52 protein-coding genes and 1 pseudogene (2 of these 53 only partly in view) are annotated in these 57671 nt (G+C 63.6%); 20 read left to right on the plus strand and 33 right to left on the minus strand.

Translation table 11 applies throughout. The features are described from left to right. A protein-coding gene (locus OCH7691_RS16680; protein WP_176245118.1) for a class I adenylate-forming enzyme family protein crosses the window boundary here: on the minus strand, positions 1-488 show its beginning. The gene continues 994 nt to the left of window position 1, outside the view; the window shows 488 of its 1482 coding nt (coding positions 1-488); the start codon lies at positions 486-488; its stop codon lies beyond the left edge, outside the window. A 184-nt stretch (positions 489-672) separates the two neighbouring features. Between OCH7691_RS16680 and OCH7691_RS16685 the strand changes: the two genes are divergently transcribed. The 3 genes from OCH7691_RS16685 to OCH7691_RS16695 are packed head-to-tail and all read left to right on the plus strand — an operon-like array spanning position 673 to position 4855. Next, a complete protein-coding gene (locus OCH7691_RS16685; RefSeq protein ID WP_176245119.1) occupies positions 673-1623 on the plus strand; it encodes a TAXI family TRAP transporter solute-binding subunit in 951 nt (316 codons plus the stop codon). Between the two features lie 58 nt (positions 1624-1681). After that, positions 1682-3991 (plus strand): TRAP transporter permease, encoded by a 2310-nt coding sequence (locus tag OCH7691_RS16690; protein ID WP_176245120.1) that lies wholly within the window; start codon positions 1682-1684, stop codon positions 3989-3991. 12 nt (positions 3992-4003) lie between these two features. After that, positions 4004-4855: an alpha/beta fold hydrolase gene (locus tag OCH7691_RS16695; protein WP_085884722.1), complete on the plus strand. Its 852-nt coding sequence runs from the start codon at positions 4004-4006 to the stop codon at positions 4853-4855. A 58-nt stretch (positions 4856-4913) separates the two neighbouring features. Here OCH7691_RS16695 and OCH7691_RS16700 read toward each other — a convergent pair whose 3' ends face one another. The 6 genes from OCH7691_RS16700 to OCH7691_RS23660 all read right to left on the minus strand — a co-directional run bounded on the left by OCH7691_RS16700 (position 4914) and on the right by OCH7691_RS23660 (position 12431). Continuing rightward, entirely contained in the window at positions 4914-5777 is an 864-nt protein-coding gene (locus OCH7691_RS16700) for an amidohydrolase family protein (RefSeq protein ID WP_085884723.1), read from the minus strand. 18 nt (positions 5778-5795) lie between these two features. Continuing rightward, on the minus strand, positions 5796-6941 hold the full coding sequence (locus OCH7691_RS16705; RefSeq protein ID WP_176245121.1) for an acyl-CoA dehydrogenase family protein: 1146 nt from the start codon (positions 6939-6941) through the stop codon (positions 5796-5798). A 219-nt stretch (positions 6942-7160) separates the two neighbouring features. Continuing rightward, on the minus strand, positions 7161-8030 hold the full coding sequence (locus OCH7691_RS16710; protein ID WP_085884725.1) for an isocitrate lyase/PEP mutase family protein: 870 nt from the start codon (positions 8028-8030) through the stop codon (positions 7161-7163). Beyond that, on the minus strand, positions 8027-8647 hold the full coding sequence (locus OCH7691_RS16715; protein ID WP_085884726.1) for a cysteine hydrolase family protein: 621 nt from the start codon (positions 8645-8647) through the stop codon (positions 8027-8029). The genes OCH7691_RS16710 and OCH7691_RS16715 overlap by 4 nt, the downstream gene beginning before the upstream one ends. A gap of 2 nt (positions 8648-8649) precedes the next feature. Further along, entirely contained in the window at positions 8650-10749 is a 2100-nt protein-coding gene (locus OCH7691_RS16720; protein ID WP_085884727.1) for a hydantoinase/oxoprolinase family protein, read from the minus strand. Beyond that, positions 10728-12431, minus strand: coding sequence for a hydantoinase B/oxoprolinase family protein (locus OCH7691_RS23660; RefSeq protein ID WP_085884728.1), 1704 nt, complete (start codon positions 12429-12431; stop codon positions 10728-10730). Before OCH7691_RS23660 ends, OCH7691_RS16720 begins: the two co-directional genes overlap by 22 nt. 245 nt (positions 12432-12676) lie before the next feature. On the opposite strand from OCH7691_RS23660, the gene OCH7691_RS16730 reads away from it, so the two are divergent. The 3 genes from OCH7691_RS16730 to leuD are packed head-to-tail and all read left to right on the plus strand — an operon-like array spanning position 12677 to position 15511. Further along, on the plus strand, positions 12677-13483 hold the full coding sequence (locus tag OCH7691_RS16730) for a GntR family transcriptional regulator (protein ID WP_139839754.1): 807 nt from the start codon (positions 12677-12679) through the stop codon (positions 13481-13483). Beyond that, the gene (leuC, locus tag OCH7691_RS16735) at positions 13480-14895 is read left to right on the plus strand and encodes a 3-isopropylmalate dehydratase large subunit (RefSeq protein WP_085884730.1); all 1416 of its coding nucleotides are present in this window, start codon (positions 13480-13482) and stop codon (positions 14893-14895) included. The genes OCH7691_RS16730 and leuC overlap by 4 nt, the downstream gene beginning before the upstream one ends. A gap of 1 nt (position 14896) precedes the next feature. Continuing rightward, entirely contained in the window at positions 14897-15511 is a 615-nt protein-coding gene (leuD, locus tag OCH7691_RS16740) for a 3-isopropylmalate dehydratase small subunit (RefSeq protein ID WP_085884731.1), read from the plus strand. A gap of 29 nt (positions 15512-15540) precedes the next feature. Here leuD and OCH7691_RS16745 read toward each other — a convergent pair whose 3' ends face one another. The 14 genes from OCH7691_RS16745 to OCH7691_RS16805 all read right to left on the minus strand — a co-directional run bounded on the left by OCH7691_RS16745 (position 15541) and on the right by OCH7691_RS16805 (position 30883). Then, entirely contained in the window at positions 15541-16335 is a 795-nt protein-coding gene (locus OCH7691_RS16745) for a GntR family transcriptional regulator (protein WP_176245122.1), read from the minus strand. Between the two features lie 214 nt (positions 16336-16549). Next, a complete protein-coding gene (locus tag OCH7691_RS16750) occupies positions 16550-17251 on the minus strand; it encodes an ABC transporter ATP-binding protein (protein ID WP_085884733.1) in 702 nt (233 codons plus the stop codon). Beyond that, positions 17244-17987, minus strand: coding sequence for an ABC transporter ATP-binding protein (locus tag OCH7691_RS16755; protein ID WP_085884734.1), 744 nt, complete (start codon positions 17985-17987; stop codon positions 17244-17246). The genes OCH7691_RS16750 and OCH7691_RS16755 overlap by 8 nt, the downstream gene beginning before the upstream one ends. Continuing rightward, on the minus strand, positions 17980-18975 hold the full coding sequence (locus OCH7691_RS16760) for a branched-chain amino acid ABC transporter permease (RefSeq protein ID WP_085884735.1): 996 nt from the start codon (positions 18973-18975) through the stop codon (positions 17980-17982). The genes OCH7691_RS16755 and OCH7691_RS16760 overlap by 8 nt, the downstream gene beginning before the upstream one ends. Then, positions 18972-19871: a branched-chain amino acid ABC transporter permease gene (locus OCH7691_RS16765; protein WP_085884736.1), complete on the minus strand. Its 900-nt coding sequence runs from the start codon at positions 19869-19871 to the stop codon at positions 18972-18974. The genes OCH7691_RS16760 and OCH7691_RS16765 overlap by 4 nt, the downstream gene beginning before the upstream one ends. A 79-nt stretch (positions 19872-19950) precedes the next feature. Then, on the minus strand, positions 19951-21177 hold the full coding sequence (locus OCH7691_RS16770; protein WP_085884737.1) for an ABC transporter substrate-binding protein: 1227 nt from the start codon (positions 21175-21177) through the stop codon (positions 19951-19953). Positions 21178-21919: 742 nt separating this feature from the next. After that, on the minus strand, positions 21920-22987 hold the full coding sequence (locus OCH7691_RS16775; RefSeq protein ID WP_085884738.1) for an SDR family oxidoreductase: 1068 nt from the start codon (positions 22985-22987) through the stop codon (positions 21920-21922). Further along, positions 22974-24632 (minus strand): AMP-binding protein, encoded by a 1659-nt coding sequence (locus tag OCH7691_RS16780; protein WP_085884739.1) that lies wholly within the window; start codon positions 24630-24632, stop codon positions 22974-22976. Before OCH7691_RS16780 ends, OCH7691_RS16775 begins: the two co-directional genes overlap by 14 nt. After that, the gene (locus OCH7691_RS22990) at positions 24632-25051 is read right to left on the minus strand and encodes a Zn-ribbon domain-containing OB-fold protein (RefSeq protein WP_139839755.1); all 420 of its coding nucleotides are present in this window, start codon (positions 25049-25051) and stop codon (positions 24632-24634) included. Before OCH7691_RS22990 ends, OCH7691_RS16780 begins: the two co-directional genes overlap by 1 nt. A gap of 5 nt (positions 25052-25056) precedes the next feature. Then, on the minus strand, positions 25057-26127 hold the full coding sequence (locus tag OCH7691_RS22995) for a thiolase family protein (RefSeq protein WP_176245124.1): 1071 nt from the start codon (positions 26125-26127) through the stop codon (positions 25057-25059). A 137-nt stretch (positions 26128-26264) separates the two neighbouring features. Next, positions 26265-27332: a TRAP transporter substrate-binding protein DctP gene (dctP, locus tag OCH7691_RS16790; RefSeq protein ID WP_176245125.1), complete on the minus strand. Its 1068-nt coding sequence runs from the start codon at positions 27330-27332 to the stop codon at positions 26265-26267. 86 nt (positions 27333-27418) lie between these two features. Continuing rightward, positions 27419-28720, minus strand: a complete 1302-nt coding sequence (locus OCH7691_RS16795; protein WP_085884742.1) for a TRAP transporter large permease — start codon at positions 28718-28720, stop codon at positions 27419-27421. A gap of 4 nt (positions 28721-28724) precedes the next feature. Then, complete coding sequence (locus OCH7691_RS16800) at positions 28725-29225, minus strand: TRAP transporter small permease (protein ID WP_085884743.1); 501 nt, start codon at positions 29223-29225, stop codon at positions 28725-28727. Beyond that, positions 29225-30883, minus strand: coding sequence for an AMP-binding protein (locus OCH7691_RS16805; protein WP_085884744.1), 1659 nt, complete (start codon positions 30881-30883; stop codon positions 29225-29227). The genes OCH7691_RS16800 and OCH7691_RS16805 overlap by 1 nt, the downstream gene beginning before the upstream one ends. A 156-nt stretch (positions 30884-31039) precedes the next feature. Between OCH7691_RS16805 and OCH7691_RS16810 the strand changes: the two genes are divergently transcribed. Then, positions 31040-31795: an SDR family NAD(P)-dependent oxidoreductase gene (locus OCH7691_RS16810; protein ID WP_085885144.1), complete on the plus strand. Its 756-nt coding sequence runs from the start codon at positions 31040-31042 to the stop codon at positions 31793-31795. 11 nt (positions 31796-31806) lie between these two features. On the opposite strand, the gene OCH7691_RS16815 is transcribed toward OCH7691_RS16810, so the two are convergent. After that, positions 31807-32568, minus strand: coding sequence for an SDR family NAD(P)-dependent oxidoreductase (locus OCH7691_RS16815; protein WP_085884745.1), 762 nt, complete (start codon positions 32566-32568; stop codon positions 31807-31809). A 107-nt stretch (positions 32569-32675) separates the two neighbouring features. Between OCH7691_RS16815 and OCH7691_RS16820 the strand changes: the two genes are divergently transcribed. Then, positions 32676-33290 carry a TetR/AcrR family transcriptional regulator gene (locus OCH7691_RS16820; RefSeq protein WP_085884746.1) on the plus strand — a complete coding sequence of 205 codons (615 nt, stop codon included), beginning with the start codon at positions 32676-32678 and terminating at the stop codon, positions 33288-33290. A gap of 48 nt (positions 33291-33338) precedes the next feature. Continuing rightward, positions 33339-34457 carry an alkene reductase gene (locus tag OCH7691_RS16825; protein WP_085884747.1) on the plus strand — a complete coding sequence of 373 codons (1119 nt, stop codon included), beginning with the start codon at positions 33339-33341 and terminating at the stop codon, positions 34455-34457. Between the two features lie 780 nt (positions 34458-35237). Here the strand turns inward: OCH7691_RS16825 and OCH7691_RS16830 are convergent. From OCH7691_RS16830 to OCH7691_RS16845, 4 genes are all read right to left on the minus strand, one after another. Then, a complete protein-coding gene (locus tag OCH7691_RS16830) occupies positions 35238-36182 on the minus strand; it encodes an aminotransferase class III-fold pyridoxal phosphate-dependent enzyme (RefSeq protein ID WP_085884748.1) in 945 nt (314 codons plus the stop codon). Between the two features lie 159 nt (positions 36183-36341). Further along, the gene (locus OCH7691_RS16835; protein ID WP_085884749.1) at positions 36342-38174 is read right to left on the minus strand and encodes an ABC transporter permease subunit; all 1833 of its coding nucleotides are present in this window, start codon (positions 38172-38174) and stop codon (positions 36342-36344) included. Further along, positions 38164-39303 (minus strand): ABC transporter ATP-binding protein, encoded by a 1140-nt coding sequence (locus tag OCH7691_RS16840; protein WP_085884750.1) that lies wholly within the window; start codon positions 39301-39303, stop codon positions 38164-38166. Before OCH7691_RS16840 ends, OCH7691_RS16835 begins: the two co-directional genes overlap by 11 nt. An 86-nt stretch (positions 39304-39389) precedes the next feature. Continuing rightward, positions 39390-40460, minus strand: coding sequence for an ABC transporter substrate-binding protein (locus tag OCH7691_RS16845; protein ID WP_085884751.1), 1071 nt, complete (start codon positions 40458-40460; stop codon positions 39390-39392). A gap of 130 nt (positions 40461-40590) precedes the next feature. On the opposite strand from OCH7691_RS16845, the gene OCH7691_RS16850 reads away from it, so the two are divergent. Both OCH7691_RS16850 and OCH7691_RS16855 read left to right on the plus strand, forming a co-directional pair. After that, positions 40591-41610 carry a 2-hydroxyacid dehydrogenase gene (locus tag OCH7691_RS16850; protein WP_085884752.1) on the plus strand — a complete coding sequence of 340 codons (1020 nt, stop codon included), beginning with the start codon at positions 40591-40593 and terminating at the stop codon, positions 41608-41610. 156 nt (positions 41611-41766) lie between these two features. After that, complete coding sequence (locus tag OCH7691_RS16855) at positions 41767-42537, plus strand: IclR family transcriptional regulator (RefSeq protein WP_176245126.1); 771 nt, start codon at positions 41767-41769, stop codon at positions 42535-42537. 35 nt (positions 42538-42572) lie between these two features. Here OCH7691_RS16855 and OCH7691_RS16860 read toward each other — a convergent pair whose 3' ends face one another. Further along, the gene (locus OCH7691_RS16860) at positions 42573-44201 is read right to left on the minus strand and encodes a class I adenylate-forming enzyme family protein (protein WP_176245127.1); all 1629 of its coding nucleotides are present in this window, start codon (positions 44199-44201) and stop codon (positions 42573-42575) included. 30 nt (positions 44202-44231) lie between these two features. Beyond that, the gene (locus tag OCH7691_RS16865) at positions 44232-45296 is read right to left on the minus strand and encodes a hypothetical protein (protein ID WP_139839757.1); all 1065 of its coding nucleotides are present in this window, start codon (positions 45294-45296) and stop codon (positions 44232-44234) included. 585 nt (positions 45297-45881) lie between these two features. On the opposite strand from OCH7691_RS16865, the pseudogene OCH7691_RS23780 reads away from it, so the two are divergent. From OCH7691_RS23780 to OCH7691_RS16895, 7 genes and pseudogenes are all read left to right on the plus strand, one after another. Further along, a pseudogene (locus OCH7691_RS23780) lies at positions 45882-46046 on the plus strand (recombinase family protein); the annotation flags it as partial. A 6-nt stretch (positions 46047-46052) separates the two neighbouring features. After that, entirely contained in the window at positions 46053-46565 is a 513-nt protein-coding gene (locus tag OCH7691_RS16870; protein ID WP_370853124.1) for a recombinase family protein, read from the plus strand. Further along, entirely contained in the window at positions 46562-47455 is an 894-nt protein-coding gene (locus OCH7691_RS16875) for a hypothetical protein (protein WP_085884757.1), read from the plus strand. The genes OCH7691_RS16870 and OCH7691_RS16875 overlap by 4 nt, the downstream gene beginning before the upstream one ends. 805 nt (positions 47456-48260) lie before the next feature. Then, positions 48261-49007, plus strand: a complete 747-nt coding sequence (locus OCH7691_RS16880; RefSeq protein ID WP_085884758.1) for an SDR family NAD(P)-dependent oxidoreductase — start codon at positions 48261-48263, stop codon at positions 49005-49007. Between the two features lie 44 nt (positions 49008-49051). Continuing rightward, a complete protein-coding gene (locus OCH7691_RS16885) occupies positions 49052-49258 on the plus strand; it encodes a ferredoxin (protein WP_085884759.1) in 207 nt (68 codons plus the stop codon). Next, positions 49255-50439: an NAD(P)/FAD-dependent oxidoreductase gene (locus tag OCH7691_RS16890; protein ID WP_085884760.1), complete on the plus strand. Its 1185-nt coding sequence runs from the start codon at positions 49255-49257 to the stop codon at positions 50437-50439. Before OCH7691_RS16885 ends, OCH7691_RS16890 begins: the two co-directional genes overlap by 4 nt. Positions 50440-50444: 5 nt before the next feature. Next, complete coding sequence (locus OCH7691_RS16895; RefSeq protein ID WP_085884761.1) at positions 50445-51263, plus strand: IclR family transcriptional regulator; 819 nt, start codon at positions 50445-50447, stop codon at positions 51261-51263. Here OCH7691_RS16895 and OCH7691_RS16900 read toward each other — a convergent pair. Then, positions 51214-52104, minus strand: coding sequence for a fumarylacetoacetate hydrolase family protein (locus OCH7691_RS16900; protein WP_176245129.1), 891 nt, complete (start codon positions 52102-52104; stop codon positions 51214-51216). The two genes, OCH7691_RS16895 and OCH7691_RS16900, sit on opposite strands and share 50 nt — an antisense overlap. A gap of 57 nt (positions 52105-52161) precedes the next feature. Continuing rightward, complete coding sequence (locus tag OCH7691_RS16905) at positions 52162-53031, minus strand: cupin domain-containing protein (RefSeq protein ID WP_085884763.1); 870 nt, start codon at positions 53029-53031, stop codon at positions 52162-52164. Between the two features lie 135 nt (positions 53032-53166). On the opposite strand from OCH7691_RS16905, the gene OCH7691_RS16910 reads away from it, so the two are divergent. Continuing rightward, the gene (locus OCH7691_RS16910; protein WP_085884764.1) at positions 53167-54204 is read left to right on the plus strand and encodes an AbrB family transcriptional regulator; all 1038 of its coding nucleotides are present in this window, start codon (positions 53167-53169) and stop codon (positions 54202-54204) included. Here OCH7691_RS16910 and OCH7691_RS16915 read toward each other — a convergent pair. Next, positions 54180-55403, minus strand: a complete 1224-nt coding sequence (locus OCH7691_RS16915) for a cytochrome P450 (RefSeq protein WP_085884765.1) — start codon at positions 55401-55403, stop codon at positions 54180-54182. The two genes, OCH7691_RS16910 and OCH7691_RS16915, sit on opposite strands and share 25 nt — an antisense overlap. Before the next feature lie 178 nt (positions 55404-55581). Next, entirely contained in the window at positions 55582-56472 is an 891-nt protein-coding gene (locus tag OCH7691_RS16920) for an NAD(P)-dependent oxidoreductase (RefSeq protein ID WP_176245130.1), read from the minus strand. A gap of 43 nt (positions 56473-56515) precedes the next feature. Here OCH7691_RS16920 and OCH7691_RS16925 point away from each other — a divergent pair, with 43 nt between their 5' ends. Continuing rightward, on the plus strand, positions 56516-57649 hold the full coding sequence (locus OCH7691_RS16925; protein WP_085884767.1) for an NADH:flavin oxidoreductase: 1134 nt from the start codon (positions 56516-56518) through the stop codon (positions 57647-57649). 11 nt (positions 57650-57660) lie between these two features. Here the strand turns inward: OCH7691_RS16925 and OCH7691_RS16930 are convergent, their stop codons facing one another. After that, positions 57661-57671, minus strand: the end of a protein-coding gene (locus OCH7691_RS16930) for an EthD domain-containing protein (RefSeq protein WP_085884768.1). It continues 697 nt past the right edge of the window; only the last 11 of its 708 coding nucleotides appear in the window; its start codon lies off the right edge, out of view; the stop codon is at positions 57661-57663.

The following is a 57671-nucleotide window of genomic DNA, read 5'->3' on the forward strand; positions in this document are numbered from 1 at the left end:
GGTCCGGTCGGCCGGCCGGTGGTACCCGACGACAGCGAAACGATCATGTCGGTATCGGTGCCCCGTACAATCGGCGCATCGTTCGCCGCGGTCTGCAGACGCCTTTTCCAGTCGCTGTCGACGACGACGACGGGGCACTCGACGATCTCCGCTACCGGTTCGTCGCTGAGTAGAATACGGGGCTTGAAGAAAGCGACCATGCGGCGCTTCTCGTCAGCCTGCCAGCGGGCATCGACGGGCAGCGTGATCGCGCCGATTCGCGCCAGCGCGAACATGAGCGCGACATACTCGACCGAATCCCTCATGCCGAGGCCGACGAGATCCCCTTTCTGAACGCCGTCCTCGATCAGGATATTCGACGCGCGCCGGACCAGCGCGGCAAAGTCAGCGTGGGTAAGGCTTTCACCGCCGTGAATCAGCGCCGGATGGTTGCCGCGGGAGACGGCGGCCTGGTCCAGGGTCTCGGCGTAATTGAATCCGGAGCTCATCTGCTCATCCTCTGCCATCGATCGCAGCGGCACGCCGCGAAAATCCGGGTTTTCCCAATTGTCTTATTGACATAATCTTCATCTGTCCGATTATTCAAACACAAAATTGGACTTATCTGTCCTCCGAATGACTTCGCATGGGGGCTGTAACCAGAGGGACCAGGACATGGGAAAGACACGCTTCATGATTGCGGCCATCGCGGCGGTGCTGTGCACCAGTGGCGTGGCAAGCGCAGAGACATTCATCCGCATCGGATCGGGGCTTGCCGGTACCTACCCGATCGTCGGCGCGAAGATGGCCGAGATCATCAACGAGAATGTTGAAGGGGTCACCGCGACCACCGTCGCCGGCGGCACCGAGGCCAACTTTGCCCTGATGTCGCAGGGCGAGATCGAGATCGTTCTGACCTATGGCTTCCTGACGCCGCGCGTCCAGGCAGGCAAGGGGTCGCTTGGCGTCGCCACGCCGCAGGCGCGTCACCTGATGACGCTTTACGGGGCGTATTTTCAGCCCGCCGCCTCCAAGGACAGCGGCCTGACGGCCCTGGCCGATCTGGAAAAGGGCAGCTACCGCATCTGGGGCGCCAATGCGACGTCGATCTTCTACCCGATGATCGCTTCGGCGCTGGAAGCCAACGGCACGAGCTTCGACAAGGTCAAGGCCGCCGGCGGCACCGTGGACGAGATCGGATACTCCGACACCGCGGGCGCGATGCAGGACGGGCGCCTCGACGTGGCGTTCTTCGCCGGCCCGGCGCCCTACAGCCTTCTGATGCAGATCGAGAACAAGCCCGGTTTCACCCTGCTTGGCTTCGACGAGGCGGCCGGCAAGGCCTACAGGGCCGCTCTTGCCGGCACGCGGATGCGTGAGCTTCCGGCCGGCACCTACGAGGGGCAGACCGAAGCTGTCATGCTGCCCTACCTGATGAACGAGGCGGTTATCTCGGCCGACGTGCCCGAAGACATCGCCTACAAGATCACCAAGGCGCTCGTCGAGAACGTCGACAAGTTCCATGAGCTCTTCAAGGGCGCGGAGGAAATCCAGCCGGCGACGATGCGCTCGCTGGCCTCGGTGGAAACGCACCCGGGTGCCGTCAAGTATTACGAAGAAGCGGGCATCAAGGCCGACGATTGATCCTGGCCGACAGAAGGGAGCGGCGGTGCCGCTCCCTTTCGTTTTTCGAAAGTACGACATGTCTTCCTCCCAGCCGAAAAACGCCCTGACGAGCCTGCTCAGGGGGAACGCCGCCGCTAGGATCAACGGCTTTCTCATCCTGTTCATGGCGGTGTTCTTCACGCTGATGCATCTCTACGCGGCAATCTACGGCGCGCCGCCGACGATGCTGTTTCGGCCGCTGCATCTTTCGCTGGCACTGGTCCTTCTGCTCCTCATCCACCCGCTCGGACGGCGCTGGTCCGACCCGTTCAACCGCTGGTCGATCATTGACGGGGCGCTGTTTGTCGGGGCGGTGTGGCTGATCTGGTACTACGTATCGACGTCGCAGGGCTGGGCACTGCGACAGGTCATCATGTCGAACGTCGATGTCTTCGCCGCGCTGCTGACACTGTTCCTGATCGCCGAGGGCGTGCGGCGCACGCTGGGGCCGATCCTGCTGATCGTCGCCGGGTCGTTCGTCGTTCATGCGCTTTTCGCCAATTACGCGCCGGGCATCCTGTACGGCCCGCCGGTAAAGCCGCTGACGCTGCTCCGGGCGCTGGTTCTGGGCGATTCCGGTATCTTCGGTACGCCGCTCGGCGTCATGGCCCAGTATGTCGTGATGTTCATTCTCTTCGGCAATCTCCTCGCGGTTGTCGGTGTGGGAAACTTCTTTCTGCGCCTGTCATTCTCGCTCTTCGGCCATCGGACGGGCGGACCGGCGAAAGCCGCCGTCGTTTCATCGGCGATGATGGGCACGCTTTCAGGCAGTGCCATCGGCAACGTCCTGACCACGGGCGCCTTCACCATCCCGCTGATGCGCCAGCTCGGCTATCGGCCCGCATTCGCCGGCGGAGCGGAGGCCGCGGCCTCGACTGGCGGGATGATCATGCCGCCAGTGATGGGGGCGATCGCTTTCATCATGGCCGAGTTTCTCGGAAGGCCCTATTCCGAGATCATCCTGGCCGCCCTGATCCCGGCGCTGCTCTATTTCCTGGTGATCTTCGTTGCCGTTCACTTCGAGGCACTCCGCACGGGCCTCCGAACCCTGCCGAAAGATGCGCTGCCGCGCACATGGGAAGTCCTGCGGAAGCAGAGCTACCTGCTTCTCCCGATAGGGCTGATCATCGGCGGCCTGATGGCGGGTTACTCGATCGTCCTCGTCGCGGTTATCGCCGTGTTCGGGACGATCCTCATCGGCTTCGTGAACCGAAGCACCTGGCCGACGCCCTTGCGGCTCGCGGAGGCGATCGAACAGACCTCGCGTTCGACGGTCGCGCTTTCGGTGACCGCGGCCGCGGCAGGTGTCATCATCGGCGCGATTTTCTCCACCGGCCTGAGCTTCCAGATCACCCAGGGTGCCCTGCAGATCGCCGGCGAGCGGCTCTGGCTGTTGCTGATCATGAGCGGCATCGTTGCCATTGTCCTCGGCATGGGGATGACGGCCTCGGCGGTCTATATCACCATGGTCGCCACCGTCGTCCCGATTCTGCGGGCGATGAACGTGGATGAGCTCGCCGCGCACATGTTCGCGTTCTACTTCGGAATCGTTTCCAACATCACGCCCCCCGTTGCGCTTGCCGCGTTCGCTGCCGCGCCGCTTGCCAACGCGAACCCCATGGCAACCTCGGTGGCGGCGGCAAGGCTCGGGATCGCCGCCTTCATCATCCCGGTCATGTTCGTCTATCAACCCGCCCTGCTGATGATCGGAAGCTGGAGCGTGATCCTACAGGCCTCGGTCACGGCAGCCTTCGGCCTCAGCGCCCTGTCGATTGCCTTTGTCGGCTATTTCTCGGCCCCGATCATTCTGCCGCTGCGCCTTGTCATGATCTTCGGCGCGGGGATGATGATCATTCCCGAATGGCGGACCGATCTGGGCGGAACCGCGATCGTGTTGCTCACGCTGCTTGCCAGCCGCTTCGTCAAGGCACGACAGGGCAAGAGCGAGGAACGCGCGAGCGGCTCGCGGAAAAGCGCGATCCGCATGGCTGTGGAACGACTGATCGCCAAACGGGTTGCCAAGGCGGCGTTGGGCGAAGGAGACGGCGAGGCGAGCGGCCTCGAGGGGCCTCGCAAGCTGGCCGATCTGACGCGCGCGCAGGAAGCGTACGGCGGCATCGCGGCGCATACCAGGTTTGCCCTCTGGTTCGGCTGGGCCGTCTTCGCGCTGCTGGCCGTCGGGATGCATGTCATGGGCACCTCGCTCATCCAGGCCCGCGACCCGCAGACATGGGTCTGGCAGATGGCGGCGCTCAGCCTCTTTCTGACGGCCGGCCTCGCTGTCACCTTCTGGCGGTCGGCGCTCACCACCCTTGCTGCGGGCGAACGCGATGGCGAGCCAGCGTAGAAAGGACCGGCGATGACACGGGAGGATGTGTCGCGACAAGCGGTGATCCGGCGCGGGTTCGTGGACGTGACGGACGGCCAGATCCATTACCGCGAGGCAGGATCGCGAGCGGCACCCGCCCTTGTGCTCGTCCACGCCTCGCCCGGGTCCGCCAGGGGGTTCGAACCCCTGATGGCTGCGCTGGCGAAGGAACGCTGGGTGATCGCGCCCGACACGATGGGAAACGGCGATTCCGCCGGCGCGATGCCCGAGCAGCCCGAGATCCCGTTCTTCGCGGGGCGCCTGCGTGAGGCACTCGACGGCCTTTCGATAGAGAATTGCGATCTTTACGGCGCCCACACCGGCGGTTCAATCGCGGCACAGCTAGCCATCGATGCTCCGCATTTCGTGCGGAAGCTGGCGCTCGACGGAATCGGCCTCTATCCGGAATCGCTCCAGGCGGAAATCCTCGAACGCTATGCGCCGGAGCTGCAGGCCGATCTGCATGGTTCGCACCTGAACTGGATCTGGCATTTCGTGCGCGATACCTACATGTTCTGGCCGTGGTACGCGACCGACGCGGCCCATGCCCGCAAGGTGGGTCTGCCCGCACCGGAAACATTGCATGACAAGGTGGTCGACGTGGCCAAGGCCTACCGCACCTACCACCTCTCCTATCGCGCGGCCTTTCGCTTCGACAAGCGTCGGGAGTTCGCCCGGATTGCCGTGCCCACTCTCGCGGCCTGTGCGGAAGGCGACATGCTCGCCCAATGGCACGACGAATATGCCGCCCTCATTCCCGGCTCGGTCAAGGCGACGATCCCCTCGGTCTACGCGAGCCCCGGAGCCGCGGCGGAGGCGTTGCTGGCATTCTTCCGGTCATGAGGCGCAACTGAAAAAGGCCCCGGGTGAAACCGGGGCCTTTCGGGTGACAAGGACGATGTCAGTCGTCCAGGCCATACAGCCTGATCGCGTTGTCGCGGAGGAATTTCCGCTTCGCGCCGTCGGGAATGCCCAGGTCTTCGACCTCTCTCCGGGTGCGCTCGAAATCGAGCACGGGAAAATCCGTCCCGAAGAGAACCTTGTCCTGTCCGAATGACTTGATGTAATGGACCATCGAGTCGGGCCAGTATTTCGGCGAATGGGCATCCAGCCCGATAAAGACATTCTTGTGCTTCCAGGCCATCGCGATCATCTCGTCGGTCCACGGAATGCCCACATGAATGCCGATCAGCTTCAGTTCCGGGAAATCGCAGGCCACGTCGTCCAGCGTGATCGGGCGGCCGACGCTCCGGCGCGGGTAGGTCGGATCGTAGATCATCGACTGCCCGACCTGGAGCTGGATCGGAACATCCAGCTCGACGCACTTGGCATAGAATGGATAGTAGCGGGCGTGGTTCGGCGCCAGCTCGAACCAGTGCGGATAGGAATGCGCGCCGATGAAGCCGAGTTCCTTCACCGCATATTCCAGCTCGCGCACGCCGGCCATGCCCTCGGTCGGGTCAACGCCCGCAAGTCCGTAGAAGCGGTCGGGATGGGCCTCGACCGCGCGGGCGACCATTTCCAGCGGGATCCGATAGCAGGCGGCCGGGCCGACAGGGCCGTTCTTGGCGGCGATCAGGAAGGACTTCTCGATACCCGCCGCGTCCATCCGGCGCAGCATTTCTTCCAGCGATACGCCCGCCATGGTGTCATCGCTGACCTTCATCTTGCCCTGATAGAACTGCTTGCGGCTGGCCGGGCGCAGCGCCTCCACCTCGTCGGTGAACAGGTTCACCACGGTATCGATTGCCTTGACGTCATTCATGACGATTCTCCTGAACTGTCAGAGCCCCAGCTCTTTTGCGATGATATCTCGTTGAATTTCGTTCGATCCCTCGCCGAAGGAATACAGGCGGGCATCGCGCCAGTAGCGCTGCATCGCGCTTTCGGCGGCGTACCCGGCGCTGGCGAGAATCTGCATGCCATGCTCCGTGACGAACTGCAGGCTTTCGGTCGCCTGGACCTTCGCCTGGGAGGCAAGGCGCCTGGTATCGCGATCCTGCGAGATCAGCCACGCGAGATTGCGGACCACGAGTCTGGTCGCATCGACCCGCATCTGCATATCCGCGATCCGGTGACGGATGACCTGGAACTTGCCGATCGGCCGTCCGAACTGCTGGCGCTCGCGGGCATGGGAAATGGCCAGGTCGACGGCCGCCTGCGCGCAGCCCGTTACCGTGGCCGCCATGCTGGCGCGGGAATAATGCAGGGTGGACATGAGATGCCCGAACCCGCGGCCCTCCTCGCCCATCAGCGCGCTGTCGGGCACGAATACGCCATCCAGGGCGATTTCCCAGCTTGGCATGCAGTTATTGCCGACCTTGGGTATCGGCGTCATCGCGATGCCGTCCTGGCCGCGCGGCACCAGCAGCATCGAGATACCCTTGGGCCCTTCGCTTCCCGGATCGGTGCGCGCGGCGATCAGCAGGTAGTCGGCTCCGTCCGCGTCGCTGATCCAGGTTTTCGAGCCGTCGATCACCCAGCCGCCATCGGTGCGGACGGCACGGGTGCGGATAGCCCCCGCATCGCTACCGGCCTGGCTTTCCGTCAATGCCAGGGCAATGAGACATCTGCCTTCGACGATACGGGGAAGCAGATCGGCCTTCTGCGCGTCCGAGCCGTAGCGCAACAGCGACATCGCGCCAAAGCCGACAACCCGGTTGAAGATCGAGCCCACGGCATAGGCGTGGTAGGCGAGGCGTTCCTGAACGAGCGAGACCGTGTACCAGTCGAGCGCGGTACCGCCGTAGGCCTCCGGGATGGGCAGACCGAAAAATCCTGCCTCGCCCATCAATGGCAGCAGGTCGTAAGGGGGAACATGACCTTCGTCGCGACGGCGCGCCTCCTCGGGCGGCATGTGCCGGGCCATGAACTTGTCCACGGTATCGAGGATCAGCGTCTGCCTTTCGTCCGTGTCGAACTGCTGCATGATGGTTCGTCCCATTCATCGATCTGCCTGATCTCGCCCGGAAATCAGGATCCCGCGTCGCTGTCGTCAGACCACGAGACCGGTACCTTCTCGTGCGGCGCCATGGCGGCATGAAGCACGTGTCCAATTACCGTCAGCAGGATGCCGATCGCGACTTGCTGGCCGGGTGACGGAATCGCGCCGACTGGGAGCCGGTTGCCGGACAGCCCGCGCAACCTGTCATTCCGAGTTCTGCCCGTCGTAGCGCTGCCCGAGAGCGAGCATGCCAGGGGTGCCGATCCGTTGGTTGAGGCCATCGAAATCAAACATTCGCGCCTTGAACGGGGTGTTTGAGCCGTTGGCGCGCAGGCTGGCGTAATAGTCTTCCGCCGTGCGGGCCAACGCCCGGACGATCCCGCCCGGAAAGATCACGATGCTGAAGCCGAGATCCTGCAGGTCGCTCGCCGTCCGGATCGGCGTGGCGCCGCCTTCGACCATATTCGCAAGCAGCGGAATGCGGCCCTTGAACGTGGCGGCAACGCGCGTGAGTTCGTCGCTGGAGCGCGGCGCTTCGATGAACAGGATGTCCGCGCCCGCACTGACATAGGCTTCGGCCCGCTCGAGGGCGGCGGCGAAACCTTCCACCTGAATGGCGTCCGTGCGTGCGATTATCAGGGTGTCATCGCTATTCCGCGCGTCGGCCATGGCGGCGATCTTGCCCGCCATCTCCGACGCGGGGATCAGGGACTTGTCCGCCAGATGCCCGCAGCGCTTGGGATAGGACTGGTCTTCGAGCTGCACGGCGGAAGCCCCGGCACGTTCGTAGAGCCGGATGGTACGCTGGGCGTTCAGGGCGTTGCCGAAGCCGGTGTCCGCATCGATTATGACCGGCAGTTTCACCCGATCCCTTACCAGGGCCATCGTTTCGGCCATCTCGGTGACCGAGGTGAGCCCGATATCCGGGCGACCGAGCCGCGTGTAGGCGACCGCCGCACCGGAGAGATAGAGCGCCTCGAACCCGGCCTGCTCCGCCAAGGTTGCCGTAAGGCCGTCATAAACGCCGGGCGCGATGAGGATCTCGGAAGACTTGAGGCGGGTGCGCAGGTTCATGCCGAGCCCCCCAGCAGCGCGATTGTTTCCGCGCATGTCATGACATTCGTGACCGAATCGAGCGAGACCAGCGTGGCCTCGTGCGTTTCCTGCTTGAAGGCCGCGCAACCGTCCGAAAGCAGGATCGTCTCGATGTTGCGCAGGTGGGCGTCGCGCATCGTGCTGGCAACACCGCCGTTGGTCACAATTCCGCCCACGATCAGCATATCGATACCCAGTGCGCGCAGGATGTATTCCAGTCTTGTCTGGTAAAAGGCGGAATAGGCCACTTTCTCGACCGTGTAATCCGCCGGCGCCAACGTCGCCACCAGCGAGTGCCCGAAGCTGCCGGGTGCGAAATCGCCGGTCGTCAGAAAGGGACGGAGCTCCCTGAGATGCGGCGCGATGAGCGGCACCCCGCCCGGCCCCGGCACGAGGGTGAACTGGGCCGAGATATAGATCCCCCCTTTGGCGCGGAGCGCGTCACGCACCGGGGCGATCCGCTCGGGAAGCGCCCCGATGGCCGGGGCGGATTGTCCGGCGCGTCCATAGGCGCCCTCAGGGTGAAGGAAATCGTTCTGAAGATCGATGGTCAGAAGCGCGGCGCGCCTGGGGTCGATCGAGATGCGGTGCCCCATGTTCAAGCCCCCTGTCGCGTGATGATCGTGTTGCCGAAGCGGTCAACGGTGCCGGTCAGGCCCGGATCGATCAACACGGTGGTGTCAGGTTGCTCGAGTATGGCGGGGCCGTGAATCGCCGCGCCAACCGGCAGATCGAGACGGTTGTAGATCGCCGTCTCGTGCCAGTTGTCGCCGAAATACACCTTTCGCGTGGCCTTGCGAGCGCCTTCGACCGTTCCTGTCGTTTCCGGCGCGAGCGTGCTCAGGTCGAATTTCGGCCTGCGCCCGGTGACCGCGCTGCGCAGGTTCATGACCCGGCGCACGCCGTTCGGCAGCACCCGCCCGTATGCGGCGCGATAGGCCTTGTCGAACGCATCCGCGACTTCCGCGCGGGTCGGCGGAACCACCTTGCCGTTCTCGACAGACACGTCGAGAGGGACCGCAACGGTATGCGTCTGGCCGACATAGGACATGTCGAGCTCGAAGGTGGTGCCGCGAGACAGGAACCGCGTATGGGCGGCGTCCAGCATCTCGTGACCGTCCTCCATGTGGCGTTGCATGAAACCCGCCAGCGCCGCCTCGTCGAGATCGGCGACGAACGCGTTTATCGTTTGCACGAAGTCCTGCCGCATGTCGGCGATGACGCAGCCCATGGCAGAAGTCACGCCCGGGTAGCGCGGCACGATGGCGCGCCCAAGACCGACCTCGTCAAGCAACGCACCGGAATGCAGCGCGCCACCGCCGCCGAACGGCATGAAAGCGAACCGTTTCGGGTCGAACCCGCGCTCGATGCTGACGAGTCGAATGGCGCCGGCCATGCGGCTGTTGGCAACCTTCAGGATCGCCGCCGCCGCCTGCAGGGTGGAAAGGCCCAGAGGCCGGCCGACATGCTCGTCGATCGCCCGGGCCGCGGCATCCACATCGAGGCGCTCGAGCTTGCCGCCGATAGGGTTATCCGGATCTATTCTGCCGAGAACGACATTCGCATCCGTGACAGTGGGCCGGGTGTTGCCCATTCCGTAGGCGACCGGACCAGGGTCCGATCCGGCACTTTCGGGCCCGATCATCAGCATCCCGCCCTTGTCGACCCACGCGATCGAGCCGCCCCCCGCGCCGATCGTGGTGATCTCGATCATTGGCAAGCGCACGACCATGCCGAAGTCGACCGACGTCTCCGGCGTGAGCATCGACTCGCCGTTCGCAATGAGCGAGACGTCGAAACTCGTGCCGCCCATGTCGCCGGTAATCACATCGGGAAAGCCCGCGGTCTGCGCGATATAGGCAGCCGCGATCACCCCTGCCGCGGGACCGGAAAGCGCCGTCCGCACGGGCAGGCGACAGGCATTCTCGACCGTCATGACCCCGCCGTTCGATTGAACGATCAGGAACTCGCCGTCGAAGCCGCCCCCTTCCAGCGCCGATTCAAGCCGGTCGAGGTAGCCCGATACCTCGGGTTGCAAATAGGCGTTCAGAGCCGTTGTCGAGAAGCGTTCGAACTCGCGAATCTCGGGCAGGATCTCGTGCGAGGCCGAAACGTGCGGGTTCGGCCAGATCTCGCGAACGGCCGCCGCGGCGGCCCGCTCGTTCTCCGGGTTCGCATAACTGTTGGCAAAGGTCACGGCCACTGCCAAGCAGCCCTCGGCAACCAGTTTGCGCGCGGCATCCCGTACCGCCTGCAGATCGACAGGGGTCCGGATCGTTCCGTCCGCAAGCGTGCGCTCCGGCACCTCCAGTCGCAGGTTGCGGGGCACGACGGGCTTGAAATCGCCACGCAGCCCCCAGGTGGCGGGGCGATCCCTGCGGCGCATTTCCAGGACATCGCGCAGGCCCTCGGTCGTGATCAGGCCTATCCGCGCGCCCTTGCGCTCGAGCAACGCGTTGGTCCCCGCCGTCGTGCCATGAACGACCACGGAAACCGTGGAAAGGGCGGATACCTGTCGGCCGATGCCCTCGAGGAAGCCCGCCGATTGATCCGGCCGCGTGGTGGGAACCTTGGCGACAGTGGCCGTGCCGGTCATTTCGTCGAGCACGAAAATGTCCGTGAAGGTACCGCCCACGTCGACGCCGATCATCCGGCCGGCCTGTGTTTCGTGGTTACTCATCCTCGCGGCCCTCTCCATGCACTGCCGTACTGCGTGTCGGCTTCCTCGGCGCTCAGAAGCCCGAACGCGACATCTTGCGCCACGGCCTCCGCCGCGCGTTCCCCGGCCCGACCATAGCCGCCGCCGCCCGGTGTCTCGAGCCGGACGACCTGTCCCTGTCGCAGCCTGATGCCGTGCATCTTGGAAGTGAGCGGCGGCGTGTGCCAACCGTCATCCTGCTCGTAAGTGAAGACGTTGAGCGCAGCCTCGCCGCCGCCCGTCACGCCCTTGGGCGCAAAGCGACCGCGTTCACCGAAGAGAAAGACCTCCGCGCCATTCTCCTCCAGTATCTCGATCTCGTAGATCGCCCCCATGCCGCCACGGTTCTTGCCGGCTCCCGCGCTGCCGGGCCGCAGGGCCCATTGGCGGAAAAGCACCGGATAGGCGGCCTCGAGGATTTCCATGGGCGGGATCGTGGCGGTCGAGATCGGCGCATTGCCGTGGCTCAACCCATCCCCTTCCGGCGAGCCGCCATGGCCGCCGCCATAGAAACTGAACATGACCCAGGGCTTCCCGTTGCTGCGCCGCCCGGCGATCGAGAGCGCATTGATCGTGCCATAGGCGTTGGCAACGATCCGGTCCGGAGCAACCCCTGAAGCGGCGGAGAAAATGACGTCGATCATCCGGAGGATGGTTTCCGTATAGCCCCCGACAGGCGCCGGAAAGTCAGCCGCGAGGAGTGAGCCTTCGGGAATGCGAACGTCGATCGGACGCATCACGCCCGCGTTGGCGGGCAGGTTCGGAAAGATATGCTTGATCGCCACATAGGCCGTGGCGACGGCGGTCGGAAACGCGATATTGACCGGCCCCGCACAACGCGGCGCGGTGCCCTCGAAATCGAGCACCATCGTGTCGCCGCTGATCTCGAGCGCGACCTTGATCGGCAGGGCGCTGTCGCTCACCCCGTCGTTGTCGAGGTAGTCGACGGCTTCCCATCGCCCATCGGGCAACGCGGAAAGCTCGGCGCGCATCAAGGTTTCCGCCCTGTCGCCAAGCGCCTCCAGCGCGGCGCTCACGGTTCCCGCGCCGTATTCCCCCAGCAATTCATCCATCCGGCGAACACCGAGGTCGAGCGCGCCGAGTTGCCCGTTCAGATCCCCTTCCGCAGATTGCGGAAGCCGGGTATTGCGCATCAGGATGTCGATGATGTCGGTATTGACCTCACCGGCCCGCGCAAGACGGACAGGCGGCAGTATGAAGGCCTCCTGGAACGCGTCCGTCGCGGACGGATTGTAGTTTCCGGGTACCGCGCCGCCCAGATCGTGCCAGTGGCCGACGGAGGCGAGGAAACAGAACAGTTCACCCTCGTAGAAATAGGGGCGGACGAGCCGCATATCGGACAGGTGGGTGCCTCCGATATGGGCGTCGTTGAAGATGAAGATGTCGCCATCGTTCAGTTCGCCGAGTTCCGCCGCCTTGTCGATCACGGCCTTCACGGCGAATGACATGACGCCTACGAAGATCGGCAGTCCGGATTTTCCCTGCACCAGCGTATTGCCGCTTTGCGCGTGGTAGAGCCCATGCGAGGCGTCATGTGCTTCGGCGATGATCGGGTTGAAGGCGGCCCGGAACAGCGTCGCATCCATCTCGTCCGCGATCTGCTCCATCCGGCCGGACAGGACGGCAAGGGTGATCGGGTCGATGTCCGCACTCTTTTTCATGTCGCAGCCTTTGCTTCAGCAGATTTCCCGCCCATCGGAACGCAGCGCGGCGTCCGGATATTTCATCGGACGAATCGCAGGGCCTTGCCAACGTTGTATTGTCATTAATACAAATAAAGGACTATGAAAAGGGCAATCCTGCGTCTCTGGAAACGTTCGAAACTTGTGCATGAGCGATGCCTTGCTATCCTGCGCCAACTGGATGCGCCGTTTGCGTTCCGATGCGAGAAGAGGAGTGCGATAGAATGAGCGGTGGCGCCAACCTTCCGGAAGGAGGCAAAGCCCGAAGGGTCTACCTGCTGCTGCGTGATGCATTGCAGAACGGCGCCTATGTTGCCGGAGCAAGTCTGCCCGGAGAGCAACGCCTGGCGGAGACCTATAGCGTCTCGCGAGCGACGGTGCGCCGTGCGCTCGACGCGCTCGCTGCTGACGGGATGGTCGACAAGCGCACCGGCAGCGGCAGCACGGTCCGCGCTCCGGCAAACGCCGCTTCCACGGTCTCGGCGGATTTTTCCACCCTGATTCCGCAACTGACGCTGATGGGCCAATCGACGACCGCGCGCCTCCTGTCCTTTGCGTATGGACCGGCCCCGGAAGGGGTGGCCTCCGCGATGGGACTGCCCGGGGGCGAACGGGTTCAAACCGCGGTCCGTGTCCGCCTCTTCGACGGCAAGCCGCTCTCATATCTGACGACCTACGTGCCGGAAAGTATCGCCCGGAACTACACCGAGGCAGATCTTGCGACCACGCCGCTTTATCGGCTCCTGGAGCGGTCCGGTGTCAAGGTGGACACCGCGCATCAATCCGTTACGGCCACCCTCGCCTCGCCCGACGTGGCGGAGGCACTGGACGTATCGGCCGGCTCTCCCCTGCTGTCGCTGCGCCGCGTCGTGCGCGACAAGGATGGCCGCGGCGTCGAGTATCTGTGGGCGCTTTACCTCGCCGACGTGTTTCGCCTGGAAATGAACCTGAGCCGGGTCGCACAGGGAAGCGAGCGGCATTGGGCTCCGGTGATCGGCGGCCGCGCGAACGGGGAGACGACGATCCAATGACCTCTGTCCCGACAACGCCGCGCACGCTCTTCGCGAAGCTCTGGGATGCGCATGAAATCCTGCAACGCGATGACGGCGCGTCCCTGCTATGGGTCGACCGGCATCTGGTCCACGAGGGGTCGCACCATGCCTTCGCCAAGCTGGCGGAGCGTGGCCTGCCTGTCGCCGAGCCCGCACTGACCACCGGTGTTGTGGATCACTATGCGCCGACGCGCCGCCGAAGCGATATCACGAACCCCGATATCGCCCGCATGATCCGCACGCTGGAGGCGAACACGGCAAGGCATGGCATCCGCTGTTTCAACTTGCGCGATCCGCGGCAGGGGATCGTCCATGTTTGCGGGCCGGAACAGGGCCTGACACTCCCGGGCCTGCTTATCAATTGCGGGGACAGCCACACGTCGACGCACGGCGCCTTCGGCGCACTGGCCTTCGGCATTGGCGCGACCGAAGTGGCGCACGTACTGGCCACACAGACGATCTGGCAGAAGCGCCCGCGGACGATGCGGATTGAAGTCACGGGCCGGCTTGGCCCCGGTGTGTCGGCGAAGGACGTTGCGCTGTCGTGGATCAGCAAACTCGGCGCCGACGGCGCACGTGGCCATGCCATCGAATATGCCGGACCGGTGGTCGAGGCGCTCTCGATGGAAGGGCGGATGACGCTCTGCAATCTCTCCATCGAGGGTGGTGCGCGCTGCGGCATGGTGGCTCCGGATGCGGTCACCTTCGACTACCTCAAGGGCCGCCCCTATGCGCCCGAAGGCGCGGATTGGGATCGCGCCGTGGAAGACTGGAGAGCGTTTGCCAGTGATGGGGACGCGGAGTTCGATCGCACCGAGAGTCTCGATGGCAGCCAGATCGCGCCGACCCTGACCTGGGGCACCAGCCCGGAAGAGGCATTGCCGATCACCGAGGCCGTACCGGATCCGTCGCGCCTGCAAGGTCTCCGCGCCGATCAGGTCAGAGCCGCCCTGGATTACATGGGGCTGACGCCGGGGCGCCCCCTCGCCGGCACGCCGATCGACCAGGTGTTCATCGGCTCCTGCACCAACGGAAGAATCGAGGATCTACGCCTTGCGGCCGCCGTTCTCGCAGGGCGGAAGGCGAAGGTACCGGGCATCGTTTCCCCCGGTTCCACCCTGATCAGGCTTCAGGCCGAGCAAGAGGGGCTGGACCGGATTTTCACCGACGCGGGCCTCGAATGGGTCGAGTCCGGCTGTTCGATGTGCGTCGGGATGAATGGCGATCTCGTCGCCCCGGGGAAGCGCTGCGCCTCATCGACGAACCGGAACTTCAAGGGGCGACAGGGGCGCGGCGCCCGGACCCACCTGATGAGTCCGGCGATGGTCGCCGCGGCGGCCGTGGCCGGCGAACTGACGGACGTACGGCCGATGCTGGAAGGGCGGACCTGAGATGGCGGGCTGGAGCAGACTTGACGGGCTGGCCGTGGCGCTGGCGCAGGACAATATCGACACCGATCAACTGATCCCCGCGCGTTTCATGTCGGTCCCTCGCAAGGATGGCTACGGGGACTATCTGCTGCATGACCAGCGCTTCGATGCCGACGGTACGCCACGGGCCGACATGCCGCTCAACCGGCATCCGAAGGCCGAAATCCTGGTCACGCGGCGGAACTTCGGCACGGGCTCGTCGCGCGAGGCCGCGGTCTACGCCCTGGTCGACTTCGGCATCCGCGCCGTGCTGGCGCCAAGTTTCGGAGACATCTTCGCCTCGAATGCCGTCAACAACGGCCTCCTGCCGGCGCGCGTACCGGAACAGATCATCGACGCACTGATTTCGCGGATCGGCGCCGATACGGCGACGCTGTCGATCGATCTGGAAAACTGTGACATCCGGACGCCCGACTCGCGGATTTCCTTCGAACTCGATCCGGTGTGGCGCCTGAAACTCATGAACGGCTGGGATGACATCGATCTGACGTCCCGGCATCGCGACGCGATTGCCGCGTTTCGCGCGCGCCGCGAGGAAAAGACGCCTTACGTGATGCTGCGCGACGATCATGCCTGAGAGCCCGCGGATCGACCCCTGACGGTCTTCTAGCTCCGCTCTTCCACGACCGGCTGCCAGATGACGTTCTTCGTTCGATCGCCGCGGGTGAGCTCCTGGGAATACTCATACATGTCGGGTCTGTAGAGCGCCTCCAGATATTCGACGGGGGCCCCTGAAACGTCCCGCACAAGCCGTTTCACGCAAAGCAGCGCCGAGCCCAGATTGACATCGAGAAGTTGCGCCGTTCGATGATCGGCAAGCCGCGCGGAAATCGCCTGTGATGCCCGGTCGATCTTCCGCCCCTGCTCTTCCAGCAGCATCAGGAGGGGTTTCTCCTCCAACTCGGCGGAACTGAAATTGCTGCCGATCTCCTTCGGCACGAAGGTCGTGAGGTGCGAGAAAGGAACGTTCTTGTAAGAGCGAACCCGCAGCGCTCTCTGAACCTTCTCGCCCTCGGGTAGTTCCAGCAGCTGCCGGATGTCGTCAGGCGGCAGGATGTAGGAGAACTCGATCAATCGCGCTTTCGTGCGCAGGCCCATCGCGACGAGATTGTCGAAAATGCCATTGAGACCGGAATGCAGCGCCTTGGTGGACTTGGGTTTGTTGAGCGGAAACGTACCGCGCCCGCGGGAGCGGGTAATCAGTCCTTCGCTTTGCAGGCGGTCGAGTGCCCGGCGAACGGTAATGCGCGAGACCCCGAACATCTCCGTGAAGTCGGGCTCGGACGGCATGGGTTGATTTACCGGATACTCGCCATCCTCGATGTGCTGCCGGAGAATCAGATAAACCTGGTGGTGAAGAGGCGTGATTTCATCCTGATCCAGCTTCGTTCGTCTCGGCACTGAAAATTCCCTCTCCAGATCAGGCGCACTCCGGGCACACCTCGTCATATGTCACGCACAAGTTACAACGGTCGGCGGAGCAGTTTAAGCACCGAAAGCCGCGCGCTTTCCTGTCAATCGTCACTGGCCACCGGGCTCGATGGATCGTCCGCGTGACCGGGCCTCGTTCTCCATGCCTGGCCGACCCCTTCGGCCGCGAGTAGCGGCAGCAGGTTCAAAGCCCCAGGTAGGACCGCTTGAGGTCAGGATTGTCGAGCAGTTCGTCGGCTGGTCCGCTCAGCGTAATAAGCCCATTCTCGATGACGTAGGCGCGATTGGCCAGCGCCAGCGACTCCATAACGTTCTGCTCGACGAGCAGGATCGAAAGGCCTTCCTCGTGCAACCGGCGGATCAGCCCGAACATCTCCTCGACCAGCAACGGGGATAGGCCAAGTGACGGCTCGTCGAGGATCAACAGCCGCGGCTCTGCCATCATCGCGCGGCCAATGGCCAGCATCTGCTGCTCGCCGCCGGACAGGGTGCCGGCGTGCTGGGTGAAGCGCTCGCCGAGGCGGGGGAAGACCGCGACCACGCCATCGAGGTTACGCTTCCGGTTGGCGCGCCCGCGGCGGTAGCCGCCGAGCAACAGGTTGTCCCGCACGGTCATGTTGGGAAAGACCCGCCGCCCTTCAGGCACCTGGATCACGCCCCGTTCGACAATGCGTTCGCTCGGCGCGCCGCAGATGTCCTCGCCGTCGAAACGGATGGCGCCGCCGAAAGGCGGAAACAGGCCCGAGATAGTGTTGTTGAGTGTCGACTTGCCGGCACCGTTGGAGCCGAGGATCGCGACGATCTCGTCGTCACCGACGTCGAGGTCAACCCCGTGCAACACCTCGACGGCACCATATCCGGCTCGCAGATCGCGCACCTCAAGCACGCTTTCCTCCCGCAGCGAGCCGCTCGCTGGCGCCGTGCCCGAGGTAGGCTTCGATAACGCGCGGATCCTCGGCCATCGCCCGCGGCGGGCCGTCGGCAATGATTGCACCGTTGTTGAGGACATAGGTGTGATCGGACAGGCTCATCACCGCCTGCATGACGTGCTCAATCAGCAAGATGGTGACGCCCGATTCCCGGATGCCCCGCACGACGCGAACGATGTCCTCAACTTCGGTGGCGTTGAGGCCGGCCATGACCTCGTCGAGCAGAAGCAGGCTCGGTCCGGTCGCGAGCGCCCGGGCCAGCTCGAGCCGCTTGCGCCCGGCGACCGTCAGGTCCGCTGCCGGCTGGTCGATCTGACGCATCATGCCGACACGCTCGGCAACCTCGGCTGCACGATCAAGCGCCTGGCGGCGGCTGGCAAGCCGGGCGTGGGCGCCCACCGCGATGTTCTCGCGGACGGTCAGGTTGGCGAACGGCTGAACGACCTGGAAGGTGCGGACCAGACCGCGCCGGCAGATCGCATGCGGCGCCAGCGCGGTGATATCGCTGCCCTTGAACATGACGCTGCCGCCATCGGGCTTGAGAAAGCCGGCGATCGTGGCAAACAGCGTCGTCTTGCCGGCGCCGTTCGGGCCGATCAGCGAGACGATGCGCCCCTCGGGCACCGTCAAGCCGGCCCCGTTCACGGCGGTAAGACCGCCAAAGCGCTTGGTGATGCCGCGCACCTCAAGCATGTTCGGCGCTCCGCGCGGGCCTGGCGCGCCGGCGCAGCAGGCCCATCAGGCCGCTCGGCAGAAACGCCAGCATCAAGACCAGCAGGATGCCGTAGATCACGAGGTCGAGCCCGGGATGGTCGATCCCGGCTGCCGCCGTCAGGGCCTTGGTCAATTCGCCGACGCCGTGCAGCACGATCGAGCCGAGCAACGGGCCGAATATCGTGCCCATGCCGCCGATGATCGGCGCGACCAGCGCCTCGACCGACTTGCCGGGCCCGAAGGCAATGAAGGGGTCCATGAGCAGGAACTTCTGGACATAGAACACGCCGGCGCTGGCGGTCAGCGCGGCGGAGATGCAGATCGCCCGCATCTTGACGGCGAAGGCATCGATACCCAGCGCCTCGGCCGCGTCCTCGTTCTCGCGCACCGCCATCAGTTGGGCTCCGAAGCGCGAATGTTCGATCCACCAGGCAACGAGCAGCGCGACGACGGTTAGCGCGAGAATCATGTAGTAGTAGCCGACGCCGCTCGCGAACTGCAGCATCGTGATCGCCTGATCGGGATCGCGATTGAGCCTGAGGTAGATGCCCTGGCCGCCTTCGGTGATCTCTATCGAGGTCGCCAGCACCCGGAAGGCCTCGGCGAAGGCAAGCGTGATCAGCGCGAAATAGGAGCCGCGCAGGCCGTAGCGAAAGCTCAGATAGCCGATGAAGGCGCCGACCAGGACGCCCGCGAGAACGGCTGGCGTGATCGCCAGCCACGGGTTCCAGCCGTACTGGGTCTGCAGGATCGCCTGCACGTAGGCGCCGGTGCCGAAGAACACCGCGTGGCCAAACGACAATTGCCCGCCATAGCCGCCGAGGATGTTCCATCCCTGACCGAGGACCCCGACGAACAGGGTCAGGATCAGGAAGTCCATCCAGAAGCCGGAGGTCACGACCAGCGGCATCGCCAGCATCGCGGCGAGCGCGCCGAGCGCGACGGCGGTGCGTTGGCCGGCCCTCATCGCAGCTTTTCCCCGAACAGGCCGCTCGGCCGCAGTAGCAGGATCAGGATGAAGATCAACGAGATGGTGATCTGCCCCAGGCTCTCGCCGAGGAACAATCCGCCGACCGACTCGGCGATTCCGATGATGAAACCGCCGACCAGCGCGCCGACGAAACTGCCCATGCCGCCCAGGACAACGACGGTAAAGGCGATCAGCACGAAGGTGTAGCCGATCCGCGGCGAGATCGCGAAACGCGGCGCCAACAGGGCCGCCGCGGCGCCGACGCAGGCCGTGCCGATGCCGAAGCTCAGCGCGAAGATGTGCTCGACATTGATGCCCACGAGGCGCGCGCCCTGGCGCTCTTTCGCGACCGCGCGGATCGCCCGGCCGGTGTCGCTGGCCGACATGAACATCCACAGCGTCGCGGTGATCAACAGCGCCGCGCCGAACGCGGCCATCTGCGTGACGAGAAGGTACGTCACGCCCAGGTCGATACCGGCCAGTTCGTAGGGAACGCGGATATTGCGTTCATTCGCGGTAAAGAAGAACAGCGCCAGATTCTCGATGACGATCGAGACGCCGAGCGTGACCAGCAGGGTGATCTCGTCGCGGCCGTGACTGGTCTTGCCGATGACATAGCGCTGCAGCCCGTAACCGAACAGGAAAGCCGCCACCAGGATGACCGGCATTGCCATGTAGGGGTCGACGCCGACAATCTGGTTCAGGAAGAAGACGCCGTACATGGCCAGCATGAGCAGCGTGCCATGGGCGAAATTGATGATATGCAGGACGCCGTAGATGAGCGTGAGACCGAGCGCAACGAGCGCATAGACGGCCCCCGTCATGGTGCCGTTGATGATCGACGCGAGAATGATCCCGCAGCCGTGCCCGGTCAGATTGGCGCAGGCATCCATGGTCAGTTCATGTGCTGGCGGCCGGGGCGCGGCGGAAGCGGCACCGCGCCGCCTCCGCCGCCATGCGTCGTTGCGCGTCTCACGCCGGGCGCGGGAAGACCGCCTTGGACGTCGCGTAATCGGCTGGCGCGATGACCTCGATCTCCTGGCCCTGATACTGCAGGTTCAGGGGCTGCGCGCCCTGATTCTGGCCATTGACGAACTTTGTCGGGCCATAGGGCATGATGTGATCGCTCCAGTTGCTGGCGGCCAGCGCATCGATGATCTTCTTGCGGTCGGCGGATGCGGCCTGCTCCATCGCGTCGGCCACCAGCTTGACCGCGCTGTAGGCAAGGAAGACCTCGTAGGTGAAGTGCACGCCGGCGGCCTCGCTGATCTTGCGAAGCGCCATGGCCCCCGCGCTCTTCGGATTATACCAGTGATTGCAGTCCATGATGTACTGGCAGGCCTCCGGGTACTCCGCGAGGAACTTGTAGGACGAGCCGCTGCCGCCGAGCACCGAGTAGATGCCCTTCGGTTGTACGCGCTGCTGCTGCATGGTGCGCACCAGAAGCTCGTACTCGTTCGGATAGCTGGACGGGATCACGACATCCGGATTGGCCGACTTGATCTGCAGCACGATGTTGCTGAAGTCGCGATGCGGTGTCGGATGCCCCACCTTCGTTACCGAGAAGCCGGCCGCGGTCAGGCCCTCCTCGAGCAAGGCAGCCGTGCCGCCGCCGAACGGCGTCGAATCCTCATGCACGATCATGATCGATTTGACCGGCTTGCCCGCAGCATCGTTCATGGCGATGAAGCGCTCGACGCCGACCTTGGTGATGACGCCGTAGCCCGGCCCGAAGCGGAACACGTTGTCGAGCCCGCGTTCCACGATCTTGTCGGTGACGCCGACGTCGACGACGTGCGGGATGCCGTATTTCGCCGCGACCTGCGTCGTCGACATGCTGATGCCGCTGGCATAGGCGCCGACGATGCACGACACGCCGGCTTCATTGAACTTCTCGACCTCGGACGCGCCGATTTCCGGTTTCGACTGTGCGTCGCCGAGCACCGCTTCGAGCTGTGCCCCACCGAGCGACTTGATGCCGCCGGAGGCGTTGATCTCCTTGATCGCCTCCACGGCACCGAACCGGCACTGCGTACCGTTGAACTGCAAGAATCCTGTCACCGGATGTACCAGGCCGATCTTTACCGGCGCGGCCTGTGCCCGCAGAACGCCGGGGAAACCGACGATACCCGCCGCCGCTGCCGAGCCGGCCACGAACCCCCGTCGCGTAATCTGGTACGTCTTTCGCTTCTCAGTCATCTCCGCCTCCCATCTTGCACGATAGAACCATTTTATTCTGCTTGTCTGCAGTGAGTCCTCGTCGATCGGATTCTATGCTCGCGACCTCCAACCAGACTTTGTGTCGTCAGGCGCCAGCAATTGCCCGGCCGATGGCGGCCGGTGATGTGCGCGCCCGACCGGCCGGCCCGGTCGCAGCCATCCCGCGCAACCCTTCAACGGACGTATGGACTGGCGGGGTCGGGATGTCATGGCGCCAGCGAGCGCCGCGGCCGCGCTCACGCAGGGCCAGCCTGTTGGCGGCCGGCTCACCGAGCTCCCGCCGCGGGACATGCCGCATAGGTCACCGGTAATCGCCTTTCGCCCGGCGGAAACGGGGCATTCCGTTTCCCGCCGACGGCGATCGCATTGCGCAGAACCGCGCGGATCTGATGAGGGAGGGGGGGCGGCAGGCCAGCGTCGATCCGGATCTCCCGACCCGTCTCACCACGCATAGCCTGCGCGAGCGCTGGACTCATGGTTCCCCATTTTGGCGACGGCGACCGCGTCACGCCCAATTGATATAATGATATATTTACATGTCAATTGGAGCCTCGCGAGTCATTTCTGGAAGAGGAAAAATGACATGCCGATGGGCGCCGGGACCGTCATTGACGGTTACGGTGAAGGGGCACCCGAGGCCGACGGGGATCCTGTCCGGTCACCAGGCGCGATCACAGGGCGGTATCGCGGGCGACGGACGAACCGCGCGAGCCACAGCCTGTCAGGGCAGAATACGCATCCGCCGCAACTCGCCCAGGACCTGCAAAAAGGCCTGTTCGCTGTCCACCGCAGCGGAAAAACCGAACCGACGGGCCTTGATCGTCGAGGAGATGTCGTCCCAGGTGGCGGCGAGCAGTCCGTCGAGATAGGACCACGAGACGAGTTGCGCCATGGCCGCCGGCCGCAAGCCATGCTTCCGCACCACACCGTCCCAGACCGCCGCCTTGTCGGCCATCATCTCGGCGAGCGGAATCTGCTGCACCGGCCCAACTTCCATCCCGAAAAAATCGGCGATCCGGGGCCACAGATCCTGCCAGCGAAAGACGTCGCCGTTGGTGATGTTGAAGCTTTCTCCGGTACAAGTCGGCGTCGTGGCAACCCATTCCATCGCCTCGGCGAGCAGGGTCGCCGTGACCCCTTGCGAGATCTTGGCGTAACTCGCCGGCGGGCCGGGAAAGCGCAGCGGCAGGTCGAGTGCTCTCGATATCGCCGCATAAACCCCAATTGCCGTGACGAGGCTGTTGCCGGTTCCGCCGTTGTGACCCCAGACCGTGTGCGGCCGCAGGGTCGAGAAGGTCCAGGTCTTGCCACGCTGACGGCTGGCGATGACGTCATACTGGGAATGATAGAAATTCGGCGACATGTGTCGCGGGTCGGTTTCCCGCGCCGGCAATCGATAGGGTCCGAGGTGGCTGCCGTACCATTTCGTGCCGTGAACCAGGCAGACATGCCGCAAGTCCGCCGCCACTGGCTCGAGGACATCGAGAAGATTCGTCAATGCGGCGAGGTTCGCGTCTGCCTCCTCGGCAGGCGTCCCGCCGGGTAGCCGGGTGGTGAGGAAGACATGGCTCACGGACGCGAACTGCTGTCGCTGCGCATCCAGTTTCGCCCGGTCGAGGAGATCGACCGCGACGAAACCGTCGGCCGGCACATTTGCCGGCTCGTTGCGGGACAGTCCGATCGTGCGCCAACCGGCGCTCGCCGTCAGGCGATGAAGCAGGGTCCAGCCGACGACACCCGTCGCGCCGACCACCAGCGCCGTTCGGTTCGTACTGCTATTGTCCGCCATCGGCTTTCGCGGCCCCCTGCTTGCGCTGTCGCATGTCGAAACAGCCCGGCCGCATAGTCGGGTCCTCGCCCGGCCCGACGATCGCCGATTTCTGGAGCTTCTGCGTCGACGTCGTGGGCAGCGAATCCAGGAACAGCACCCATCCCGGCGCCTTGAAATAGGCGAGCCGGGCCAGCGCCAGGTCGACGATCTCCATCGCCAGCGCCGCGTCACCGGAACGCTCCGGCACGGTGACGACACAGGCCATCACCTCTTCCTGCCGCAGGTCGTCAGGCACCGGGATACAGGCCACCTGCCGGACATGCTCATGCTGCGCCAGGCAGGATTCCACCTCCGCGGCGGCAATGTTCTGGCCGCTGCGGCGGATCATGTGTTTCTTCCGGTCGACGAAGGTGTAACTGCCGTCGACTTCGCGCCGGACGATGTCGCCGGTATGGAACCAGCCGTCGCGCCAGGCCTCGGCGGTTGCTTCCGGGTCGCGGAAGTATTCCCGGAACAGGCCGCGCCTGGGGTCGGGACCGGCGCGCCTGACACACAATTCCCCGGGCATTGACGGATCCACTTCGTCGCCCCGGTCATCGATGAGCGCGATCTCCATTCCGCGCAGCGGCCGGCCAATGCTGCGCCGCCCCTCGGATCGCGGTTCGACATTGGCGGCGGTCGAGATCGCGACCTCGGACATTCCCCAGACCTCGACGAGCGGCATGCCGAAACGGGACTCGAACGTCCGTTGCTGATCGGGGTCGATCCCGGCGCCGACGCCGAAGCGGACGTGATGCCGGCGTTCATCCGGATCGAACGGGGCGGCCAGCGTCACCGGCGGGATCAGGCCGAGATAGTGCAGGATGGTCGCGCCGGTTTCGCGGAGATCCCGCCACCAGCTTTTCGGACGGAAGCGATCCGGGAAGATCATGCAGTTCGCCGACATGATCATCGCCATGTTCGAGATGGCGAAGCTGTTGGCGTAGAACATCGGCAACGGGTTGAACAGGCGTTCCTGCCCGAACCGGACAGTCATCAGGCCGCCCGCCGTCAGATAGCGTTCGGCGGCAAAGTAGAAATACTCGTTCGGAATGACGCAGCCTTTCGGCATCCCGGTCGTTCCCGAGGTGTAGAGGATGGCCGCCGTGGTCTCGCGCCCGGGCGCCTCGCCGGTGCCGGGCCGACGAGCGGCCGGAATCTCCGGATCATCGCCCTCGCAGACGGCGATGGCCGGTTGCACGTCCAGGGTCGCCACGGCCCCAGTCAACGTACGCAGGCGCGAGGGGAGCGCGACCACGAGATCGACCTCGGCATGGCCGAGAACGAAACGCAGGTCGTCCTGCCGGTAATCCGGGTTGAGCGGCAGGACGCAGACGCCGAGCCCGTTGAGCGCCAGCATATGCACCAGGATGTCGGGCCGGTTGTCGAGCAGAAGGGCGATCCGGTGACCCGTCGTGAAACCGGCGGCCGCATAAAGCGCCTGGAGCCGCTTCACCGAGGCCGCCACCTCGCGGTAAGACCATTCCGCGCCGCCCGGCAGATAGTCGCGATCGGCCCGGGCCGGGACGGCGATGCAGGCACCTTCGGGGTTGGCCGCCGTGGCGGCCATGAAGGCGTCACAGGCTGTGGATAGGTCTGTCCGCGCCCAGATCTCGGCGTTCATCAGGCCCGATCCACCGCCCTGGCCGGACGGAAGGTCACCAGCGGATGCGGATCGTTGCTGGCCGCGAACACCGGTTCCAGTTCCATCCCGATATGAACCGCCTCCGCGTCCGCGCCCGTCAGGTTGGTCACGAACCTGACGCCCGGCGCATCATCGAATTCAACCAGCCCGACCATGTAGGGAAGGCGATCCGCGAAGGCGGGATCGAAGGCATGGCGGACCACCGTCCAGCTGAACAGGGTGCCGTTGCGCCGCACCTGGCCCCAGCCGATCTTCTCGCTGCGGCAATGCGGACAGCGCTTCATCGGATACCAGTGAAAGCGGCCGCAGGATTCGCATTTCGGGAAGCGCAGTTCGCCCTGCCGGGCGTAATCGTAGAAATGCTCGAACTCGGGCGCGAAACTCTGTTGTTCCTTCATGATCGTCACCCTCGTCCCAGCATCAGCACGCCGTATTCGGGAACCGAGAGCCCGCTCACCAGGCCGATGCTGGCGTCCTTGACCTGTGCATCGCCGCACTCGCCTCGCAATTGCCGGACCGCTTCCACGACATGTTCGATGCCGAGCCGGTAGCTGTAGGACAACATGCCGCCATGGGTGTTGACCGGCAGCCCGTCGTCGATCCCGATTCCCTTCTCGCGGATGAAGGCTGCCGCCTCGCCCTTGCCGCAGAAGCCGATATCCTCGATCTGCATGAGGCATGAGATCGTGAAGCAGTCATAGATCTCGGCGAAGTCGACATCATCGAGGGTCACACCCGCTCGCTGCTGGGCACGGCGCGACGCCTCGGCGACCGAGGGAAGATGCAGCATCGCCGGCTTCTGCGTGAAGACATCGTCGCCGGTAATGGGTTCGGCGGCGTAGCCGACACCCAGGACCTCGACCGGCCGCTTCCGGCAATCGCGCGCCCGATCCGCGCTCGTCATGACGTAAGCGCCCACGCCGTCCGAGATCAGGCAGCAATCGGAAATCCGCAGCGGATCGGAAATCATCCGGCTGGCAAAATAATCGTCATAGCTGAGCGGCCGTTTCGCCTGTCCGCCGCCATGGCGCATCGCATTGTCGCGCTGGGTGACGGCGATGGTCGCCAGATCGCGCTCGTCGAGCCCGTATTCATGCATGTAGCGCCTGGCCCAGAGCGCGAAATAGCTTGGCTGGCCGTTGAAACCGTACGGTTTCTCGAAGGCCATCTTGGCCGGGTAAATGTCGTGGAAACCGTAAGGACCACCTGGCCGGGTGCCCCAGTCGACGCCGAAATAGAAGAGCACGACATTCGCGAGCCCCTCCCGGATCGCCATTTCCGCGATCATCGGCGCCGCGCAGACCCCGGTCCCACCGTAGGAAATCGACGCGTCGAAGTAGCTGTTGACGCCCAGTTGCGCCGCCAGCCATTCATGCGGGACGGACGACGGCATGATGCCGCCGTCCGACATGATCCCGTCGACATCCGAGGGATCGAGCCCCGCATCCTCGAGCGCGGCCAATGCAGCATCCACCGCAAGTGCCCTCACATCCTTGCCGGCACTCCGTGTCGGCGCCGTTTCTCCAACGCCTACAATCGCGATGTTCTTCCGCATGACCGCGCCTTTCTACTGTCGTTTGTCTGACCCGATAGTCGATCGATCCCGATCGCTTACTCGGGGAACTCCTGCTTGTAGGTCGATGCCGGCTCGATCTTCGCGAGCGTCGACTGGAACAGCTTCACGAACGCCGCGACATCCGCGTCGGTCCGCTCGGAACGGGTCTTGATCCATTCCTGGACGAGTGCCGGATAGTCGACCTTCTCCTTCCACTGCTCCACTTCCGCCGGCGTGAAGCGATAGAACTTGACGCCCATTTCCTCGGCCTTGGCCACGGAAGCGGCATCGCCTTTCTTCACGACCTCGATCGACTTGGCCGGGAATTCGCGCCGCAACTCGGCGATCGCGTTCTTCGCATTGTCGGGCAGCGCCTTGTAGACATCGAGATTCATCGCCAGCCCGCAGGTGTAGTAGGTGCCCACGCCCGGAGCGATCAGGGTCTTGGTGAATTCCAGCCAGTTCTCAGGCGCCGGCATCCAGAGCGGGATGCCGAAATAGCCGTCGATCGCGCCGGTCTGCAGGCTGGTGTAGATGTCGGCGGTCGACATCGGCACCGGCACGAGGCCGTTGGCCTTCGCGATGGCGCCCAGATCGCCGTAGGCCCGGACCTTCATGCCTTCCAGCTCGGCGGAGGAATTCACCACCTTGTTGACGCCGATGATCGTCGCGGACGAGGCGTCCATCGCCAGCAATTCGACATTCTGGCGATGGAATTCCTCGCGCAGCGGCGGATAGCTGTCATAGAGCTCGGCGATTGCCGACGAGAGCGCGTCGCCCTTCTCGGTGACATAGGGCAGTTCGGCCATCGAGGTCAGCGGCAGCAGCGCCGGCGCATAGCCGGTGCAGAAATAGCCGACATCGGCGAGGCCGCTACCGACGCCCTTCAGCTGCTCGGTCGCCTTGATCAGGGCCTGGGAGTAGAAGCGGTCCTTGAGCCCGACATAGCCGTTGGTCCGTTCCTTCAGCTCCCGAAAATAGTCCTCGTATTGCTGCTGGGATGCCGAGTTCTGGCCGACATGGGTCGAGAAGACCAGTTTGACGTCGGCGACCGCCGGGGCCGACATCGCAGCGGACAGCAGCAATGCCGCGGCCGCAGCCGTTACTGTGGTTCGTTTCACCATTTTGGACGTTCCTCCTCTGTTATGGTGGCCCTGCAGCCCCGTTCTTCCGGGGACCGCAGGCGTGACCCGGGCCGCGAGGAGCCCGGTCATGACTGGCGCGCCAGTTCCGGCAGGAACGTGGCGATTGCGGGAAAGGCGATCAGGATCGCCAGCGTGATGATCTCGAAGACCAGGAAGATCGAGGCCCCCTGGAAGACCTTGCCCAGCGGCACGTCCGGCGCGATCCCGCGAATGACGAAGACATTGACCCCGATGGGCGGGGTGATGTTCGCAAGCTCGCTCATCTTGACGACGATGATCCCGAACCAGATCGGGTCGAAGCCGAGCGCCGTCACTGCCGGATAGACGATCGGCAGGGTGATCAGGCACATCGAGATCGGCTCGAGGAACATCCCGAGCGGGATGTAGGCCAGCAGGATGAGCAGCAGGATGACGTAGCGGTTCAGGTCGGTCGCGGTGAGCATCCGGGCGAAATCCGTGGCCAGCCCGGAAAGCGCGATATACTGGCTGAACAGGCCGGCCCCGATCAGGATGAGAAAGATCATGGCCGTCGCGGAGACCGCCTGGCGGCCGCCGCCCAGGATCTCGGCGAACGGCACGTCGCGCTTGCAGAACGCCAGGATGAGCGCCGTGACGGCCCCGACCCCGGCCGCCTCGGTGACCGTGAAGATACCCGTGTAGATGCCGCCGATGATGATCGTGAAGAGCAGCACGATTCCCCAGGCGTGGCGGATGCTGGAGAGCTTCTCGCGCCAGCTGAACCGCTCGTGGGAAACCGGCATCAGATGCGGCTTCCAGAGCGCGATGACAAACAGCCCGAGGCAGAAGATGAACGCCGTCAGGATCCCGGGAAGAATTCCGGCGAGCAGCAGCGAGCCGATGTCCTCCTGGGTGATGATGCCGTAAACCACGAGCATGATGCTGGGCGGGATCATGATCCCGAGCAGCCCGGCCGACGCCACCGTTCCGACACTGATCGCATCCGCGTAACGGAAGCGGCGCATCTCCGAAAGCGCGATGCGGCCGACCGCCGCCGAGGTCGCGACACTGGAGCCGGAAGTCGCCGCGAAGGCCGCGCAGGCGAACACCGTGGAGATCGCCAGCCCGCCGGGCAGCCGCCCGACCAGCCGGTAAGCCACGTCATAAGCCTTGGCGCTTACCCCCGCCTTGCTGGCGAGAAAGCCCATCAGGATGAAGAGCGGAATGACCGCGAGCCCGATATCCGAGACGTTGGCGTAGGGCATGGTCGACAGCGCGCTCAACGAAACCGGGAAGCCCCGGAGCATCATCAGCCCGACGATCGAGGCGACGATCAGCCCGAAGGCGATCGGCAGCCCGAGGAAAAGCGCCCCGGCGAAGACGACCATGACGACGATGGTTGATTCCATGGCCTCAACCGCCCTCCACGTCGGTGCGGCTGCGCCACGCCCGGACGGCGGACAGCGCCTGCAACAGGAACATGATCGTCAGGAGCCCGAGGCCGATCGCGACCACGGCCTTGGTCGGCCACAACGGGAAGTGGGTCGTGCCGAACTGGAATTCCTTGGTCGTGTAGCTGCGGATCGCCTGCGTTGCCGTCCCCCAGGTCATCAGCCCGGAGGTGCCCGTGCAGATCAGCAGCGAAAGGACCTGCGAGGCCCGGCGATAGGCTGGCGGCGTCAGGTTGACGACCGCCTCCATCGTCACATGGCCGTCCGTCGCCTGGGTGAACGACAGCCCGGCAAAGACGAGGACGGCGAGCAGGATCGCGGAGATCTCGACGCCGCCGACAATCGCGAACCCGAAGGCGCGGAGCACGACCTCGAAGGTGACCACGAGGCCGAGCAGGATCAGGGCCAAGGCGCCCAGTGTGCCGGAGCCGCGCACGATCGTGCCCTCGAACCACTTCCGCATCAGCCGGCTCCCTGCCTTGCGGCTTGGCCGGTCCGCGCGGCGATTTCCTCGCGCAGGCGGAACTTCTGCACCTTTCCGCTTGGCGTCATGGGAAAGGTCTCCACGATCTCCAGGTATTCCGGCAGGTACTGGCGCGCGAGGCCCTGATCCTCGAGATAGCGACGCATGGCCTCGAAACCGAGCGCCCGCCCCTCGCGACAGATGACGACAGCACAGGCACGCTCCTGGAGCCGGGGATCCGGAATGCCGACGACAACGGCGCGCTGGATATCGGGATGCCGTTGCAGCAGTTCCTCGACCTCGACCACGGGGATGTTCTCGCCGCCGCGAATGATGATGTCCTTGCTGCGCCCGGTGATCCGGATATAGCCGTCCGCGGTCATCCGCGCGCGATCGCCGGTCCACACCCAGCCATCCGCCGTGACCGCCTCGACGGTCAGGCCCGGACGCTTGAAATAGCCGGCGAAAACGGATGGCCCGGCCGCGACGAGGTCGCCCTCTTCGCCCGGATCTGCCGGCGTTCCGTCTTCCCGCAGGACCCGCACCCGGCACTGGCCGATGGCGCAGCCGTCGCTGCCGAGAATCCGCTCGGGGGTATCATCGGTATTGCTCAGGGTGACCAGGCCGAGTTCGGTCATGCCCCAGCCGGTGACGACCGCGCAGCCAAGCCCCTCATGGGCCTTTGTCAGCAGGACGCGGGGAACGGCGGCCCCGGAACACAGGAAAGTTCCCAGGGTCGCGGCCGAGCGCACGCCGCGCCTCTCCGCCGCCTCGCAAAGATCCTGCAGGAAGGGTGTCGCCCCGATCATCCAGGTCACGCCTTCCCGCTCGATGAGTTCCAGCCCCCTTTCGCCGTTCCAGCTATCCATCAGGACCAGCCGTCCGCCCATGAGGATCGGCAATTGCCCGCCGTAGGCGAAGCCGGTCTGGTGCCCGAAGGTCGACGGCATGAGGATGACGTCGCCCTCCCCGAGCTTCTGGCGCTGGAGCAGGCCGACTAGCGGGCAGAGATTGGTGTTGTGGGTGTGCATCGCCCCCTTCGGCTCACCCGTGGTCCCGGAGGTGAAGGCGATCTCCGACAGTTCCCGCGGATCGACCCGGTAGCGCGGCGCCGACCGATGGCTGCTGTCTGTCAGTTCATCGAAGGGACGGGCGGGCGCGCGGGCACCATCGCCGACGGCGAAGACCGCCGCGACCGAGGGCAGGTCGGGTATCAGCCTCTCGATCATGGCGATGTGATCGAATCCCCGGAAACTCGCGGGCACGACGACGATTTTCGGCTCGACCAGCCCGAGCATGAAACGCAGTTCGCGTTCCCGGTAAATCGGCGGCAGCGGGTTGCAAACCGCACCGAGCCTTGCAGCGGCATATTCAAGGATCGGGAACTGCCACCAGTTCGGCAATTGCACAGACACGACGTCGCCGGGTCCGATCCCGAACGCGTGCAGGCCAGCCGCCGCGGCTTCGGTCAGATCCAGAACGTCGCGGTAACTCAGCCGCATGTCCCGATCGACGATGAGTGTCCTCTCGGGGTGGCGATCCGCCGCCCGCACGAGCAGGTCGAAGATCGTCGCGTCCGGCCACAGGCCGGATTCGACGTAGCGCTCCATTTGCGCGGCGGACGGGACGTGCAGCAGTCGCGAGGACGATCCGCTCATGACCCGGCCACCCTGTGCGAGCCCGATCGCTGCATGGTGGATCTCGTTTCTTCCCTGCCTGGCATCGCCAGTCTGGACCCGGCTTGTTCTATGCCTTAGTAATTGAATGAATGATCGTTCATTTTCTGGCAACCTGTCAAGCGGATGGAGGCGTCGATGAAGAGCGGGACAATCGTGGTCGTGACGGGCGCGACGGCGGGCATCGGGGCGGCTGCCGCGCGGCGGTTCGCCCGGGAAGGGGCCCGCGTCGTCGCCGTGGGCAGGCGCAAGGACCGCCTGGAAAGACTGGCCGGGGAACTGGGTCCGGATTGCCTGCCAGTGGCGCTGGATGTCACCGACGCGGAGGCGGTGGCCGAAGCGTTCGGCAGTCTGCCGGCAACCCATCGGGAGGTCGGGATCCTGATCAACAATGCCGGCGTTTCGCTCGGCGACGCCCCGGTCTCCTCTGCCAGTCTCGAGCACATGCAGCGAACGATCGAGGTCAACACGATGGGCCTCGTCAACGTCACCCACAGCCTGCTGCCGGGAATGATCGAGCGCGACCGCGGCGACATCATCAACATCGGGTCGGTCGCCGGCACCTACCCCTATCCGAAGGGGCATGTCTACGGCGCCTCGAAAGCCTTCGTTCGCCAGTTCACGCTCAACCTCCGCGCCGATCTTCTCGGCCACCAGATTCGCGCGATGTGCATCGAACCGGGCACGGTTCACACCGAGTTCGCCTATGTGCGGACCGGCGACGCGGAATCGGCGAAACGCTTCTATGACCACAAGGATCTGCTCGAGGCCGAGGACATCGCCGAGATCATCCACTTCGTCACGTCGCTGCCGCGACGGGTGAACATCAACAGCCTGGAAGTGATGTCGACGGCGCAGTCCTTCGGTTTCTTTCGCTTCTCGGAGGACCTCTGATCGCGGCCCGGCTAAAGCGCCGGCCAGATTCCCCCTGAAACCGCGATCATCTCGCCGGTCACGTAGGACGCCTCCTCGCTGGCCAGGAACAGCACGGTATTGGCCACCTCACGTGGCTCCCCGAGCCGCTTCAGAACCGTGCGGCTGCGATACTTCTCCGTCTCCTCGGGCGGCATGTTGGCCATCACGCTGGTGCGGATCGTCGCCGGCGCGACACAGTTGACGTTGACTTGCGGAGCCAGCTCCATCGCCAGGCTGCGCGTGAGCGAGGCGACGGCGGCCTTGGCGGCGCCATAATCGGCCTGGCCCGCCTCGCCCGCCATGTTGATCGAGCTGAAGTTGACGATGCGTCCGTACCCGCTCCGCAACATGTCGGGCGCGACCAAGCGTACCAGGTGAAAGGCGCCCTTGAGATTGAGAGCGAGCGTTTCATCCAGCCGCTCCTCCGGCATCTCGAGGATCGGCATGTAGAGCGTCTGCGATCGGATGCCGCCGACGACATTGATCAGCACATCGATCGTCGGGAAGCGCTCGTGCCCCGCGTCGACCAGCGCCCGCGCCTCGACCGCGTCGCGAACGTCGGCCCGGCGGGAGACAATGTCAGCGCCGGATTGCAATGCTGCCCGAATTCGCTCCGCCGCGGCCTCCAGGCGGCGGCCGGAAATATCGGTGAGAACGAGGCTCGCGCCTTCCTCGGCAAACCGCGTCGCCACGGCCTCGCCCATCGGCCCCCCCGCCCCTGTCACCAGGGCCACTCTACCCGCCAGCCGCATGTCCACGCCTCCGCCTGTTGCCTTCGAATTTCCGTTCGCCTGACCCGAACGTTCCTGATAAAATACTGAACGCTCATTCAATTGAAACAAAGAAATGGCGGCTTGCCATGGCCCGTCCCTCCCGTCGCATGCAGCAGGCAGAACTGGCCGACTTCCGGCGTCGGCAACTTCTCAAGGCGGCGATCAAGCTGTTCGGCGCGAAGGGCTATCACGTGACGACGATACGGGACATCGCCGACGCCGCCGAGGTCAGCGTCGGCATGATCTACCAGTATTTCGAGGACAAGGAGGATCTCCTCTCGTCCGCGATCATGGAGATCCTCGATTCCTATATCCGCGAGATCCCGAAGGCGATCGACGGCGAGACAAGCCCCGAGAAGCGCTTTCACGCCGCCATCCTCGCCTATGCGCGGGTCATCGACCGCAACCGCGACTCGGCCGCGATCGGCTACCGGACGTCATGGGCGCTTCGCAAGGACCGCCTTGCTGTCGTTTTCCGGAAGGAGCAGGAAACGGCCGGCATGATCCGCCGCTGCGTCGACGCCTGCATCGCGGCGAAGGTTTTCCGGGAGGTCGACGCGGAGATCCTGACCTACCAGATCATCGTCCTGGTGCATTCCTGGGCGCTCAACGCCTGGCGGTTGCCGAAATCGCTGACTGTCGACGACTATGTCGAACGGAATCTCTCGGTGCTTCTCGCACCGGTCAACAGGCAGGCATAGCCGGGCGGATCAAGAGCGCCCGCCGACGAGCAGAACCGAGGAAAATTCATGTCGCTTCGCCTTCTTTCGCCGGTCGATATCGGCCCGTACAGGCTTCGCAACCGGATGGTCATGGCCCCGCTGACGCGGTCCCGCGCCGCGGAGGGCGAGGTGCCGACGGAGATGAACGCGCTCTATTATCGCCAGCGGGCTTCGGCCGGGCTGATCGTCTCGGAAGGGACAATCATCTCGCCCGAGGGTCGCGGCTTTACCGATACGCCCGGCCTGTTCACCGGGGCCCAGGTCGAGGGTTGGCGGAAGGTAACCGAAGCGGTCCATGACGCCGGCGGACGGATCTTCGCCCAGCTCTGGCATGTCGGACGCCAGTCACATCGCGACCTGCAACCGGATGGCGGGGCGCCTGTCGCCCCTTCGGTGGTGCCCGCGATCGGAAAATGCCGCACCCGCGGCGGGCTGAAGGACTTCTCCGAACCGCGCGCCCTTACAATCGATGAGATCGCGCGCATCGTGTCGGACTACCGCCGCGCAGCCTGCAACGCGCTCGAGGCGGGCTTCGACGGTGTCGAGTTGCATGGCGCGAACGGCTACCTCGTCGACCAGTTTCTCCAGGACGGCGCGAACCGGCGCACCGACCGCTACGGAGGATCGCTGGAGAACCGGTCCCGCTTCCTGTTCGAGGTGCTCGCCGCGCTGATCGAGACATGGGGCGCAGGCCGGGTCGGCCTTCGGCTCTCGCCGCACAACAAGCATGGCGAAATCTCGGATTCCGATCCCTGGGCCCTGCACGAGTATCTCGCGCGCCGGCTCTCGGGGCGCGGCCTCGCCTATCTGCACGTCACCGAGCCGCGTACCCTGCCGGGCGGCTACATCCGAGAGGACGAGGCCGCCAACGCGGCGCCGCGCCTGCGACCGCTCTTCGACGGCCCCTATATCGCGGCCGGCGGCTTCGGGCGCAACAGTGCCGAGGAGCTGATCGCCGCCGGGCACGCCGACCTCGTGGCCTTCGGACGCAGCTTTCTCGCCAACCCTGACCTGCCCGAGCGGTTCAATCGCGGCTTGCGCCTCAATCCTTACGATCGAAAGACATTCTACAGCGAAGGCCCGCGAGGATATGTCGACTATCCGACTTGGGCGGAATCCGGGGATTCAGCCGACACCGCTTCATGACGATGCGACCGCGGCCAACAGATCGGGTCGCGGTCCCGCACGAAGCGATGCCCGGACGTGATGAACGCGTTCCGATTCGGAATCAGTTCCTGTAATTCACAGGGCAAGACACGGCCCCCCGGACGGTTGGACTCGTGCCTTCCTTCTCCCCGATGGCTCATCGCTCGAATTCCCGCCGGCCGCCTGAGCATCAAACCACCATCGGGAAATGCCGTTATCGGGGCCACGCCAGGGCCCGCCAGAGACTTCTGCCGTTCTTGCCCCGAGACCTAGGGGAAATCACTGTCTCTGTCCCGACAACGGGAAACGCCCCGCCGAAATCCCGCGGACTTCGGCGGGTTCCCGGCTCGCGGTCAGAGGACTGACACTTCTGGGGAATTAGTGGTGGTGCTTGCAGTCACGAGCGAACCCGTCTCACCCGTCGTCAGTGTGTTTACAGGGAAATACAGGGAATCCACCGCTCTTTCGGAGGAAGCTCCGCCAAATCGACCGAAATACATGCGTATTTTCAATGACATGGAGGCATTTCCCTGCGAGATGGAACAGGGAAACCTGATTGTGTGATCAGGGAGATCGGCCGCAATAAACAGGGAACTTGGTAAGCAATACAGGGAGCAGGACCAGAGAATAAATTGCTCGACCTTCTGTCCTGACGCCTTATGCAGCACCCGGTTCTGTAGCCACTGAAAAGTAAAGTCTCACAACCAGAAACCGTTCGTTTCGGATCAGGTCAACTGCTGCTGGGCATACGCCTGCGAGAACAACAAGCCGGTTGTGTCCTCACCCGCCCCAGCATTGATGCACTCGCCGAACCGCCGCCTGAAAGCCGCCAAGGGCCTCTTCCAGCTCGCTTTCTTGAATGACGAGAGGAGCTGACAGCGTTAGCGAAGAGCGCGACGGAAAAATCGGGATCACACCTTCCTCCACACTCGCACGAAACACCTGCTCGGCAATCGTCGCCACCTGCACCGGATCCATGTCATCGCCGCCGAACTCTATTCCGAACATCAACCCCTCGCAGCGCACCTCACGGACGAATGGATACTGCTCGCAAAGTTCCTGAAGCCTGACCGCCCCCGTGTTTCCCAGCCGACGGGCCTGGAGGACCAGATTCTCGTCCTGAATGATTTCAAGGGTCGTCCGCCCGACCAGCGCCGACAAGGGATTCTTCTCGTGCGTGAAGTAACCGAGGTTGGATCCCGCCGGCAATGCCAGTCCGGCGGCAACGACAATGCCGGCAACCGGCATGACCGAGGCACCGAGCGCCTTGCCGATCACGGTGATATCGGGACGGACATCGAACCGCTCATGGATGAACAGCCAGCCCATTTTGCCGAAGCCGGTCGGCAATTCGTCCCGGACCAGCAAAGCTCCATAGGCATCACAGAACTTGCGCACCTCCGGCCAGTACCAGTCGGGCGGCGCGTAGGCGCCGTTCCGGATGGTTTCGCCGATCACCGCCGCGATATCGCGCTCATAGGCGAACATGGTTCGCATCGCCTCGAGCGAGTGCCGGGCATAGGCTTCATGCACGAAGCTGAGCGCTTCGTCGCCGGCCGATGATAGGGCGGCACATGCAGCGCACCGGGCAACATTGGCCTGCGCGGCACGGTCATTGTCTCGGCCACCGATACTGACGGCGCCGGCACTGCGTCCGTGATAAGCGTCGTAATCTGCCAGTAGCCGCCTTGGCCACCGAGATGGCGGTTTCGATCGCGTCGGAATCGCCGCATCGGGAGGGCGTGCGCGAGAGAGTCGTCACTGCAGTGACAGACAGGCCCGACTGTTGTCGAACAGGTTGGCGCGAAGCCTAAATCTCCCGGCTGTGGCATCCCGATCCCTGCCACGCTGGTGACCCGGAGCAATCGGGCGATGCGGGATGTCTCATTTCGAGTATCGGCGGGCACGACGCTGCACGGCTTCCGAGCACAGCACCGCGACTGTCGCGATGATCAGGATCACGGTTGAAACCGCCGCGAGCGTCGGATTCGCTTGCAGGATGAGATCGCTCCACATCGCCTTGGGCAGGGTCGTGACCGTTCCGGCGCTGGTGAACAATGCGATCGTCAGCTCGTCGAACGACGTAACGAATGCGAACAGGAAAGCGGAGATGATCCCCACCTTCAGCAATGGCAACGTGACCTGCGACAGGACGCGAAGCGGCGACGCACCCAGCGTTGCCGCCGCCTGGTCCAGTCTCACATCGTAGCTCTTGAGCACGGACATCACCGTCACGACCACATAGGGAAGCGCGAGAATGGTATGCCCGATGACCAGGCCGGTGATCGTACCGATCAGTCCGATCTTCGCAAACAGGTAGAACAATGCGACGGCCGTGACCATCCGCGGCACGATCAGGGGCGACAGGAAGAGCGCCAGGACCAGGCGTTTCGCGAACAGTTGTCGGCGCACCAGCACGAAAGCGGCCGCCGTTCCGAGTACCGTGGTCAGGATGCCCGCCAGCATTGCGATGACCAGTGACAGAACCGTCGCCTGCGTCCACAAGGTCGACCCAAGATAGGTTTCGTACCAGCGCAGTGAGAAGCCTTCGGGCGGCAGGGCGATGAAGTTCCCGGCCGTGAAGGAGACCGGAATAACGACCAGGGCGGGGCTGGCAAGAAACAGGACAACCAGTGTGACGAAACCGCGGAGAACCCACTGCATCACCGGCCGTACCGGCCGATCGGCCCTGGGTGGCCGGATCTGTTCAATCAGGTCAGCAACCTTGTCTGTCAGCCACCCCGGGACGGCCAGGGTCGCCTGGCCGATCCGGCCGAGAAAGCGCGACAGTGCCGTGATATCTTCTGTAGCGGTCGCCGATTGCGTGCTGCCCGTTGAGCCGATGAGCCGGTCCTGCACCGCAAAGACGACCAGCGCGATGATCAGCAGGATCAGCGAGAGCGCTCCGGCCAGCCGCCAGTTCAGAAGTTCCTGGATTTGGGTGAGAATGATCTGGGCGATCATCGTTTCCCCTGGACTGCCGAGCAACGCGGGCGTGATGAAAAAGCCGAGGGATGTCACGAAGGTCAACAGTGCTGCCGCAGCGACACCAGGCATGGAAAGCGGGAAGTAGATCCGCCAGAACGCCTGCCCCCGGCGGGCACCCATCGTCGCCGCGGCGTCGACCAGGTTGCGATCGATGTTCTGCATGGCCCCGGTCATCACGAGTATCGCCAGAGGCATCAGCGCCTGCGTGGTGCCGATCATGACACCTGTCATGTTGTAGATGAGCTTGACCTTGGCCTCGTCACCCAACAGGAAGCGGACGGCGGAGTGCGCGGGTCCGTTGTAGGACAGGATGATCATCCAGCTGAAGGTGCGAACCAGAAAGCTGGTCCAGAACGGTACCAGCACGAGAAGTATCAGGCGTCCGCGAATTTTCGGCGTGGTATTGGCAAGGAAATAAGCCACCGGATAACCGAAAGCGACGCACAGGACCGTGACCATGATCGCGATCTTGAAAGTAATGAAGAACACCTGACTGTAGACGGGGGTCGTCGCGACCTTGGCATATTGATCCAGCGATAGCGCACCGTCGGGTGCTCTGAAACTGAGGAGCAACAGATCCGCGACCGGGTAAACAAAAAAGATTCCCAGAAACAGCAGCGGGACGAGGATCGGCCAAGACCGCTTCCAGTCGGGCGCGAAAAGCGCCCTCCAGGCGCCGGACAGGCGCCTGTGCAGCGGGGCGATATCCGGAAGGCTCTCACTTGTCATCGGAAGCCTCTGGCGCGAGAAGCCTGACATCACGGATATCCCAGGAAAGCGATACCCGGGCGCCGCGTTCCACTGCCCCGGTTGTCCGCGAGGTCAGCAGTTTCGCCTGAAAGCCGGTACCGTCGTTCGTCCTCACGAACAAATTCATGACACCCCCTGCGAAGAGAACGCTGTCAACAACGCCGGACACCATGTTTTCCCGATTCTCCGCGCTCCCGCACAGTCTGATGCTTTCCGGTCGTACCAGCGCGACAACCTCGTCACCGATATCGAACGCGCCGGTCTCCTCTACCTCGGCAACGATGCGACCGTAGGAACCGTCGACGACCAGCTTTCCCTCTGCCGCAGAGACCACACGGCCATCCAGAAGATTGGAATCGCCGATAAAGCTGGCTGCAAAAACCGATCTCGGCGCGAAGTAGAGTTCCGAGGGCGGTGCGATCTGCTCCGCACGACCGTCCCGCATCAGGCAAATACGATCGGACAGGGCAAGTGCTTCCTCCTGGTCATGCGTCACGTAGAGAACGGTTATGCCGTACTGCTGATGCAGCCGCTTGATCTCGAGCTGCATGGTGTCGCGCAAACCCTTGTCCAGTGCACCGAGCGGCTCGTCCATGATGGTGATCGATGGTTGATAGACCATGCACCTGGCCAGCGCGATCCGTTGTTGCTGGCCGCCCGACAGTTGCCGCGGCAAGCGGTCGGCGACGTGCGGAAGTTCGACGATGCCCAGGACCCGCGCCACTTCATCGCGAATATGCGCTTCCCGATGCTTGCGCATCCTGAGGGGGAACGCGATGTTCTCGAAGACCGACAGATGCGGAAACAACGCGTAGTTCTGGAACACCATCCCGATATCGCGCTTGTGGGCCGGCATATAGGTCGCCAGCCTTCCGTCGATGTGCACTTCACCGGAATCCGGCAAGACGAGCCCTGCCACGATGGACAGCAGCGTCGTCTTGCCGGACCCGGAAGGTCCGAGCAACGTCAGGAACTCTCCGTCGGCCACCTCCAGCGAAACATCGTCGACCGCGATGACCGAGCGATATCGTTTGCCCACAGCCCGAATGTCGAGTTTTCGGACCTTTTGTACCGCGGCAACGTCAGCCGCTCGCTCGTCGAGCCCCATGAAGGCCAATCCCATTCGCTATACCAACCACGAAAGACGCCCGCCTCCCCCGTATTGCGGCGGACGGACGGCGACTAGTAAGGTATTCAGCCGAGAATCCAGGTATTGAAGCGCTCGATCGCCGCATCCCGATTGTCGATCCACCAACCGTCGTCGGAGGCCAGCATACGTTCCAGATTGCTCGGATAGGTCGGGAGAAATATCCGCCTGTCCTCGGGCACGCCGGCGATCGCGTTCGGGTTCGTCGGCCCGGCAGTAAGCAAAGTGGCCCGCGCGGTCTGCCTGTCAGTCCGGGCGAAGAAACTGACCAGCTTGACCGCATTCTTCGCGCGCGGCGTACCCTTGAGGACGCCCCACCCGTCGACCGCGTAAACGCCCTGGTTCCAGCTCGATGCAACTGGCGCCCCGGAATCGATCATGCTCTGCAGCCGCGAACTCCACATCGGCTGCAACTCGATTTCGCCGCTCTGGAGAAGTTGCACGGACTGCGCGCCGCCAGTCCACCAGACGTGAATGTGAGGCTTTATCCGATCCAGGCTGGCGAAGGCACGGTCCAGGTCCATCGGATAGATCTTGTCCAACGGAACGCCATCCGCCATCAGGGCGATCTCGAGAGTCTCGACAGGATGCTTGCGCAATGCGCGGCGCCCCGGAAACTTGTCGACATTCCAGAAGTCCGCCCATGATTGCGGCGCATTTTCGCCGAACGTCTCCTTGCGATACCCCAGAATCGAGGCATAGACGGAATGCGCCATCCAGGTGGGATGCTTTGCTGCCGGGATGAGCTCCTGCATATGCGGATCGGACCAATCGAGCGGCTCCAGCAATCCCTCGCGGTCAAGCGTGAGCGCCTGCTGCTTGGTCAGCGCACAGACATCCCAGACGTAGGAATTGGATTCCACCATCGCCTTCACCTGGCTGATTGGCTCGTGCTCGCGAGCGACAGCCCGCAGGTCAATTCCGGTTTCCTGGCGGAACGGCTCGTACAGCACCTTGTCATTGGCTGTCGTGATCGAGCCCCCGGCATCCGCTACGGTCAACGTTTCCGCGGCCGACACGCGGCGCGGAAACGCTGACGCAGAAGCCAGCGCTGCCAGTGCTCCGCCACCTGCCTTGACGAACTGGCGGCGCGAGAGGTCATTCTTGGACGCACCCATTTGTCGCTCTCCCATTATTGTATTACAATAATTATTATCTAATTGCGCAAATTACGATAGCTTGGTTTTGAAATGTGTCAAGCAGGTACGGAACAATGCGCCATACCACCGGCAGAAAAGGACACCGCGAATGATCGTTACCATTCACCACATGGCGCGGGCCGACGAGGCCGACCATTTCCGCCGCGCCGAGCAACTCGAAGCGTCGTTCGATGGTCAGATCAGGGTTTTCGTCATTGCTGCCGGAGCGACAAAGCGGGAAACAGAGACGCGTTATGCGGCTTCCGAGGTGCTGATCACGAGGAAACTTGCAGAAGCAACACCGGTATCCGAGGCGTTACGGCTGCTCCAGGTACCCGCAGCGGGCTATGACCTGATAAAGGCCGAATTGCTGCCGCCGGGCGCCGCGCTCTGCAATCTGACCGGTCACGGGCCAGCCATGGCCGAGTTCGTCATGGCGGCGATCCTCGAATGGTCGATCGGCTTCTCCGGCATCGCCAGATCATTTCGATCCGGTAAGTGGCAACATGGATCTGCGGTCGGCGCCCCACCCCATCGCGAGTTGTTCGGCCGCACCATCTCCATTCTCGGCTTCGGCACCGTTGGCGCGGCGATCGCCGCCCGGGCCAAGGCCTTCGGCATGCGGGTAGAAACCCTGACCCGCAGGCGCCCGTCAAGTGCATCGGCGGTCGATCTCTGGCACGGCCCGGAAGCGCTGGGCCCGTTTACTCGAAACGCCGATTTCCTTGTACTTGCCTGCCCGCTTACAGAGGAGACACGAGGCATTGTCGACAGATCGTTTCTCGGCACGATGAAACCGACAGCCGTCCTGCTGAACCTGGCACGCGCCGAGGTCGTTCAGGAAAAGGATCTGTTCGACGCGCTGCAGGTTGGCCGCATCGCCGGGGCAGTACTCGACGTATGGCACCGTTACCCGGCAGTCGACGACCCCGAACCGCGCCCTTCCCCGTTCCCCTTCCACGAGCTTGACAATGTCATCATGACGCCGCATGTAGCGGCCTGGACGGACGGGGTTCTAGAACGCCGTTGGGAAGGGATAGCGCGCAATCTTCGCAATCTGCTGACCGATAGGCCGCTCGAGAACCGGATTTCGCGTGGCAGGCTGCGCAATGGGGACGGCACCCGGTAGCATGCTGGCAGCGAACCCGACAGGCCAGGCGAGCAATTTTCGCATGCCGCAACCGTTCGATGGACCGTCGCAACCTTTCGTGCATATTCAAGCGTTGCGGAAGGACCGGAAATGCCCAACCGAACGGGAACGGACAATGGCGAAACGGGAGGCCACATGAACGAAACGCCGGCCGGGCGTTCATCCCTCTTCGTGAGCTCCGTGGACAAGGCCTTCAACGTCCTGCGGGCTTTCGATACGGATGCCACCTCCCTGTCGCTTACCCAGATTTCTGCCGCATGCGGCTATAATCTCAGCATGGTCCAGCGCTTTGTCTACACGCTCCAGACCCTGGGATATCTGCGCAAGGATCCGCAAACCCGCCACTACAGCCCGAGCCCCAAGTTGCTTAACCTCGGGACCAGCTATCTCCGTTGCGAGGAATTGGCGCGCAGGGCCACGCCTTACATAAGGCAGGCCAGCGATCGATCCAGCGAGACGATCAGTCTTTTGGAGCTGGATGGCAGCGATGTCATACACATCATTCGGTACGGCGCGCCCTCTTCGGTAAACACCCGGATCCTTCTGGGCACAAGAATGCCGGCGGTCGGATCGGCGGGCGGACGCGTGATCATTGCAAATCGCCCCGACGAGGAGGCGGCCGCGATCATCGACGGGACGGAGGTGGAACAAGGCCGCAATCCACCGGATCGGGCCGATATCGAGGAGAGTCTTGCCGCGGCACGTCGTGACGGTTATTGCATCGTGAACAATACCCCCGGCGCATCATACGTCACGGTCGCAGCCCCGGTTTCCGGTGCAGAACACCTGGCCATCGCATCGGTCGAATTCACGGTTCCATCGGAACGCTGGAACGAAACCGCCCGCCGCGAAATGCTGCTTCGGTTGCTTATCGACACCACTCAGGCGCTGTCTGTGAAGCCCTAGCGGCAGAAGCCGGGCGCTGATGGGGCCTTTCGAAATTACCGCCACCTCCCCTCAACTGCATCGAAAGAGCCTATTCTGAGGTCTTCCTTGGCGGCGATCAGGTCCGATTTCTTGATCTTGTAACCGGGCGTCCGCGGGAACTCTGAAATGTACTCCAGGTAGCGCGGTACCTTGAACCGGGCAAGATTTCGGACACAATGGTCGAGAACCAGCTGCGGCGGGACATCGTTGACGCTCAGTTTCTCCCTGAGGCGCAAATAGGCCTTCACTTCCTCTCCGCGCAACTCGTCCGGAACCGGCAGAACGGCAGCTTCGACCACGCCTGTGACGCCACGTAGCACTTCCTCCACCTCGAGCGCGGAGATATTCTCGCTACTGCGCCTGACCATGTCCTTGCGGCGCCCCAGAAAGTAGAACCACCCGTCTCGGTCCCGCCGACCGATGTCTCCGGTTCGAAACCAGCCGTCGGGCGTGAAGGACGCGGCCATGGCATCGGGTCGATTATGATACCCGAGGAACATGTGGCGGCCTCTGACAAGGATCTCGCCCACGACATCCGGCGGTTGTTCCCTGCCTTCTGGATCGGCGATAATGACCTCACGGCACGCGGTCGGGATGCCAACCGTCCCGGTTCCGGTCATGTGATCCGCCTCGACGGGCACATAAAGCGCGGAACCCAACTCGGTCATGCCGTAGCCTTGACGCAGCACGCACCCGAAACGTTTCTCATTGAGACGATAACGCTCCCGGCGGTGGCTGTAGGCATAGGCGACCTTCAGCGACAGTTCGGGCTTTCGTCCTTCATCCAGCTGAAAGGTCACCACCTCCGGCAGGCTGCAAAACTCGATCGCGTAGCTTTCGAGCCAATCCAGGAATCGCGATGCACTCTGCCTGGCCGCGATATAGGCGGTTCCCCCGCCGGACAGGGCCAACAGAAACTGCGCCTGGCCATCAATATAGTGAAGCGGCTGCGAGATGAGATTGCGTGTCACCGGATAATGGATCTGGGTGCACCAGACCAATCCGCGCAAAACCCAGAATCCGTGGGGAATTATCGCCCCCTTGGGCAGCCCGGTCGTGCCCGACGTGTACTGTATATTGGCCGGATCATCGAGAGACGGGCTTCTTACCGGTTCAAAATCATGGGAACCCAAGGCGATCAGATCAGCCCAGGCGCGATAGCGCCCGGCGGCCCCGCCGGCAACGACAACCCCGTCGTCGAAATGATGAGGCAACTCGGCCTCCTCGATCACCGGGAGGTACTCGGCGTCGACGATTATCAATTCAACATCACCGTCGGCGACAACGAAGGCGACTTCGCGGGCCGTGTAATTCGGATTGATCGGGACCGCGACCGCACCCAGTTTCGTTACGGCGAGCCAGGCGACCGGATAGAAGGCGTTGGTCTCGAGCATGATACCGACGTGACCGCCAAATCTCAGGCCAAGCTGCTGCAATGCATCGGCCATCCTGCTCACGTCGTCCGCCAGTGCGCGATAGGTCAGGGAGATGTCGTCATCGAAAAACACGGCGACCTCACGGCTACCATGCCGCCCTGCCGCGCCCCGCAACAACGCATCGAGGTTACGCGGAAGCGCAGCCTTTTCGATCCCGCGCATGAGCCGTTCGGTCTCATAACGAGATACGTCTTCTCCGGCGTTCATGTAGAGGGACCCGCCTTTATCTGCCATTCACTACCAGAGCCAGCGGCCGGTATCTTCGAAATCCCAGGCCTCGGACGCGACAGGTCCGAACTCAGGTTCCACGCTGCGCGTTACCCGAAGGCGTCCGTTGAGCACGCGCGCGCCCATGCGCTGAAATTCAAACAGGGAGTCGCGGATCTTTTCCGGCAGTTCCCAGTCGAACGGCTTGTAGTTCCTGAGAACGATGCGCGTACGGGTCGGCGAGATCCGTTCGACGGTGAAATCCTGCCGGCAGGCACGCAGGATGCCCGCAAAAATGTCCGCGACCGACTGAACGTCGCTGCCCTCGATCCCCTGATCGTCCTTGAGTTCGTGGATGTACTGGATGGCCAGACAGCGCATCGTCTGCCCCATGATGTAGCTCGTTGAATCGAGCCCGAATTTGGCGAGGAGAACTGTTGTCATTCGGCTAAGGTATCCGCCGCCGAATTTCGGACGGGCCTTGTACAGGCGTTCTTCCGGCCAGATTTCCGGGTCCAGTTTGGGTGCCTTCGCCGGATCGAATTCGGGTGTTCGGATCTCGGTCTTGAACAGCAGGGTCTCTTCGGGCGCCAGTGGCCGATCGTGCTCTATCCAGTAGCCCTCGTCATACGGATCGCCTTCCATGATGGTCTTGGTGCGCACATACTGCAGCCTGTCGCATCCCATCAGCTCGCCGTTGCGGGGATGCCAGGCGCGGCTCATGGTACGCCGGGTATGCGCGGGCATGGCCAGCATCGCGATGCCCGAATAGGTCCACATCGGCGCCAGATAACGGATCCAGCACTTCTTCGGCGATTCCTCAATATACTCCATCTTGAGGCCGCCCATCTGATTGGTCAGATAGTGATATTTGCAGGCCTTGACCGCCGGTGACTCATTCTCGCCGATGCCCAGCTTCTTCAAGCCGTTGAGGTAATGCACGTTCTGATGCGACCGAAGTGTCTGGAACCAGGTATCGAGAAACGCCGCCTCGCCTTTCTCGCGATAGGTGATGGCTGTCAGCCCGGCCATAGACCGGCCCCAGAATTTTTCCGCAAGAAGACAATCGGCCCGCAGCTGCTCCAAGTCGCTCAATGTGCGCTCCTTCAATTTATCGTATTTCAATAATTTCTATTGCATATCGCAAACCTATCATCGCGATTTTTTCCTGTCAATGCGCGCAACAACTGGCGATGCCCTGGACCGCATAGCGCCCCGGTGACAACAGGCAATCGTGTTCCCAGTCTCTCGGAGCAGCTTCCGCGGATCACTGCTGATGAGCGTCAATCCCTGCAGGCTGACCAGGAGTCCCAAGGTCTTCTCAGGCGAGTTCGCCTGCATCGTGCCGGGTGTCGAATGTTCTTCGACTGGAGCCGGATGACCTGCAGACTACGTTCCGGCGTGACGTGCGGATCGGCGGGCGCGCTGTCCTCGCCTTGAAAGCGCAGTTCGGCACTGGTGCAAGCGAAATGGCCGTCCTCGTCCGAGCGATGCAGCGGGTTGAGATAGTGACCGAGCTCGTGCCCGACGGTGAAGCGTTGCCGGCGGGCCAAGCCAGCGCCATTGACGAGAATCCTCCCGTCGCGCCGTTTTCGAGCCTCCTGAGGCGCCGCGCCCGGATTTCCCGATGCCGAGGGCCCGGGCAATCGCCCGGATCGGTACCGGGCCCTCGAGCCCGTCGAGCACTTCGATGCCAGCGGCGTGTCGTTCGTCTCCGTCACCCAGCAGTTCAACACCACCACCTCGATGGGGCGGCTGACCCTGAATGTCCTGCTCTCCTTCGCCCAGTTCGAGCGCGAGGTCACCGCGGAACGGATCCGCGACAAGATCGCCGCCTCCAAGCAGAAAGGCATGTGGATGGGCGGGCCAGTCCCGCTCAGCTACGACGTCCGCGATCGCAGGCTCCAGGTGAACGAGGACAAGGCCGGGATCGTCCGCTGTCTCTACGCGCTCTATCTCGAGCTTGGCAGCGTCCGGCTACTTATAGCGGAGGCAGACCGCCGCGGCATCCGGACGAAGCGGCGACCAAGGCGGTCAGGACCGCAGGTCGGGGGTCTCCCCTTCACCCGTGGCGGGCTCTACCAGTTGCTCGCCAACCCGATCCATGCCGGGCGGGTCTCCCATCGCGGCACGACCTACCCGGGCCAGCACCAGGGCATCGTCGACGAGGGTCTCTGGAACGCCGTCCAGGAACGCCTCAAGGCGAACAGCGCGCCCCGCCGTTCCGGCACCAACGTCGCATCCCCTGCCCTGCTCGCCGGCCTGCTCCACGACGAGACCGGCGAGCGTCTCTCGCCGACCCACGCGGTCAGGAACGGCCGGCGCTATCGCTACTATGTCTCCCGGCCGCTCACGGGGACATGATCAGGAGCGGCAGCGGCTGGCGTCTCCCGGCACCCGGGATCGAGGCCACCATCGTGACGTTGCTCACCGACTTCCTCGGCAATCCCCGCGAACTCTGGGACGCCGTCGGCGCAGCGCCGGACCGGGACCATTCAGCATCCGATGCCGTCGCCGGCTTGATCGCGAGGCTGACCCAGGGCGAACTCGCCGTCCGGCGCACGACATTCGAGCGCATTGTCCGGCGGATTGACCTGTCCGAGACAGAGATCTCGGTCTCGATCGACCGCGGGCAGCTGGCAGCGTTGATCGGTGCGCCTGGCCCCACCAGCGGCGAGGACGCCGGCTACCGGATCATCCGGCCGATGGAGAAACGCCGCCGCGGCGTCGAGCGCAAGATCGTCCTGGCCGGTCCGGCAGCAGACGCGCATCCCGACCCGGTTCTCTGCAGGACCATCGCCATCGCCCATCGCTGGGTCGCCGAGCTTGCCGATGGAACGATGGCCTCGGGCGATGTGATTGCCAAGCGGGAGCAACGGGACGGGTCCGATGTCAGCCGGTTGTTGCCGCTCGCCTTCCTCGCCCCGGACATCGTCGAGGCGATCCTCGACGGGCGCCTGCCGCCGGAGTTCACCGCCCGATCGCTCCGCGCGCTCCGGCCGATACCGGCAGACTGGACGAAGCGGCGCGCCCTGCCGGGCTTCCCGCCGGCCGCCTGTGCATCAGATCACCATCGGGATATGCCGTTATCGGGGCCACGCCAGGGCCCGCCAGAGACTTCTGCCGTTCTTGCCCGGAGACCCGGCGAAAGGCGCCGTCTCTCTCCCGGCAACGGGATACTCCGCGCCGAAATCCCGCGGACTTCTGCGGGTTCCCGGCTTGCGGTCAGAGGACTGACACTTCTGGGGAATTAGTGGTGGTGCTTGCAGTCACGAGCGAACCCGTCTCACCCGCCACCAGCGCGTTAACAGGGAAAATACAGGGAATTCAGCGCTCTTTAAGGCACGATTAAGCGAGATAGGCCTGAATCCATACGCATTTTCAATGACATGGAGGCGATTTCCCTGCGAGATGGAACAGGGAAACCTGATTGTATGATCAGGGAGATAGGCGGCAACAAACAGGGAACTGGGAAAGCAATACAGGGAGCAGGACCAACTTTTCGAATGCGTTGACCCGCCTCGTCGGGGATCAGCCTCCACTGGCATTAGAGTGATTCTGACGTTTCGCGGCCATATAGTTGGTCTTGCGAGTCGGACTAGCGTCGCGCGCCCGGCGCTGTTGCGCATGCTGTGCGGGATTATTCAGACTTCGACCGACATTTCACCGCCCTCGTCACCTTCACGAAGTACCGCGACGCGGCGATTACAGAGTTGCGGGGGATCACTGCGTGAGCCAGATGCATCCTGCCAATTCGGGTGCCGGGCAGCATTCGAATGACATCACTCTGCGCGCCGATCGGATGAGGCGCTTTGCTGTCACCAAATGTGCGACATCGGGGTCCGCGTTTCCGCGCAAAGGCGTAAGACAGGCCGCCGCGAAATCACCCACCTCGCACTTCGACTACCCGGGTGGTCCCAGATTACCGGCCCGGTTCGCAATCCAGCAGCTCTAGCGCTTCACTCAGGAAAGGCGGGCAAGCCGCCACGAAAACAACAAATTGACATTGCAATGAAGAAAATCAAAATACCGATATGACTTGGATGAGCGGAGACCCTCGTGACTGACGCGACTCGCACCCATACCCCTGTTGCGTTGATCGTCGGAGGCGGCCGGGGAATTGGCTTGGCGGTTGGCATCATACTCGAAGAACAGTCCTGGCGGGTAGTTCTGGCCGACCGGGATGCGCCTGACGCCGACATCGCGAAGCGGTACGACTGCCGCAGCGTCGATATTGCCGACAGCGCGGCGGTGGACCGCCTTGCCGGCGAACTTCGTTCGGCCTATGGCGGCATTGACGGCGTGGTCAACGCGGCCGGCTACAATCGTCACCAGTCAGTATCGGAGATGGAAGACGAGACCTGGGCCGGTCTCTTTGACGTGCATCTGGGCGGGGTGCTCAGAGTATGCCGGGCGTTCCACCCGGATCTGAAGGCCAAGCAGGGCGCAGTGGTCAATTTCTCCTCGATCGGCGCCCGGGTCGGACGACCGCGCAGGGCCGCCTATGCCGCCGCCAAGGGGGGGATCGAGTCGCTGACGCGCACGCTTGCCGTTGAATGGGCGGTAGACGGCATTCGCGTGAACGCCGTGGTGCCGGGAATCATCAATACCCGGATGGTGCAGGAGAACATTGCGAAGGGTCTCGTCGATCAGGACAGTCTGCAACGTGGCATTCCGCTCCGCCGTTTCGGCGAGGCCTCCGAGGTCGCGGAAGCCGTCGCTTTCCTGTTATCACGCCGGGCAAGCTACATTACCGGGCAAACGCTGGTCGTCGATGGCGGTGCACTCGCCAATGGTGCCTGGTAAAGCGCGGATGGCAGGCGCGATCTCCAACTTTGAAAAGAAGACCGATGGCAAAACTCAAGATATTCATTGATCAGGACAAGTGTGTCGGCGCGGGACAATGCGTCTTTGCCGCGCCCGAAGTTTTCGACCAGCGCGAGGACGACGGAATCGTCGAACTCCTCGCGGAAGAACCGGAAGAGTCCCAGCACGGCGCAGTGATGCAGGCCGTCCGGCTTTGCCCGGCCAAGGCGATCAGAGTCGAAGAGGCATGACCCCGCCGCCCCATCGGATCGCCATCGTTGGCGCGTCCGCCGCGGGGCTGTCAACTTGCCAGGCGTTGCGCGACAACGGTTACGCGGGCGAGATCGCGCTGATCGGGGCCGAGCCCGAGCCCCCCTACGATCGCCCACCCCTATCGAAGACACGCTCCGATACCGTCGCCTGTCTCACTGATGTCGCCCTGGCCGACGAGGCGGAACTCGGACGTCTTGATCTCGATCTTCGACTGGGCACCGCCGCCAGCCGGCTCGATGTTGAGGGTCGCCAAGTCATTCTTGATAGCGGCACGGCAATTGCCTGGGACGCCTGTGTCATCGCCACGGGGGCCGCGCCGGTCACCTTGCCCGGTAACGGGATGACGCTGCGCACGCTTGACGACGCCGCCCGTATCGGTGCCGCGCTCCGGGCAGCGCGGCATGTCACGATCATCGGCGCCGGAGTTCTGGGATGCGAACTCGCCGCGCTGGCGCGTCAGGCCGGCGTAGCGGTCACTGTACTCGACCCTCAGGCGGGCCCCATGCTCGACCGTGTAGGACGGCAGGTGTCGAAACGCCTGAAGGCCCTGCATCAAGGCCACGGCGTTGCGTTTCATTTCGGCAATGGCGTCGAGACGATCCAGGGCAACGATGCGCATGGCTACACCGTTGCCACCTCTGACGGAACGCGTTTGGAAACGGACCGTGTGCTCGTTGCGATCGGATGCCGCCCGACCGTGGGTTGGCTGGCCGACAGTGGCCTGACTCTCGACAACGGGGTGTTCTGCAATGCCTTCTGCGAGGCAGCGCCCGGGATTTACGCGGCCGGCGATGTCGCCAACTGGCACAACCCGCGCTTCGGTCGGCAGATGCGGATCGAGCACCGCATGAACGCGACGGAGCAGGGCATGGCGGTCGCTGCCAACATCCTCGGCGCCCGGCGCGTCTTCGATCCTATTCCTTTCTTCTGGAGCGATCAGTATGATGCCAAAATTCAAGTTCATGGCGTGATCGACGGGAGCTGTGACGAGGATTTGCTCGAAACAAACTCGCAAAACGGCGGATTCGTGATCGCCTACAGCAGAAACGGAACGGTTGACGGGGTACTTGGCTGGAACATGGCGCGCGCCCTTCGTAAGGCCCGCGCTCTGGTCGGACAAGACCGGTCGGCAGTCATCACTCAGTTCGCGCGGACCTAGCAAGCATGACCACCGAAAAGCGGGACCTCTCCAGATCCATCAAACGTACGCTCGAGGTCCTGGAGTATTTCGATGCCGAGCATCCGAGCGTTTCGGTGAAGGAGATTTCGCTCGCTTTGGGCTATCCGCAGTCAAGCACCTCGATCCTGCTCAAGAGCCTCGGGGAACTCGGCTACCTCCACTATGACAAGAAGAGCCGCACCTACCGGCCGAGCCCCCGAGTGGCACTTCTTGGCCGGAGTGTCGCGCCCTATCTTTTCGGCGAAGGCAGCGTGATGGCCGCCATGGAAGACGTGGGGCAGCGCACCGGGGAACTGGTGAACCTGGCGACCCCGGCCGGCATCATGATCCAGTATATTCACGTCATTCCTGCGACCAATCCGGTGCGCCTGCATATGCATACCGGCGCGGTGCGGCCGATGATCGGCTCCGGAATGGGGCACCTGTTCCTCGCCGCGCTGCCAAATGCCGAGCTTGACGTCGAGATAGAGCGGCTGATGAACCTGCTGAGCGAACCGGCAATCGGCACCCAGGAGCTGATGAAGGAGATCCGCAAGATTCGCCGAAATGGCTATGTCATGGCGACCAGCACGGGTACGCCCGGCGGTGGATTGGTCGCGCTGCGCCTGCCGGGCCTTTATGGCGGGGCGCCCCTGGCCATCGGCATCGGCGGCGTCGCCAACGTGATTGCCTCGAACGAAGAGCGTTACATCCGGATCCTGCGCGATGCCGTCAAGCGGCATATCGAGCCACTGCTCTCGCGGAACGGCAAGGCTAGCGAACCGGATTCCGCAACTCGCCCAGCCCTTCGATCCGTGCCGTAACCGTCTGCCCGGGACGAAGATAATATTTTTCCGGCTCCTCCCGTGCCAATGCGACCCCCGATGGCGTACCGGTGATGAGGATGTCGCCGGGCTCCAGCCCCATCGACGACCAGTATGAAATCAGCTCGGCCACCGGGAAGATCATGTCCGACGTGCTGGCGTCCTGCCGCACATCGCCGTCCACGTCCAGGACAAGCCGGAGAGATTGCGGATCGCCAACGACATCGCTGGTCGTCAGCCACGGCCCCATGGGCGCGAAGCTAGGATAGTTCTTGGCCAGGGTGATCCCGACCTGGGTTTCCATCTCCCGCCGCTGGATACCCCGCGTCGCGACATCGTTGCAGACCGCATAGCCGGCGACATGGCGCAGCGCCTCGTCGGCGGACACGTTGAGCGCGGCGGTCCCGATCACGACCGCCAGCTCGATCTCGTAGTCGATGTCGTCCAGCCCGGCGGGAATGCGGATCTCGTCGCGCGGGCCCGATAGGCTTGAGGGAAATTTCGCGAAGGCGGAGGGGAACTTCGGAATTTCCACCACCTTGCCGCGTTTCTTCCAGATCTCCTGGCCTTCCCGCACATGGTCCATGTAATTGCGGCCGACGGCGATGATCTTGCCGGGTCGCGGCACCGGGGCCATCCAGTGCCAGGCCGGCCGATCCACTGGCCGCAGATCGAGCGCCGCGCGCCGCGCGTCCAGTGCTGCCAGTTCGGCAAGACCCTCAGGCTGCAACCAGAAACTACCGAACGGGTCGACGATCGCCGGGTCAATTTTCTGACCAATCAACTCTGCGACCTCGATCACCGGATAGAGACTGGCCTCGTCATCGGCGAAGGCGAGCACGAACCTGCCGTCCGCGACCCGGCGCAGTGTGGCTAGCTGCATGTCTGGCGGCCAGACCTAAAACAGGTCAAGCGGCAGACGCTCGCCTTGCGAGCTCCAGCCGACCATCAGCAGCGTTGCATCGGAGCTGGCTTCCAGGGGGCCATGGGCTTCACCGCTCGGCAGCATGAAGTAGGACAACGAGTCGTAGGCCGCACCGTTGAAAGAGAGATCGCCCTCGATCAGGAAGACTGCACGATGGCCGACAGGCGTTGCGCCCGGCAACGCCCTGCCCTTCTCGATCCGCGCCATCTTGAGGTTCGGCCCGGTGTCGAAAAAGTAGGCGAGATCCTTCGACTGAACGCCCTCGAGACCGGAATGGGGATGCCACGGAATGCCCGAGCTGCGGAGCACCGTGTAACTGTTCATACGGGGTGTGGGATACTCGATCTTCCGACCGGTAATGACTTCCAGAATCGCTTCGTAGGCGTCGCGTTTGCGGCCGTTCGGGAAGGTATAGACCCCGTCCTCGAACACACCTTCCTGCGCCATCTTGCGCTGCGCGTCGACGACCTCTTCCGGTTCGGGATAGGGAATACCCGACGGGCCTTCGAACTGGATATCGGCAAAGTGCAACTGCTCGCCGCTATCGACCGGCTTTATCGGTCCGTAGTAGGCGCCCTCAGGGATGTAGAGGCAGTCCCCCACGCCGTAAATTTCGGTACCGTATTTCATCTGGCCGGAAAGCACGTAGCGCACTTGCTGAAACGTGTGGCGGTGCCGCGGGGAATGATAGATCGGCTCGGCATACAGACTGCCAACGCGCGCGCTGATGCCGCGCTGCTTGTCGAAAAAGCCCTGATACCGTTGGTTGTAGCCCGGCCGGACACCGATATCGACCCACGGAAGATCCGCTTCCCGAACTCCGGTAGCGCCTTGAATGCCCATCCTTGAAGATCCCTCCCGAACCGCGCCTGCGCGTGCATTTGCCTTGTTGCTCAATCGACATTATGATGTTGAATATCATATTGTCAATTGTTCGGCGGGGCTTCTAGACGAGGGACTTCGCTCCGGAAACCCGCCATGCATTCTGCCACCGCGTCACTCACGCTAACCTTCTTCTTTGGCGGCCTCGGCGGGTATCTGGTCAGTTCGCTTGGCGTTCCGGGTGGATGGATCATCGGTTCCATCGCCGCCACCTTCACCGCCAGCGTTCTGAAGCCCCAGGCGCCGATTCCTGCCTTTGTGCGCAGCCTCGCCATGGGCTTCGCAGGCATGATCGTTGGCGCGGCGATCAAGCTGGAGCTGCTGGTTTCGGCCGCCGTGCTGCCGTTGAGCCTTCTGGCGATGTTTCTGTTGCTCGCGCTGCTGGCCTGGCTGACCTACCTGCTGCATCGCATTTCCTGGAATGCAAGCCGCGCCACCGCCATCTCCTGTGCCTGGCCGGGTAATATCCTGCTTGCCCTGGTCGGCGCCCAGGCCATGCAGGCCGACATGAGCCGGGTAACGGTCGTACAACTCGTCCGGGTTCTGATGCTGATGGGGCTACTGCCCCTGACAATTGGCACCTTCCACGCGGCGCCCCCTGTCCATAACATCACGACAAGTGTGGATCTGGCGATCGCCAGCGCTGTGACAATCGCCTGTGTCCTGCTGGCGCGGCGCATCAACCTGCTTGGCGGAGAGATGTTCTTTGCCGCGATCGCCGTCGGCGCGCTTTCCGCCGGTGGTATCCTGAATTTCGAGATCCCTTCCCCGGCGCTGGCCGGGCTGCAGGTTCTCGTCGGGAACTATATCGGCTTGGGACTCGCGCTCTGCAAACGCGAGACATTCTTCGCTGCCCTCATCCCCTCGTTGCTCGGCGCGGTCATGGCAACAGCCATCACCCTGGCCGGCGCGTTCGCTCTTGCCGGCGTTCTAGACTATCCGGCCGCCGCGCTGGCGTTGGCCTACGCACCGGGCGGCGCAGAGGCGATGATCCTCCTGTCCGCGGTCTTCGACGTAGACCCCGGGTTCGTCGGAATACATCACACCCTGCGGTTGATCGTGCTGACCTTCAGTTTTCCGTTCATTCTACGCTACTTCGCGCGTGCCACTCACCAGGCAACAGGCAGCCGGTAAAGTCCATAAATCTGGGAATCATATTTGAAGGGCACCTCATCCAGCGGGACCGCAAGCCGCAGATTGGGGAATCTCTTGAACAGCTTCTCGAAGACGACATGCAACTCGATACGGGCCAACTGCTGCCCCAGGCAGCGATGGATTCCATAACCGAAGGTGACGTGGTGGCTTGCGTCCCGCGTAATATCGAACCTGTCCGGGTCGGGAAACTCCTCCGGGTCGCGGTTGGCGGAAGCCGAGATCGCGAAGATGCCATCGCCGGCCTCGATCTTCGAACCGTCGACTTCGACGTCCTCCAGCGCGACCCGGCGCGGCGCGAATTGAACCGGAGTGAGGAAGCGCAGCAATTCCTCAACCGCCGAATGCACCAGGGCCGGATCCGCCTTCAGTTTCTCGAGTTCTTCCGGGTGCTCCAGCAACAGCAAAGTGCCCAGCCCGATCATGTTGGTCGTGGTGTCGTGGCCGGCGCGGAGGATCATCGAACAAGTGTCGGCAAGCTCCTCCCGGGTCAGATGACCGGGCCGGATCTGATCCTCGATCACCCGGCTCAGCATATCGTCCGCCGGGTTCTTCTCCTTTTCAGCGATGAGCTGACGGCAATATTCGACCAGATCCCTGGCGCTTTGTGCCGCTTGCTCCGGCGACTGTCCCAGACCATGGCGCCCGGCGGCGCACTTGGCGATATAGGTGTGGTCTTCGTAGGGCGAGCCGAAAAGGTCGCACATCACCAGCGCCGGTAGCTCGATGCCGATCGCCGCCACCAGATCGGCGGGTGGCCCCTGGTCCTCCATCCTGTCGAGCAGTCCGTCGGTCAACGCTTCGACCTTCGGCTTCAGGGCCATCATTCGCTTGGTGGTGAATTCCTTGGTGAACATTCGACGAAAGTGGTCGTGGCGTGGGTTGTCCATGCCAACGAAGGCGCGCTCCAGCTTGTCGATAGCCTTCCGCGCCTCGGTCACGGTCGGGAAATCCTCACGCGCGAATTCACCGCTGAAACGATCGTCAAGCAGCACCTCGCAATAGTGCTTGTAGCGGGTCAGCAGCCAGGCCTGCTGTCCATTCCATAGCTTGACCGGGGCGACCGGGCATTGTTCCCGCGCCAGCGCATACTCCTGCGGTAACTCGAACTGCTTGTCGCGATTGAAGGGGAACAAGGGCGCTCCGATCTTCGAGAAGGGGCATCCGTCATCTTCAGACATCTCGTACTCCAATCACAGCCGACCATCCACTTTCGGCCGCTTTAGCTTCGAATTTTCTCATCAGCATGGTATTCAATCACATCATGATTGTGAAATAATTCATCACAGTATCAATCTTCGCAACCGCTAAACCGGCGCCCAGACAGACCGAATGACGAAGTTTCACGCCCCCCGCACGTCACGCCGACCCCACGGTCACCCCGGCGATTTCCTCCATCGGCAGGATCACCGAGGCGATGTCGTCATGAAGGTGACCGCGACCGGCCGCATCGACGAAACATTGCATCGCGACATTTGGAAGCAGCAGTCGCACGCCCTCCGCGCGGGCCAGCGAGATCGCGCCTTGCAGATCCTTCATGATCATTTCGAGCGTCGCGGCGGCCTTGAAGTCGCGGGGAAGAAAGTGGTTCGGCACCACGCGGTTGAGTGTCTGACTGGACGCCGAGCTGTTGCGCATCACGTCGTAGAGCGCTTCGGCATCGATTCCCGCCTTGACGCCCAGCACCATGGCCTCGGCGACAAGTGCATGGGTGGTGATCGAGATCATGTTGTTGCAAAGCTTGGCGGTCACGCCGGTGCCGGGACCACCCATGTGGAAGGTCCGCTTGCCGAAGGCATCGAAAATCGGCCGGGCGCACTCGACGGCGCCGGCCTCCCCACCGACGATGACGCTAAGCGTGCCTTCCCGGGCGGCCGTCGGGCCGCCGCTTATCGGCGCGTCGAGATAGGCGATACCCGCATCCGCCAGGCGCGCGCCGATCTCCCGCGATACCAGCGGCTCGATTGTCGCGAAGTCGATGCAGAGCGGCGGCGGGTTTTCGAGAGCGATCACGCCTTCGGCGCCGATGAAAACCTCGCGCGACTGCTCCGGAGTTACCCGGCAGGCGCAGAAGACCTCGACGCGCCTTGCGACATCGATGAGAGATTCAGCCGGCAGCGCGCCCTTCGCGGCCAGTTCGGCGAGCGCTCCGGCATTCGTGCTGAAAACGTGCAGTTCATGGCCGGCATCGATCAACCGATGCGCCATGGGCAGGCCCATCAGGCCCACGCCGACAAACCCGATCTTCATGAATTCCTCCCTGTGCAATCCCTTTAGGCAAGCGAGACACACCATGTCCCAGTCGTCGGTAGCCCGTCTTTTCACCCCCTTCTCGCTTGGCAACACGACCCTGCGGAATCGCATCGCGATGGCGCCGATGACGCGCAAACGATCGCCTGGCGGCACTCCGACGGACGAAGTGGTGAACTACTATCGGCGACGCGGCGAAGGGGGAATCGGTCTGATCTTCAGTGAAGGAACCTTCATCGACCATCCTTCTGCCCAGGCCAACGACGGCAGGGCCTATCAGAACATCCCGCACTTCTTCGGCGCGGAGGCGCTGAAGGGGTGGGAAAAAGTGGTGACGGCGGTTCAGGAAACGGGAGCCAGATTCATGCCGCAGCTTTGGCATGTCGGCGAGGTGCGCAGACTGGGCATGCCCGGCGACCCTTCGGTGCCTGGCTACGGGCCGCGCGAGATTACCGAGGATGGCCGTGTGACGGTCAAGGCGATGGATGCGTGTGACGTCGAACACATCGCGCTGTCCTATGCGCGTGGAGCCCGCACCGCCCGCGAGCTGGGCTGCGACGGTGTCGCCCTGCATGGCGCCCACGGCTACCTGATGGATCAGTTCCTTTGGCCGGAAAGCAACCCCCGCACCGACGACTTCGGCGGCGGGATGGCTGCACGCTCCCGCCCTGCCCGGACGGTTGTCGCGGCGATCCGGGATGCCGTGGGGCCGGACTTCCCGATCGTCTTCCGTTTCTCGCAATGGAAAATGACCGATTACGCAGCGCGTATTGCGGAAACTCCCGCCGAACTCGAGGTCCTGTTGTCGGGCCTCGTGGAAGCAGGTGTCGATGCCTTCGACGTCAGCACACGCCGGTTCTGGGAAGCCGCCTTCGACGAAAGCCCGCGGAGTCTCGCCGCCTGGACCCGGGCCCTCTCCGGCAAGCCGACAATTGCCGTCGGCAGCATCGGTCTCGATCAGCCACATCATTCCAAGTACTTCCGCGACAAGGCGCAGATCGACGCCCAGGTGGCCGATCTCGACCAGCTTCTGGAGGCGATGACTCGCGACGAGTTCGACTTGGCGTCGGTCGGGCGCGCGGTCCTCGCCGATCCGCAGTGGGCCAATAAGGTGCGCAACGGCCGCATGGCGGACATCCGCGCCTTCGAACGCGGCGATCTCGAGACGTACAAATAGGAAAGTCCTGATCATAGAGTGT

Origin of the sequence: Oceanibacterium hippocampi, assembly GCF_900172325.1 — a bacterium.
Taxonomy (GTDB): domain Bacteria; phylum Pseudomonadota; class Alphaproteobacteria; order Sneathiellales; family Sneathiellaceae; genus Oceanibacterium; species Oceanibacterium hippocampi.

Excerpts from the sequence above, each read along its gene's own strand:
- OCH7691_RS16910 (WP_085884764.1), top strand. The coding sequence starts at position 53,167 with ATGCATTCTGCCACCGCGTCACTCACGCTAACCTTCTTCTTTGGCGGC.
- OCH7691_RS16780 (WP_085884739.1), bottom strand. The coding sequence starts at position 24,632 with ATGAACGCCGAGATCTGGGCGCGGACAGACCTATCCACAGCCTGTGAC.
- OCH7691_RS16840 (WP_085884750.1), bottom strand. The coding sequence starts at position 39,303 with ATGGGGCTCGACGAGCGAGCGGCTGACGTTGCCGCGGTACAAAAGGTC.
- OCH7691_RS16795 (WP_085884742.1), bottom strand. The coding sequence starts at position 28,720 with ATGGAATCAACCATCGTCGTCATGGTCGTCTTCGCCGGGGCGCTTTTC.
- OCH7691_RS16895 (WP_085884761.1), top strand. The coding sequence starts at position 50,445 with ATGACCACCGAAAAGCGGGACCTCTCCAGATCCATCAAACGTACGCTC.
- OCH7691_RS16695 (WP_085884722.1), top strand. The coding sequence starts at position 4,004 with ATGACACGGGAGGATGTGTCGCGACAAGCGGTGATCCGGCGCGGGTTC.
- OCH7691_RS16875 (WP_085884757.1), top strand. The coding sequence starts at position 46,562 with ATGATCAGGAGCGGCAGCGGCTGGCGTCTCCCGGCACCCGGGATCGAG.
- OCH7691_RS16860 (WP_176245127.1), bottom strand. The coding sequence starts at position 44,201 with ATGAACGCCGGAGAAGACGTATCTCGTTATGAGACCGAACGGCTCATG.
- dctP (WP_176245125.1), bottom strand. The coding sequence starts at position 27,332 with ATGGTGAAACGAACCACAGTAACGGCTGCGGCCGCGGCATTGCTGCTG.
- OCH7691_RS16705 (WP_176245121.1), bottom strand. The coding sequence starts at position 6,941 with ATGCAGCAGTTCGACACGGACGAAAGGCAGACGCTGATCCTCGATACC.
- OCH7691_RS16890 (WP_085884760.1), top strand. The coding sequence starts at position 49,255 with ATGACCCCGCCGCCCCATCGGATCGCCATCGTTGGCGCGTCCGCCGCG.
- OCH7691_RS16885 (WP_085884759.1), top strand. The coding sequence starts at position 49,052 with ATGGCAAAACTCAAGATATTCATTGATCAGGACAAGTGTGTCGGCGCG.
- OCH7691_RS16710 (WP_085884725.1), bottom strand. The coding sequence starts at position 8,030 with ATGAACCTGCGCACCCGCCTCAAGTCTTCCGAGATCCTCATCGCGCCC.
- OCH7691_RS16720 (WP_085884727.1), bottom strand. The coding sequence starts at position 10,749 with ATGGAGAGGGCCGCGAGGATGAGTAACCACGAAACACAGGCCGGCCGG.
- OCH7691_RS16715 (WP_085884726.1), bottom strand. The coding sequence starts at position 8,647 with ATGGGGCACCGCATCTCGATCGACCCCAGGCGCGCCGCGCTTCTGACC.
- OCH7691_RS16835 (WP_085884749.1), bottom strand. The coding sequence starts at position 38,174 with ATGACAAGTGAGAGCCTTCCGGATATCGCCCCGCTGCACAGGCGCCTG.
- OCH7691_RS16815 (WP_085884745.1), bottom strand. The coding sequence starts at position 32,568 with ATGCGGCTGGCGGGTAGAGTGGCCCTGGTGACAGGGGCGGGGGGGCCG.
- OCH7691_RS16920 (WP_176245130.1), bottom strand. The coding sequence starts at position 56,472 with ATGAAGATCGGGTTTGTCGGCGTGGGCCTGATGGGCCTGCCCATGGCG.
- OCH7691_RS16805 (WP_085884744.1), bottom strand. The coding sequence starts at position 30,883 with ATGAGCGGATCGTCCTCGCGACTGCTGCACGTCCCGTCCGCCGCGCAA.
- OCH7691_RS16690 (WP_176245120.1), top strand. The coding sequence starts at position 1,682 with ATGTCTTCCTCCCAGCCGAAAAACGCCCTGACGAGCCTGCTCAGGGGG.
- leuD (WP_085884731.1), top strand. The coding sequence starts at position 14,897 with ATGGCGGGCTGGAGCAGACTTGACGGGCTGGCCGTGGCGCTGGCGCAG.
- OCH7691_RS16850 (WP_085884752.1), top strand. The coding sequence starts at position 40,591 with ATGATCGTTACCATTCACCACATGGCGCGGGCCGACGAGGCCGACCAT.
- OCH7691_RS16915 (WP_085884765.1), bottom strand. The coding sequence starts at position 55,403 with ATGTCTGAAGATGACGGATGCCCCTTCTCGAAGATCGGAGCGCCCTTG.
- OCH7691_RS16775 (WP_085884738.1), bottom strand. The coding sequence starts at position 22,987 with ATGGCGGACAATAGCAGTACGAACCGAACGGCGCTGGTGGTCGGCGCG.
- OCH7691_RS16765 (WP_085884736.1), bottom strand. The coding sequence starts at position 19,871 with ATGGATGCCTGCGCCAATCTGACCGGGCACGGCTGCGGGATCATTCTC.
- OCH7691_RS23660 (WP_085884728.1), bottom strand. The coding sequence starts at position 12,431 with ATGAAAAAGAGTGCGGACATCGACCCGATCACCCTTGCCGTCCTGTCC.
- OCH7691_RS16770 (WP_085884737.1), bottom strand. The coding sequence starts at position 21,177 with ATGACTGAGAAGCGAAAGACGTACCAGATTACGCGACGGGGGTTCGTG.
- OCH7691_RS16905 (WP_085884763.1), bottom strand. The coding sequence starts at position 53,031 with ATGGGCATTCAAGGCGCTACCGGAGTTCGGGAAGCGGATCTTCCGTGG.
- OCH7691_RS16700 (WP_085884723.1), bottom strand. The coding sequence starts at position 5,777 with ATGAATGACGTCAAGGCAATCGATACCGTGGTGAACCTGTTCACCGAC.
- OCH7691_RS16825 (WP_085884747.1), top strand. The coding sequence starts at position 33,339 with ATGTCGCTTCGCCTTCTTTCGCCGGTCGATATCGGCCCGTACAGGCTT.
- OCH7691_RS16730 (WP_139839754.1), top strand. The coding sequence starts at position 12,677 with ATGAGCGGTGGCGCCAACCTTCCGGAAGGAGGCAAAGCCCGAAGGGTC.
- OCH7691_RS16820 (WP_085884746.1), top strand. The coding sequence starts at position 32,676 with ATGGCCCGTCCCTCCCGTCGCATGCAGCAGGCAGAACTGGCCGACTTC.
- OCH7691_RS16925 (WP_085884767.1), top strand. The coding sequence starts at position 56,516 with ATGTCCCAGTCGTCGGTAGCCCGTCTTTTCACCCCCTTCTCGCTTGGC.
- leuC (WP_085884730.1), top strand. The coding sequence starts at position 13,480 with ATGACCTCTGTCCCGACAACGCCGCGCACGCTCTTCGCGAAGCTCTGG.
- OCH7691_RS16870 (WP_370853124.1), top strand. The coding sequence starts at position 46,053 with ATGTGGATGGGCGGGCCAGTCCCGCTCAGCTACGACGTCCGCGATCGC.
- OCH7691_RS16685 (WP_176245119.1), top strand. The coding sequence starts at position 673 with ATGATTGCGGCCATCGCGGCGGTGCTGTGCACCAGTGGCGTGGCAAGC.
- OCH7691_RS22990 (WP_139839755.1), bottom strand. The coding sequence starts at position 25,051 with ATGAAGGAACAACAGAGTTTCGCGCCCGAGTTCGAGCATTTCTACGAT.
- OCH7691_RS16855 (WP_176245126.1), top strand. The coding sequence starts at position 41,767 with ATGAACGAAACGCCGGCCGGGCGTTCATCCCTCTTCGTGAGCTCCGTG.
- OCH7691_RS16760 (WP_085884735.1), bottom strand. The coding sequence starts at position 18,975 with ATGAGGGCCGGCCAACGCACCGCCGTCGCGCTCGGCGCGCTCGCCGCG.
- OCH7691_RS16755 (WP_085884734.1), bottom strand. The coding sequence starts at position 17,987 with ATGCTTGAGGTGCGCGGCATCACCAAGCGCTTTGGCGGTCTTACCGCC.
- OCH7691_RS16810 (WP_085885144.1), top strand. The coding sequence starts at position 31,040 with ATGAAGAGCGGGACAATCGTGGTCGTGACGGGCGCGACGGCGGGCATC.
- OCH7691_RS16845 (WP_085884751.1), bottom strand. The coding sequence starts at position 40,460 with ATGGGTGCGTCCAAGAATGACCTCTCGCGCCGCCAGTTCGTCAAGGCA.
- OCH7691_RS16800 (WP_085884743.1), bottom strand. The coding sequence starts at position 29,225 with ATGCGGAAGTGGTTCGAGGGCACGATCGTGCGCGGCTCCGGCACACTG.